The sequence below is a fragment of the Bacillus sp. lyk4-R2A-2 genome (genome assembly GCF_030209735.1).
Taxonomy (GTDB): Bacteria; Bacillota; Bacilli; order Bacillales; family Bacillaceae; genus Bacillus; species Bacillus pumilus.
Window position 1 is genome coordinate 55,921 of the sequence record NZ_JARVRK010000002.1, and the last position, 50,961, is coordinate 106,881.

The following is a 50,961-nucleotide window of genomic DNA, read 5'->3' on the forward strand; positions in this document are numbered from 1 at the left end:
CCGTATAAAAGCAGGATCAATGCCACCGCCCCAGGCGCAAGACCTGTCACATGCTGTAAGAGAGGGGATAAATACGTAAAGACGACAAAGGTTCCTCCGTACCCTGTTGCTGTAATGACAAATAGAAGCAAGATTCTTTTTGTTTTTAATAAAACAGCTTGATCCTTAAATGATGTTTTCACGCCTTGCTTTAATTGAGATGGAACAAGAAAATAGTTAGATATTAGTGCGATCAGACCAATAATGACAATCACACCGAATGATGTCCGCCAGCCGAACTCATGACCAAGAAATGTCCCAAAAGGCACGCCCGTCACAGTCGCTACTGTTAAACCAGTGAACATAAAGGCAATCGCGCTTGCCCGTTTTTCTTTCACTACAAGGCTTGCAGCTATCGTAGAGCCGATGGACATAAAGATTCCATGGGATAAGGCTGAAATGACCCGGCCGATTAATAGCACTGAAAAGGTCGGAGCCATCGTGGCGAGTGTATTTCCAATCAAAAAGACGAGCATAATGAGCAAAAGCAATGTTTTTCTTTTCATCGCTGAAGTCAGAGAAGTCAAAATAGGGGCGCCGAATGTCACACCAAGTGCATATAAAGAGACGGTCCAGCCCGCCTGGCTGACGCTCACTCCAAAGTCCTCTGAAATCATCGGCAAAAGACCGACACTAATAAACTCAGTGGTTCCTATAGCAAAAGCACTAATAGCTAGTGCGAGAAGGGCAAATTGGTTTTGTTTTTTCTTCATGAATCAGTTCACATCCTTCTGAGATGACATTTTGATAGACGAAGCCGATCGGCAAGAGTTATTATCTAACATGGATGACGAAAAAAAAAGTACGTACTTTTTTGTAATATAGGTACTAAAAAGTGCCTGTTCGTATAATGAGGAGTGAGGATTTAATGGAAAAGAAAAAATATAATATCTCCGTGGAAGCGACCCTTGAGGTCATTGGCGGGAAGTGGAAGTGCGTGATTTTATGTCATTTAACACATGGAAAAAAACGCACAAGTGAATTGAAGAGACTCATGCCAAACATCACACAAAAAATGCTCACGCAGCAGCTGAGAGAGCTTGAAAGTGATGGGGTGATTAACCGGATTGTGTATGAGCAAGTACCGCCTAAAGTGGAATATGAATTAAGTGAATACGGTCAGTCGCTCGAAAGAATTCTGAATGCGCTATGTGATTGGGGAGCAGCTCATATTGAACGTGTGTACGGAGAGCCGCTTTCAGTGCTAGAAGACAGCATTTTAAATGAACAATTTAAATAAAAAAGTCCCGCTTCCTCCTATGAGAGCGGGACTTTTTGTCTTATATGCCTTTTTTCTGGTCGCGGTATTTGCCAGGGGTCGTGCCTTCTAGTTTTTTGAAGGAACGGATGAAGTTTTGCGGGTTTTTATATTTCAGTTTTTCCGAAATTTCTTTGACGGACATATCGGTCTCCACGAGCCAGTTTTTGGCGACATGGTGTCTGTAGGATGAGAGATATTCACTAAAGGAGATATCCATTTCCTTTCTAAAGATACTGCTTAAATAATTTGGGTTGTAATGCAGGCGTGTGGCGATTTCATCCAATGTGAGATCTGAGTCGAATTCTTGATGAATGATATGGATGATCTTTTCTGAGATGTTTTTGTATTGTGATTCCTCGCGTGCACCTAGCTGGTCAATTATCGGCCGAATGATCTCATGTTTCAGCCATGCTTCGGTATCTTCAAACGTTTTAAATTCAAAAATCGTATCATACAGCATTTTATTGTCTTCGACCTCAAATAATTCAATGCCAAGCAAATGCATCAACTCAATCAAATTGTTTAAAAAACGGGCGAGGGCGATATGGTACTCGTGCGGTCCTGCATTTTTAGAGAAAATGGATTGCAGGAGCACATGTAAATAGTGATCTGCCTTGCCTTGGTCACCTGCTTTCATCGCATCAAATAAATCATGTTGAAGCTGCTTTGGAAAATGAGTTTTAAACGTTTTTCCTTGCTGGATATGTTCATATAAGATAATGGACTTTTTCTCTGCTTTGAGTCTGTATTTTAAGGCCTCTTTTCCTTCAATGTAAGCCTGTTTTGCCATCGTGAGCTCCTGAAACTGACGGCTGATTCCGATGCTGATCGATAAACCAAGCTCTTCCTCGATACGCAGCTGAGTCGTTTCCGCTAATTGGTTTAAATATTCAGTAAACTCTTCATCTGACTTTGAGTGATTTAGGATAATCGTCGTTTGATGCTGATTGACAACTGTTGGCTGAAGGTGCTCCTCTTGCGGAATAATCTGCTCAATTAGTCCATTGATCGCAAATAAAAGTAAGTCAGCATCCTTTTTTTCATAAGGTGTTCCTTTTAGCGTATCAATTTGGGTCACAAGCATGGATAAGTGAGACCAGTCCTGAGGGAATCCTAAACTTTGGAACCGGTTGTTAATTTCTTCTTCTGTCAGCTTTCCGAGCAATAGCCGCACCATAAAGTATTGCTGGAGGTGCGTGACTTGCTGCTCAATACGTTCCTCTAAATCATTGTTTTGATCCTTCATTTGTTTAATACTCGACTCAATCAACTCAAATTCATTTTGAAAAGGCTGCTTTTGCAAAAAGGATTCATTGCGTGCAAAGGACTCGTATAACAAGCGGATTGGTTTATAAAAATGCCTGGACCCAAACCATGAAAATAGCAATGAAAGCGCTAACAAAATAAAGCAGATAATAAAGGTGATCCACCCAATTGATTTCGTTTGTGCCTTGAGTTCTGGTATGGAAACAAAGGATAGGTACGTCCATTCGTTATAGTCTGATTTTTGAAACGTAATTTGATAGTTTAGTTCCTCGATCTTCATGTTAAATTGACCTGATCGTTTTTCACGCGATAGGACATGCTTGACGAACTCTTGATTTTTCAAGGATTCACCAATTTGTTCTTTGCGGTTATGTAACAGCACTTTTCCGTTAGTATCAATGACAAACATACTGTCAGATTGAGAGAAGTCAGGCATATTGTCAGCAATCGTGCAGCTGGGAATGCTGGCGACAGCGATCCCTTTTTTCTGGACACTGTTCATAGGGAGTTGTTTGATTAAGTTCACATTGTATTTGCAAAAGGAGGCCTTTCCTTCCTTTGTCGCAACAAGTGGATTATTCTCTTCAAGTGCCCAGCTGGAATGACTCGGAATATTGAGGTAAGAGGTGAGCGCTTTCTCTTGGTCCCCGCTTGTGACATGATAAAGCCCCGAATTGTTCATGTACCAGTCTTCCATTTTACTGACGAGCGTAATATTGGAAAGATCGGTGTCAAAGGTTTGCAGGTAGTTCAGTTCCTGCTGTACTTGATTATAAAGCTGGAATTGGTCTGGATTTAAAGGTTCTGCCAGTGTTTGAAGGAGAGGCGGCGAACTGACATAGTGAGTGAGAGAGTGATCAACTGTCTTTAAAATATGCTCAATATTGGATTGCGTTTGTTTAACGCTGTCCAGCTTTTCATTTGAGATATTTTCGAGTGCTGTTTTTTGTGAATGCTGATAAGAAAAAATACCGACAATGATGACAGGAATCGTACTAAGCATGAAAAAAAACGTGACGAGCTTGTAATAAAATTTATATTGCCTTCTTTTCATAAAACCCCCCATTTCAAACGGAACAATCTTTTCCTCTTTATTTATTAATCCAAAAATTTGGTAGGTTTGTCAATAATCATTTTCTGAGATTAGGATCATTTTCTCATGTTTTATGTAACGTTTTGAGTAGCTTCCCCTAAGTAAATATGATCTGATGATATGATTGTAGACGGATTTTTCATCCTTAAGATACAGTTAACACATGCACCAGCATGAGGGGAGGCTTTATCTATGAAAACAGAGGATGTTACTGCCAAGGGTGTGCCTGCGGCAGCTTTGAAAAAAGAAAGAAGAAAGCGCTTACTTAATCAAATGCTTAGTCAAAAGTTTTTGTATGTCATGATTTTGCCAGGGCTCATTTATTTTCTTGTCTTTAAATATGTGCCGATGTGGGGGCTGATCATTGCCTTTCAAGATTACCAGCCGTTTCTCGGTATTCTCGGTAGTGAGTGGGTTGGCTTCAAACACTTTATTCGATTGTTTACAGAACCAACATTTTTCATCTTATTAAAAAATACACTGATTTTATTTGCCATGAATGTCGTGATTTTCTTTCCAATTCCGATCTTATTGGCCCTGCTTTTAAACGAGGTCAGATTGGCATTGTTTAAGAAATTTGTGCAGACGATGATATACATTCCTCACTTCATGTCATGGGTGATTGTCGTGTCCTTATCCTTTGTTTTGTTAACAGTAGATGGTGGGTTAATCAATGAATTAATTGCTTTCTTTGGAGGGGAAAAGATTAACTTTCTACTTAGTCAGGAATGGTTTAGACCGATGTACATTTTACAAGTGATTTGGCGGGAAGCAGGCTGGTCGACGATCATTTACCTAGCGGCGATTACAGCGGTAGATCCGCAGCTATATGAAGCAGCGAAAATGGATGGAGCCGGCAGACTGAGACAAATGTGGCACATTACGCTTCCTGCCATTAAAAGTGTGATTGTCGTTCTGCTTATTTTGAAAATAGGTGACACATTAGAGCTTGGCTTTGAGCATGTCTATTTATTACTCAATGCAACGAACCGGGAAGTAGCAGAAATCTTTGATACGTACGTTTATACAGCTGGTCTTAAGCAAGGGCAATTCAGCTATAGTACCGCTGTAGGTCTATTTAAAGCAGCCGTTGGACTCATTTTGGTTATGCTGGCGAACCGTTTAGCGAAGAAATTTGGGGAAGAAGGTATTTACTAAAAAGGGAGATGAAAAAGAATGACATTATCGACTAAAAAGGGATCACCACTTGAGCATGCAGAGAAATTAGCACAAACAATTATGAAAGCGCATACACCAATCGAGCTACCTCCAGCTGGAAGATGGCATTATCATCAAGGCGTTTTTCTTTGCGGTGTGATGAAGCTATATGAGTCAACGAGGAACGAGACGTATTTCAATTATGTGAAAAGCTACGCAGATTCGCTCATTGATGAGTATGGAAACCTGTTATTTCGAAGAGATGAGCTTGATGCGATCCAAGCTGGGCTCATTTTATTCCCTCTTTATGAACGAACAGGAGAGAAGCGGTATGTGCTGGCAGCGGAGAAGCTCCGCGGGCTTTATCGCACATTGAATCGTACATCTGAGGGCGGATTTTGGCATAAAGACAATTATGCTTATCAAATGTGGCTGGATGGTCTCTACATGGGCGGACCTTTTGCCTTAAAGTATGCAAAACTGAAAGATGAAGAGGAACTGGTGGATATGGTGATCCAGCAAGAGCATCTCATGAGAAAGCATACAAAAGATGAAAAAACAGGTCTGTATTATCACGCGTGGGACGAACGAAAAGTGATGCCATGGGCTGATCAAAAGACAGGCTGTTCTCCCGAGTTTTGGGCAAGGTCATTTGGCTGGTATGTTCTTGCATTAGCAGATATGATCGAGGATCTGCCAGAGCAGCATGAAGGGCGAAAGATGTGGAAGGAAACGCTGACAGACATGCTGGAGAGTGTAGCTAGGTACCAGGATCAAGACACAGGTCTCTGGCATCAAATCATTGATAAAGGTACTCATAGCGACAATTGGCTTGAAAGCTCTGGATCGTGTTTATTCATGTACGCCATGGCAAAAGCCATGAACGAAGGGTATGTCAGCCCCCGCTACACAGATCATGTGGTGAAAGCTTACCAAGGCTTAATTCAGCATAAGACGGCTGAGACAGAAAACGGTGATTTTACCATCAATGATATATGTATCGGAACATCTGCTGGATTTTATGATTACTACGTCGGTAGAGAGAGAAGCACAAATGACTTGCACGGGGCAGGCGCTTTTATTATGGCGTTAACTGAGCTAGAGAAGCTGCCTGTTTTTCAAAAGGCATGAAGAGGCAAAAAAGGGCTGTGGCATGGCTCCTCAGCTTTATCGCTGCCTTTTGTTTGTCAGCCTGTCATGGGAAAACAAACGGTATCGATGTTCTGATTTTTTCTGACATGTCAAAGGGGATGAAGGATCAATTAGTCGAGAAGGCTTTTCAAACGGAACAAGAAACGTATAGCGTCCACATCTTTCCGGCGATTCCTGAAAAGCTTCTTGTTGAAATTACCGCCAAAGAGGGGGACATCATGCTTGTCCCGGAAGAAATGTTTCGAACATATGATGATCCTGAAAGCTTTCAGCTGCTTGAAGAGATGGGTATTGATGATCAAGCGGCAGGGCCATATACGATCGAGGATCAAAGGACAGGTAAAACGGTCGATTATGCGGTTCAAGTTAGTAAAGGCACGAAAAAGCTAAACGGCTATACCTTTCGATTACATCGAGATATGGTCGCTTTTATTCCCGTGTATGCAGACAAGTCTAAAGAGGCGCTGTCTCTCATGAAACAGCTTCGTGAAAATCGATAGAAATAGGGGTGGGGACTGTGAAACGGGTCGTAATTTGCGGACTCAGTCAGCGTGCGTTCAATATGTTTATTAAGCCGCTCACAGAGGATTTCAATGAGCATTACAGGATTACAGGGCTTTTAGATATAGATCATCATCGGTATACACTTTGTCAGGAGCGTTTTCCATCACTGCGGGGCGTCTCGTTTTTTCATGAAGAGGCATTTGATCAAATGGTGAAGGAAGCAAAGCCAGATATCGTCATTGTGGCAGGCAGGGATGACACACATGTCACCTATATTTTGCAAGCACTTGACCATGATCTCGATGTCATCACTGAAAAGCCAATGGTCACAACAGCAAAAGACGCCAAAAAAGTAATGGAAAAAGAAAAGGAAAGTAAAGGAAAGGTCACAGTCACTTTCAATTATCGCTACAATCCATTTCATCGAAAGATCAAAGAACTCATTTTAGAAGGAAAGATTGGTAGGGTCACATCTGTTGAACTGAGCTGGCTCATTGATACGTATCATGGCGCTAGTTATTTCAAAAGGTGGAACCGAACGCGGCAATTCTCTGGCGGACTATCCATTCATAAATCGACGCATCATTTTGATTTGGTCAATTGGTGGATCAATCAAAAGCCGAAGCAAGTATTTGCCTATGGGGCGCTGAACTATTACGGAGATAAAAGTCCTTGGAATCCTTTGCAGGGGGAAGAAAACAGGTATTGCGGAACATGTCATGTGAAGGATACATGTCATTATGAAGCAAGGTGGAATCCGAGGGTAGTACGCTCAAATGTCGAGGACGATCATATCGAATCCGGTCAGGAGCAAACGCAGCAATACACCAATTATCGCCCAGACGCCTGTATTTTTGATGAGGAAATTGACATTGAGGATACATATGTGGCATCAGTGGCATATGACCAAGGGGCTCTCTTCAGCTATTCGATTCAATTCTCAGCTCCATATGAAGGATATCGGCTTGCTATAAATGGGACGAAGGGGCGTATTGAAACAAATGAGTTTCATGTGCCATCCAGAATTCCTTTTCAATTCCCAGAACAGACGATTTCTTATTATCCGATGTTTGGAGCAAAAGAGACGATTGAAGTTGTGAAGCAGCCAGGAGGACATGGCGGCGGAGATCCTCTGCTTTTGGCCGATTTATTTATCGGGAAAGATCCTTTAATTCACTATGACATATCAGCAGGGGCAGAGGCTGGTGCTTATTCAATTGCACTTGGGGAAGGCATGTGGCGGTCTGTTGCAGAGAAGCGCCCAATTGACATAGAAGAGTTGCTTCAGAAAGAGACGGTGTCATAAAAAAAAGAGAGGAGGGGAAAGAGATGGATCATGATGGTTCAATGAGCAGAATGCTTCGAATGTGTGAGTGGGTGATGCGACTCGCCTATACAAATTTGCTATGGTTGCTGTTCACCATGCTGGGACTTGGGATCTTTGGATTGATGCCTGCAACCACTGCGTTATTTTCGGTGATGAGAAAGTGGATACAAGGGCATGAGCAAGTGAGCGTTTTCCGGACTTTTTGGAAGGTGTACCGTGAGGAGTTTGTACGCTCTAACTTGATGGGATTGGCGCTATTGATCATAGGAACGATTATATATGTAGACCTTGCGTATATTTATCCAACGAGCTGGTTTTTGCATGTGCTTCGTTTTGCCATTTATATCTTTGGATTTCTCTTTGTTGTGAGCTTGTTTTATATTTTTCCGCTGCTGGCTCATTATGATTGGAAAAAACGTCTCTATCTAAAATTCTCTCTTTTGCTTGGTATCTCATATTTGCAATATACACTCTGTATGCTCGTTTTCTCGGCTCTGCTGTTTGTTCTCTTTGCTTATTTGCCGGGAATCGTGCCGTTCTTTAGTGTGAGTATACTCGCCTATGGTCATATGTGGCTCGCCTATCAAGTATTCAAAAAAGTAGAGTTTGAAAGTGAGCAGCAGACAGCCGAAGTAAAGAAACGCCTGCCGTCTTTCCTGCAATCGAAGCGGGTGAATACACAGTAATGGGGTTCATTTGCTATAATGGTGTCACTGTGATTAAAAGGAGAGATGAGCGTCGTGTCAGTAAAAGAAATCTCAATAGAAGAATTAAAACAAAAGCTAGAGCAAGAAGAAGCCATTCAGCTTGTTGATGTGCGTGAGGACGAGGAAGTAGCAGAAGGAATGATTCCAGAAGCTGTCCACATCCGAATGGGAGATATCCCTGAGAAACTGGATGCATTCGATCAAACGCAGGAGTATTATATTATTTGCCGCTCTGGTAAACGTAGTGAAAATGTCTGCTATTTCCTAGAAGACCAAGGCTATCAAGCGACCAATGTCGTTGGCGGAATGCTTGCTTGGACAGGAGAAACAAAACCGAAGCTGTAAACAGAAGTCCTTTCATCTCATAGATGAAAGGCTTTTTTTGTTCATATGCCCGCCCTCATGTGCATAAAGATAGAGTAGCGAGAGAAGGGAGAGTGGCATATGTGCTAAAGGTAGCTGTCTTTGATGAAGAGCACGAAAAAGATTTGCAGAGCGAAATCAATCTTTTTTTAAAAGGAATGGATGACGACCAAATCATTGACATCAAGTACAATGTAGCAGTGATCTGTGAGCAAGGAGGAGAACAGCTCTACTGTTTTTCTGCCCTCATTTTATATAAAAAATAGGACCTATTTGAAGGGTCCTTTTACTTTGTTTAACTAGCGTCAATATATAAACGATGCTTGTTGCAGTGAACACATTGAAAGAGATAGCCTTGCAGATCTCCGCCGTTGACGAGCCATTGTTTTAGGTTTTCTTTCGTTAATCCCCCGCCGCTGCAAATGTCTTCGATATCTTCTGTGAGCTCTTCCTCTAAATGTTCTATCTCTTTCCAACCGACATACTGGACGATCGCGCAAAAATCTCCGCAATGGCTTAACCAATATTCCTGCTGCCAGCCGCGATAACCTGGCGTTCTAAAGATCAGTTCATCTATATATTCCTCTTGCTCAACGTCATCACAGCTTGCATCGTCTTGAAAGGTGCCATCGTATTTTTTAGCGGCTGAACCATCTTTAATGCACCAAGGGCAAATTCCTTTCACATCTTCAACAGAATAAAATGGACCATGATACACATATTCTCTATCTTTTTCACAAACAGGACATGTCGTAGGCTCTTTTTTGATCACGTTTAACGAAACTGGATCTGGGTTGTACTTGAATGTAGGCAGCGTCATATAAACCTCCATTGTAGAAATGATTTCATTATTATTTTACAGGAATCCTCCTGCTTGCAACAATCTTAAATTGTCTATATAGAAAAAAGCCGTTCTTATGAGGAACGGCTTTCAGCGTGTAGACAAACCCTCGCATTCGGTGTCAGTCCTGCGCGTCGGTACTCACGAATGTTAAATTCGCTCCGTTCCGGTGCTCGTCCTTCCTAGACTGCAAAGGTTTTCTATCACGCTGAAAAGAAGACAAAGGGCTAAAATAAACATCATTTTAGCCCTTTGTCAACAATCTGAAAGCCGTTCTTATGAGGAACGGCTTTTTCGCTTGAGATTATGCTTTTTTTACTCTTGGACTTCGTGGTTTACTGACTTTATTGGCTTGCTTGATGGCTCTTCGTTCATCATTCAGTGACTTGTACAGTGAGACAATCATCAAAATAATGACAACGGAGAACGGCAAGGCAGCGAGCTTGGCTGTATTTTGCAGGGCTTCAAGTCCCCCTGAAAATAAAAGAACGGCAGCAACAGAAGATTGGATGATGCCCCAGCTAACTTTGACACTGCCAGAAGGGTTCAATGATCCATAGGTTGTCTGCATTCCAAGCACAAATGTAGCTGAATCAGCCGATGTAATAAAGAATATAGCGATTAAAATAAGTGCTAGAATCGATGTGATCATCGCCAGCGGATATTCATTTAGTACACCGAAGAGCATTGTTTCTGTTGATAGACCCGCAACATCGACAATATTCTTTTGCTGTAAATCCATCGCAGATACACCGAAAATCGAGAACCATAGGAATACTAGGATAGAAGGAGCCACTAAGACACCTACTAAAAATTCTCGAATCGTTCGTCCGCGTGACACCCTTGCGATAAAGATTCCGACAAATGGTGCCCAAGAAATCCACCATGCCCAATAAAAGATTGTCCATCCATTAATCCATTCTCTCTTCTCAGGATCATTTGGAGATAGACGGAAGCTCATTTGAACGATGTTGGATAAGTATTGCCCAATTGAGTCAGTAAATGAATTTAAGATAAAAACAGTTGGACCTACCAAAAGTAAGAAAAACATCAGAACAGCTGCTAATACCATGTTGATATTACTTAAATATTTAATGCCTTTTCCAATCCCGCTTAGAGCAGATGCAAGGAAAAGCACCGTCACAATCATGATAATGATCAATTGTGTGCTAAAAGCATTCGGAATGTGAAACAGGTAATTCAACCCACCGTTTATTTGTGCCGCGCCTAATCCTAGGCTTGTCGCAACACCAACTACAGTTGCAAATACCGCAATACAATCGATGGTTTTTCCGATCCATCCATTCGTTTTATTTCCTAAAACCGGCTGCAACGTTGCACTGATTAAGCCAGGTGCATCTTTTCTAAATTTAAAGTAAGCAATACAAAGTGCAACAATGGCATAAATAGCCCATGCATGAAGCCCCCAATGGAAAAAAGTATATCGAAGGGAATCTCGGAATGCCTGCGCCGTTTCAGTATCACCCGTTGGTGACTGGATGGCATAGTGGCTGATCGGTTCAGCTGCTCCGTAAAAAACAAGACCAATTCCCATACCGGCACTAAATAGCATCGCAAACCAAGAAAATAAGCCGAATTCAGGCTCTTCCCCAGGTTTTCCTAGCGTAATCTTACCGATTGGGCTAAAAATAAAGAATAGACAAAAGCCGACGAGTAGTGACACCACTAACAAGTAATACCAGCCAAAGTCATTTGTAATGTATGTTTGAATTTGATCTGTGACATTTTGCAGTGTTTCTGGAGAAAAAGCTCCCCATATGACGGCAACAAATGTGATCGCAATCACAATCCAAAATACACTTGATACGTTTTTCACACCATCTCACTCTCCTGTTGTTCTACACGTTTAAGCAGAGGATTTACTTAATATCCCCTAACTCAACTAATTTCAAACAAAAAGAGGCGAGCTTCTCACTCGACCTCTACTTTACCGTAACATGTTTTGCTTCCATTAATCAACTATCGATATGTGAAGAGGATTTTTCTTCGATTCGTTTACGAAGACGATAAACGTATTCTTTTAAACAAACAGCGAAGATGGTAAACGCCAACACAATGGCAACTTTTAATGGGGTAATGGACAGCTTCAAGAAAAAAGCGGCTGTCAAGCTAATAACGACTGCAAATACAATTGGAAATGCACGTCTGATCATTGATCTCTCTCCTTTGCTTCTAGTGCAGCATTCATACCAGCAAGTCTGCCTGTTACAAGTGCTGACGTGATATTGTATCCGCCTGTATAACCATGGATGTCTAGAATTTCTCCGCAGAAATAAAGACCGGGCATTTTTTTAGACGCCATTTTCTTCGGTTCAATTTCTTTCACAGAAACGCCACCTCCTGTAACAAACGCTTTGTCCAAAGAGAGTGTACCATTGGCATGAACGATAAAATGTTTGCAATCATGGGCGAATGCGCGCAGTTTGTCCTTAGCAAGACCAGAAAAAGTGTCTTGCGGATCTATACCGTTCCTCTCTAACAAAAACAATAAATAGCGTTCTTGCATCCAAGACTTTAGGACATTTTTAATGGCTTTTTTTGGTTCATCTTTTAGGTCTCGATGAAGCTTTTGGAAAAGCTCTTCGTCATTAAGCTTCGGATATAAGTCTATTTGCAGACGGACGACCTGCTGCTTTTTCAATTCTTTCACCACAAATCCGCTGCATCTAAGAACAGCTGGGCCGGATAAGCCAAAGTGTGTAAAGATCATATCCATGACATGTGTGACGACGGGTTTTCCCTTTTTATTTAAAACACTGACAGCCACACTTCTTAAAGAAAGCCCTTGGAGCACTTTTTCTTTTATAAAACGTTCATCTGATGTGACCGGTACTTCTGTTGGGAAGAGCTCTGTAATCGTATGACCAGCGGCTTCTGCCCATGCGTAGCCGTCACCAGTAGAACCAGTATGCGGCACACTTTTTCCGCCAACAGCAATCACAACAGCGTTACTTGAAATTTTTTCATCATTATTTGTAACAATTCCGGCTGCTTGTCCGTCTTGATACAGAACTGTTTTAATCTTCTCATTCGTTCGAATGGTCACATTGAGGTTACGGAGCCTGTCTAAAAGGGCATCCACAACAGATTGTGCTTTGTTTGAGACAGGGAACATACGTCCATGGTCTTCTTCTTTAAGTTCAATGCCGAGGTTTTCAAAAAACGAAATAATATCCTCGTTATTGAACTCAGAAAATGCACTATATAAAAAACGACCGTTTCCGGGAATATGCTTGATGATTTCTTCTACTGGAAGGCGATTGGTGACGTTACAGCGTCCACCGCCAGAAATGGCGAGCTTTCTGCCAAGCTTGGTTCCTTTGTCAATTAACAGAACAGTTGCACCGTGCTCTGCTGATGCAATCGCGGCCATCAGTCCAGAAGGTCCACCGCCAATGACAATGACATCATAATGTTTCATGTTACATTCCTCTTTCTACTTTCAGTCATTCATCTATTATAACGAAAATTGGGGAAGGCTGAAATATGAATTGATTGGTTTTGTGCCTTCTGTATTGGATTTGTTACCTGTGCGTCGAAATGATGTGGTAAAATAGTTGAGTTGAATATTCATTAGAAAAATGGTGGTTAAGCGCATGTCTAATAAACTGCTTCGTGGTACGTTGGTTTTAACGATAGGGACTTATCTCTCTCGTATTCTTGGTATGATTTATTTAATTCCATTTAGCGCAATGGTTGGAGCTACTGGTGGAGCGCTATTTCAATATGGATACAATCAGTATACGATCTTTTTAAGTATTGCTACGCTTGGTTTTCCAACAGCGGTATCAAAATTTGTTTCTAAATATAATGCAATTGGCGATTATGAGACAACGAGAAAAATGTTCAGGGCGGGTATGTCGGTCATGCTTGTCACCGGGATTATCGCTTTTTCTCTTTTATATTTGAGTGCACCAATTTTCGCCAAGATTCAGCTTGGCGGATCAAATGAAACAGGCGGTTTGACCGTCGACCAAGTGGTATATGTGATTCGGATGGTCAGTTTAGGTCTTTTGGTTGTACCAATTATGAGTCTCGTGCGAGGGTTCTTCCAAGGACACTCTATGATGGGACCGACAGCTGTTTCCCAAGTCATCGAGCAGCTTGTCAGAATCATCTTCCTATTAACAGCAACGTTTATTATTTTAAAAGTGCTTGACGGCGGTCTTGTCATCGCTGTCGGATATGCTACATTTGCAGCACTTATCGGCGCATTTGGCGGCTTATTCACGCTTTATTTATATTGGCTGAAGCGCAAGGATCGGCTCTTATCCATGCAGCCGAATACAGGTGCTTCCTCTGACTTATCTTATAAGCAAATGTTTACAGAGCTATTTAGCTATGCCGCACCGTATGTGTTTGTTGGACTGGCGATTCCAATTTATTCTTATATAGATACAAACACGATTAACAGAGCCATGATTGCATCAGGCCATCAGGATATTAGTACAGCGGTATTGTCTATTGTGACGTTATATTTACCGAAGCTCGTGATGATTCCTGTGTCCCTTGCAACAGCGTTTGGCTTAACCTTGATTCCAACGATTACGGAATCATTTACAGCTCGTAACTACAAGCTGCTCAATAGACAAATTGATCAGACGATGCAGGTCATATTATTTTTCGTGCTGCCTGCTTCATTTGGTATCTCAGCATTAGCTGGACCGGTTTATTGGTTTTTCTATCCGTCTGTTCATCCTGAGATTGGGATGTCAATTTTGTTCTGGTATGCACCTGTTGCGTTATTGTTTTCTTTATTCACCATTAATGCAGCGATTTTGCAGGGAATTAATAAACAAAAATTTGCCATCGTCAGTCTGTTGTTAGGGATCATCATTAAAACGGTTCTGAACATTCCGCTAATCAGCTGGCTGCAAGGAAATGGTTCTGTGCTTGCGACTGCGTTAGGCTATAGTGCGTCCATCTTGTATATGTTTATCATGATTAAGCGCCATGCCGGCTATTCGTTCCGCAGGATTTTCAAACGATTTATTCTCATTGGTATTTTGACTGCGATTATGGCTGTAGTGGCGTATGCGACATGTCAGCTTGTGAGCCAAGTGATTTCGTATGAAGGTGGAATTATTAACGCGGGTATCGTCATTTTAATTTCAATGATCACTGGCGGCGGTGTGTATCTGTTCTTGTCATATAAGGTAGGATTACTTGAGCGTGTACTCGGCAGCCGTATGCCCAAATTTTTAAGAAAAAAGAGTTAAGAAGAGGTGGAGTTTCATGAGGCTTGATAAATTGCTTGCTAGCAGCGGCTTTGGTTCAAGAAAAGATGTAAAGAAGCTGGTCAAGGCACGGGCAGTCACCGTGAATGGAGAACTGGCGAAGCAGGTGAAAGATCATGTTGATCCATCGAATGATGAAGTGCTCGTACACGGAGAGCGTGTAGAATATAAAGAATTCATTTACTTAATGATGAACAAACCAGATGGGGTCATCTCAGCTACTGAAGATTTGCGGGATGAAACGGTCGTCGATTTACTTGAGCCGGAGGATATCGCAAGGGAGCCATTTCCTGTCGGGAGACTAGACAAGGATACAGTCGGTCTTCTCCTCCTCACAAATGATGGACAGCTTGCTCATCAATTACTTTCTCCAAAAAAGCATGTGCCAAAAACGTACGAGGTTCATTTGAAATATCCATTAGGAGATCAAGACATCAAGCGTCTTGAAGAGGGTGTTGTCATTTTAGATGATTACCGCACGAAGCCGGCAAAGGTTGAAGTAGATGCGAATGAAAGTGAAGATACACGCATCCGTTTAACAATTACTGAAGGAAAGTACCATCAAGTGAAGCTGATGGCGCAAGCAGTGGGAAATGAAGTCATCTTTTTAAAAAGACGCTCGATGGGGGCTATCTCTTTAGATGAAGATCTAGCGCCAGGGGAGTACCGTGAATTGACGGACGAAGAATTAGACAGCTTAATCAATCGACCATAAATGTAGAACAAAAGAAAAGAACCGGCATGTCGCCGGTTCTTTTTGTTATATGGACAGTTCATTATACGCTTAAGATGATATTTTTACTTTTTTTCTCGTTGTTTCCCATTTGCCTCTGCTTGGACTATGAACAAGATCGTTATAGGCAAGCACGTTTAAGTCTCTTTGAATGGTTCTAGGTGTGATCCCGAATTCATCAACCAGCTCTTGTGTCGTCACAAGACCTTTCTCTTGAATGAACATATAGACTGATTTTATTCGAGTCATCATACGGTTTGTTGAAGGTTTCAAAAAACCACTCCCTATCAATAAGATCGGATGGACTTGACTAACCACAACTTACTACACTAAAACTGCGAAATAAGGACATGCAACAATGGTAAATGTTCGTGTTTCTTAATGTTTTATTCTATTATACACGTTATTATGCATCTAGTTCCACCAAAAAGTCAACTTTACATGTTATTTAACTTGTCTTCATGAATCGAAACATGGTATATACCATGTTTTGAATTCGGTTACAACCCAATGGGCGTAAGGCGTATGGAGAATACTGTCACATTCAAACGTCCAAAAATGAAACACAGAAAATTTACAAAATAAAAAATTCACTCATCTTAAAAAGACACATCCCTTGTTAGAATGTGCCTTTTTTGTTTCTGTTATCCTTCTAAGAAAAAGAGCTGAATGAAAAATAAAATGGCAAAGATGAGAACAAGTACATGTACTTCTCTCCATTTCCCTTTTGCCAGTTTCACAAGTGGATATGAAATAAATCCAAGTGAAATTCCGGTTGAAATACTAGATGTCAGCGGCATGGAAAGGATCACTAGAAAAGCAGGGAATGCTTCGTCTAGCTCGTTCCAGCGAATGCGTGACACGGAGTTCATCATCAAGCACCCGACAATGATGAGAACAGGTGATGTGATGGATGGTAAAGAAGAAATGGCTTGAACGAGCGGGCCAAAAAACAATGCCACAATAAACAATGCAGCGACCGTTAAAGACGTTAGCCCGGTTCTTCCGCCAGCAGCAACCCCAGATGATGATTCAATATAAGCTGTTGTTGGGCTTGTCCCAAACATAGAACCGATCGTCGTTGCAGCAGAATCAGCGAGCAGGGCTCTGCGTACCTTTGGCAGCTGCCCATTTTTCATGAGTCCTGCTTGTTCGGCCACTCCGATCATTGTGCCCGTTGTATCAAAAATCGTCACTAGTAAGAAGGAGAAGACGACAGCGTATAAATGATGAGAGAATACATCGCCGAAGGCAGCGAATGGGTTTGTAATCAGCATGCCTTCTGGTAGTGCAGGGATGTCCATCAGCATTTTCGGAAAATGAAGCTGGCCTGTTACGACCGCAATCAGTGTCGTCGCTAACATGCCGATAAACAGAGCGCCATTTACTTGAAGTACCATTAAAATAACAGAGATCATTAAGCCGACAAGCGTTAAAATGACAACAGGCGAGCTTAAGTTGCCAAGCTTCACTAAATTTTCCGGGTCAGCTGCGATAATCCCAGACTGACGGAGGCCGATAAATGCAATAAAAAGCCCGATTCCGGCTGTAATGCCGTATTTTAAATTATCTGGAATGGCTTGAATCAGTTGTTTTCTAAGGGATGTTAACGATAAAATAATAAAGAGTATTCCAGCAACAAATACCGCACTGAACGCTGTTTGATAGCTGATGCCGCCACCACCGACAACTGTAAAGGTGAAATAGACATTCAGCCCCATGCCTGGTGCAATCGCAATCGGATAGTTTGCAAATAGTGCCATCCAGAGTGTACCGACGACAGCAGCGATAATTGTTGCAGTAAAGACTTGGTCAAAAGGAATGCCTGCTTTTGAAAGAATTCCTGGGTTAACGGCAACAATATATACCATAGTAAAGAATGTCGTCATACCAGCGATTAATTCTCTCTTTATGTTGGTTTGGTTTTCTTTTAACTGAAACATAAAATCCTCCATTTACGAACATTATTACAAAACAATTAATATAATATTCGTTTTAAGGGTGGATTGCAACCTTTTTTCAAGGAGGAATGGAAAAATGAATTGGGAAGCTGAAGTCATACGAAAAAAAGACGATTTGATTGAGGACACACAATCTTTTTTACAAATTGAAAGTGTCCTTGATGAAGAAGGTGGAAAAGAAGGAAAGCCATTTGGTGAAAAAGTCGATCAGGCCCTTCAGTATATGCTGAAAAAAGGGGAAGACGAAGGATTCACAGTCAAGAATGTGGATGGCTATGCAGGTCATATTGAATATGGAGAAGGCGAAGACATTGTAGGTGTGCTATGCCATGTGGACGTTGTGCCTGCTGGTGACGGCTGGACAACCCCGCCATTTTCAGCGGACATAAGAGAAAATAAAATATTTGCACGAGGCGCCATTGATGATAAAGGGCCAACCATGGCGGCTTTCTACGCACTGAAGATGTTAAAAGATACAGGGATGAAGCTGTCAAAAAAGATTCGAATGATCATTGGAACAGATGAAGAAAGTGATTGGCGCTGTGTGGACCATTATTTCAAGCACGAGGCGATGCCGCAAATTGGATTTGCACCAGATGCTGATTTTCCGATTATTCATGCTGAAAAAGGGATCATTGATGCCATTGTGTCATTTACATATCAACATACAGAACAACATCAGCGCTATACGCTCAAGCAATTCACATCGGGTATGCGGCTGAATATGGTGCCGGATGAGGCAACTGCCACTGTGACAGCGGCACAAGAACACGATGCTGAATCATTAAAAACAGCTTTTGAAGCTTATCTTGCTGACAATCAATTATCAGGTGAGGTAAAGAATGTAGCGGATGGACTGCATTTCACATTAAAAGGTGAATCAGTTCATGCTATGGAGCCGGCGCATGGCATCAATGCGGGTATTCATATGGCCAATTTCCTATGTGGACAAGAATTAGATGAAGACGGGCTTGCTTTTACCTCCCAAATCAACGCTTTATTTGATCAGGATACACGAGGGAAAAAGCTGGGGATTGCTTGCAAAGATGACATTAGCGGAGATTTGACCTTGAATGTTGGCACGATCCGCTATACACAAAGCGGGGAAGCGAAGCTAGGATTAAATGTCCGCTATCCAGTGACAGCAGACGGCAAGGACGTTAAAAAAGGGATCGAAGGCATCAAAGGGGCTACCCTTCTAAAATTTGATGACAGCCCCCCGCATCACGTCTCAAAAGATCACCCGCTTGTCAAAACATTGCAGCGGGTATATGAGGAACAAACGGGAGATCCAGCTCACCTGATTGCCATTGGTGGAGGAACGTATGCGAGATCTTTAGAAGCAGGCGTTGCCTTTGGTCCTCTCTTCCCTGGCAGACCAGATTGCGCACACCAGAAGGATGAATATATCGAAATCGATGATCTACTAAGAGCAACCGCTCTATACGCACAAGCCATGTATGAATTGGCAAAATAGAAAAAGAGAAGAGGGATTCACAGTGAAAAAAATGTTCTTATGCTCTTCATTCAAAGACAGCTATTCTCTCTTATCTGACTTTACGGGTGAATCATTAAAAGGAAAACGCGTGACATTTTTCCCAACAGCTAGTGCTGTGGAAGAAGTCACGCACTATGTGGAGGCAGCGAAAGAAGCCTTTCATCAACTCGGTATGCAGCTAGAAATCGTTCAAATAGCTGAGCAGTCTACCGAAGAAATCATAAAGATGATAAAACAAAATGATGTGGTGTACGTATCAGGAGGCAACACCTTCTATTTGCTGCAGGAATTGAGAAAGCACGGTCTCGATGACGTGCTAAAAGAAGAAATCAATAAAGGCAAGCTGTACATTGGCGAATCCGCAGGGAGTATCATCATGGCGCCAAGCATTGAATATATCTCCGTGATGGATGATCGGCAGAAGGCACCAGAGCTTTCATCTTATCAAGGATTCAATGAGATAAGCTACTGTCCGGTACCGCATATGTACAATACCTATTTAGGCGAGGCTGCGCAGCAAATCATGGAGCAGTATGAGCAGACGCTCGATTTATGCCCGCTTACTGATGAGCAGGCTTTACTCATCACAGGGGAGCAGGCTGAGGTGAAGTCCGACAAATCGTCCTAGCCTTGAAACAGCATGTAGACAAACCCTCGCATTCGGTGTCAGTCCTGCGCGCCGGTACTCACGAATGTCAAATTCGCTCCGTTCCGGTGCTCGCCCTTCCTAGGGCTGCAAAGGTTTTCTATCACGCTGAAAAGAAGACAAAGGGCTAAAATCAAGATCATTTTAGCCCTTTGTCAACAATCTGAAAGGAACAGGGATTCATGACCCTGTTCCTTTTTTAATCTTGAAAAACATCACTTGATAAGTATCGTTCGCCTGTATCTGCTGTCATACAGATCACCATTTGATCTGCCGGCAATTGCTTGGCTGTTTCAATCGCAGCATAGCAGGCTGCACCAGAGGATGGACCAACTAAAATTCCTTCAATACGGGCAAGCTGACGTGTGATATTGTACGCATCTTCATCGCTTACTTGCACGATTTCATCATAGACATGCTCGTTTAAAATTTTGGGAATAAATCCTGGGCTTGTGCCAACAAGTTTATGTTTGCCAGGTGTCCCGCCAGATAAGACTGGAGATCCCTTCGGCTCTGCCACACGTATGGTCAAATGAGGGAAAGCCTTCTTTAATTCCTCTCCAGTGCCTGTAATGGTTCCGCCAGTTCCTGCTGTTGCGACAAAGGCTCCAAGGGGCTTTCCAAGTTGCTTGACAGCTTCCATGATTTCAACAGCCGTTGTGCCTCTATGGGCATCTGGATTCGCTCTATTATCAAATTGCATCGGGATAAAGCTATGAGGAATTTGAGCTGCCAGCTCCTCTGCCTTGCGAATACAGCCTGGCATTTTTTCTTCTCCTGGGGTTAAAACGACCTGCGCCCCGTAAGCCTTCAAAATATTGATTCGTTCCTTTGTCATCGTATCAGGCATCACAAGGATGGCTTGATACCCTCTAGCTGCTGCATTCATAGCTAAACCAATCCCTGTATTCCCACTCGTCGGTTCAATAATGGTCGCTCCTTTTGTAAGCTTCCCTTGCCTTTCAGCCTCGACGATCATATTGTAAGCAGCGCGGTCCTTCACACTGCCGCTAGGATTAAACGATTCCAGCTTTAAATAAACAGCTGCCGCATTGTCTGGCTGAAGCCGCTGTAATTGAACAAGTGGTGTATCGCCAATCAGCTCCGCTATATTTTGTGCAACCTTCATCATGTGACACCCTTTCTTCTCATTCCGCATTTCTTTAGTTATACTATCATCAATGGGGATTCGTAAAGCTTGTTATAAAAGGACAGGTGATATTGTGTCAGAAAACCGTCATTATTTTATTGGGGTTCAAATCCCTGAACAACTTGCGCATCAAATCAAAAAAGACATTGATCAAAGAAGCGGACTGTCTTTTCAAAAATGGACAGCACCACATGATTATCATGTGACCTTGATCTTTTTAGGTGCCATTCCAGATGAGCGCTTAAAGAAGATCATCGAGCTGCTTGAGATCCTCTCAAAGGAAGCCACTGCATTTTCACTAGAGCTGAATGAGGTCGGACAGTTTGGCACGAAGGAACGACCGAGAGTCTTTTTTGCAAAACCTGATGAAAGTGAACCACTCATGCAATTAAGAGAAAAGGTGAGAGCAGCCGTATTGTCAGCAGGACATCCTGTTGAAAAGAGACCGTTTCATCCGCATATGACGATTGCGCGCAAATGGAACGCGGATCACTCTTTTGCAGAACAAGCGCCTTTACGCAAAGAGCCATACGTGATAGAGGTTTCTTGTATGACTCTATATGAAATACGCCCGAGAGAAACCCCGCGTTATCACGCAATCAAACAATTTGCACTACATAAATGATTCTAAAAGTTGGAGTGAGCAGCAGATGGCGCAAATTATCAAAATTCAAGATTATATATCACGATATGAACAAGACCCGCATCACTACATCAATCAATTCATTCGATTGAAAAAGCAAAGGTGGGACGAGTTAAAAAAAGCTTCAAAAGAGAAGACGCAGCATTCATTTGACCAAATCTCTGAACAAGCGCCTGAACAAGAGGAGGAAAAGAGAAAGAAATTCTCCTTAAAGAGAAAGCAAAAAGAAGCCGATATGAAGAAGGAACGGGACCTGAGTCTTTTTAACGAGCCGACAGATATAGAGCAAGGTGTCTTTACAAACGTTCCTACAGATGAAACGAAGCTCATTCATTTTTTTAAGGATCATCTATATGATGTTCAATTAAAATGGGCGAGCTCGACGATTTCCAACATTTCGACCGTTTCCCATCACATTCGGTATGACGAAAAGCTGCGCATGCTTGCTAGGCAGCTTCCGGATTCATATTTTGTGATGTACAAACCGGTGCTGCTCATTCAAAAAGCAGAGATGGAATTATGTCCAGTCCTCATTACGCCGCTGGAAGTGATTTGTTTATCCTTCTTAGAGGCAGAGCCTGACAGCGTATATATCGGAACGAAGGAACGTTTTTGGGAAAAGCGGGCGAATGGGAAAGCGGTTCAGTCCGTTTTGAATCCTTGCGCAAGCCTTCTACGCTCTGGCACCGTCGTGTCAAAGATCTTACAGCAAAGCGGTGTCCATCTTCCTGTGAAAAAAATCCTGATCAGCCGTACCTCGTATATTGACTTACCGGAAGTTCCATACGGGATGGAGGTTGTCGATAAGAAGAAGGCGGAAGATTGGTTTGAAAAGCAGCGGAAAAATACTGCGCCGACAAAGCATCAGCAATTTAAGGCGACAAAAGCATTGCTTGCTTATGGTGAATCAGACAGCAAAAGAAGGCAGGAATGGCTCGATTAAAGGCATAATGGAAGGTCACGAAAAATGAGACCTGAGTGGAGCTAATATATGAATGAATGGTACTTTATCGTTAATCCAGCAGCAGGACATGGAAAAGGACTTCGTACATGGAGGAGCATAGAGAAAGAACTACAAAGGGTGGAGATCTCATATCGATCGTTTCTCACCCAGCATGAAGGTCATGCAGAAGTATTGGCAAGACAAATTAGCGCCATGCAAGATGACAGGCTAAAGCGCCTGATTGTCATTGGCGGTGACGGAACCATTCATGAAGTCCTAAATGGCTTAAAGGAAATGGATCATGTGCAGCTAAGCTTTGTCCCTGCCGGTCATTGGAATGATGCGGCGAAGGGCCTTGGCATCCATCGTCAAGATGTCCTAAAAGAAGTGAGAAAGCAAAAAAGAATGCTCACCAAAACATTTTCACTCGGCTCCTTTCAAGATCACGCAGAAAGCGCACAATCCGTTCTCTTTATCAATCATATCGGTGCTGGGTTTGATGCGCATGTGCTAAGGAAAACAGTGCATTTCAGAGGAAAAAAGTGGCTGAAACGACTGGGGCTTGGGTTTATCATCTACCCGCTGTCATTTCTCCATTCTTTATGGTCCTTTAAGCCGTTCGACCTTGCACTGTTTATTGAAAACGAGAAGAAGGTCTTTCGCCAAGTGTGGTTTGTGATTGTTTGTAATCACCCCTATTACGGAGGTGGGCTGGAAGCAGCGCCAGAAGTAAGCGCAAGGCAGCCAGGCTTTCAAACACTCGTTGTCACAGATTTGAATCCATTTAAAGTGCTCTTGTTTCTAAGTGCGATGGTGTTTCGCAAGCACCTTGGAATGAAGGGCGTTACCCTGTTTCAGCACGAAGAAGCGTACTTGGAGGCAGATGGAAAAATCTTATTTCATGCAGATGGAGAAGTGATCGGCGCAACGCCTGTTTTTGTGAAGGCGAGTGAATACTCCTTAAAATTACGTGCTTAAATCACTTATCGTGAATGTCTTAGTCAAAGAACCATGAAAAAAGCCTTTCTTTTCATAAGGTTCTTGTCCTGATTTTCTAGTTTTGCTTGACGAGTATAAGAAGGTAACGATAAAATCTATAGGACGGCTATTGTTTAGCATCTCATTCTCAATAGCTGTCCTTTTTGTTTTTATGATCATATAAATAAAAAAAGAAACAGCCTATTGACCTTCAATCGGCTGAATTTTGTCGACTAAAAAAGCACGATTTAAAATATTTTAAGAAATGATGGGTTGAAAATTGATATGAACTGGTTGGGACAAATATTAGGTAGCGAATGGCACATCTCTCCTGCTGGAGGCGCTACGGGAGATGCGTACTTCGCAACACACAATGACCAAAAGCTATTTTTAAAACGCAATACGTCACCGTTTCTTGCGGTTTTGTCAGCTGAAGGCATTGTGCCGAAGCTTGTCTGGACAAAACGGATGGAAAATGGGGATGTCATCACTGCGCAGCACTGGCTGAGCGGCAGAGAGCTGAAGCCAAAGGACATGAATGACCGTCCTGTAGCAGAGCAGCTAAGAAAAATTCATACATCGAAAGAATTGCTTGATATGCTGAAGCGATTAGAGAAGCACTCTCTAGACCCAGCATCCATTCTGAAGCATTTAAAACAGTCCATATTTAAAGAGCAAATTGATTCGCGCGACGTCACACGTGCTATCCAGTACTTAGAGAAGCATGTGGAGGCAGTTCAATTTGAAGACAAGGTCGTGTGTCATTGTGACCTCAATCATAATAATTGGCTGCTGACAGATGAAAACCAGCTTTACTTGATCGATTGGGATGGGGCGATGATTGCTGACCCAGCCATTGATCTTGGACCACTTTTATACCATTATGTTGAAGAAGAGAACTGGGAAAGCTGGCTCTCAATGTACGGTGCCCCGCTGACAGACAATTTGCGAAAACGCATGGCTTGGTACGTCCTCGCTGAAACCGTATCGTTTGTCGTGTGGCATAAAAGAAAAGGGAATGAAAAAGCGCAGCAAGAAGTGCAAGCGGAGCTGAGCGCACTCTTACAGCGGTTAAACATTCATTAAGACAGAGGAATATTCTCGATCCACTCTGACAAATGCGATTGATGCGCCTCAATATGTGCATCGATTGAACTGACAGAAGTACCCTTTTGGCTGTAATCATGAATATCTGTTAATAATTGACGAATGTCGGCATCAAGGTCTTCTTTTGCCAGCATGAATTGAATCACGCGTCCCACCTGTTCATATTCTGCAACAGTCCCGCAGCAATCCAACTGGTGATCGGTTAAAATATCTTTGATTAATTGAAGCTGATGTTGACGGTTTAATCCCATACGTATGCTCCTTTTCTGCGTGTCATTTATGTGGTTAAACTGTGCATTCAGCACCCAATTTATACATGCGGCAGACCAGCTCAAGCGAAGGGCTGGTCTTTTTCATATGCGCATAAAGATGCTGTCTTGCGGGTCTTTATGTTTCATGGTATCTTGATAAAATGTAAAGAAAATAGAGGTGTATCAAATTGAGAATGCGACATAAACCATGGGCTGATGATTACTTAGCTGAAAATGCTCATATTGCCTTAGCTAACCCAGAGCAATATAAAGGGAAATGGCATGAGCTGTTTGGAAATGATCATCCAATCCATATTGAAGTTGGCACAGGAAAAGGGAGCTTTATCGCTGGAATGGGCAAGCTTCATCCTGATACCAACTATATTGGCATTGAATTATTTAAAAGTGTCATTGTGACAGCAGTAGATAAAATCAAAGAGACAGATGTTGAAAATGTAAAGCTCTTGAACATTAATGCGGAAACGCTGACAGATGTGTTTGCGGAAAATGAGATTGACCGAGTTTATTTGAATTTCTCTGATCCGTGGCCAAAAGCAAGACATGAAAAGCGCAGATTGACGTTTAAGGCCTTTTTAGAGCGATATGAACATATTCTCCGTCCAGGCGGTGAATTGCATTTCAAAACAGATAACCGCGGGTTATTTGAATATTCCTTAAAGAGCTTTTCTGCATATGGCCTTCTTTTAACGTATGTAAGCTTAGATTTACATAAGGACGGACTAGAAGGAAATGTGATGACGGAATACGAAGAGAAATTCTCGTCTATGGGACAACCTATCTATCGATCAGAAGTGAAATTTTCAGAATAACAAGTGACATCAAGCTGGCTGCAAAAAGAATTGCAGTCAGCTTTTTTCATGAAAAGATTGATGCATGCGATTTTCAGCTGTATTTGCTACGATAGAAAAAGGAGGGATGACAGCAATGGAGACAATGAACATAGGTGACATGGAACTGTTCTGGTTAAACGGGGGAGATACACACATGGACGGAGGTGCGATGTTTGGTGTGGTGCCAAAGCCGTTATGGTCAAAAAAATACCCGGTGAACGATCGCAATCAAATTGAACTGCGGTGTGACCCAATCCTCATACGGTGGAATGGTCTCCATTTTTTAGTGGATTCTGGCATCGGATCAGGGAAGCTGACGGATAAACAAAAACGCAATTACGGCGTAACAGAAGAGACAAAATTGGAAAAGTCACTCGCGGCACTCGGCCTGCAAACAGCAGATATTGATTACGTCTTAATGACGCATCTTCACTTTGATCATGCAAGCGGATTAACAAAACTCGAAGGAGAAAAGCTCGTGTCTGTTTTTCCGCAAGCAAAAATCATCACATCCAAAATCGAATGGGATGAAATGAGGGCGCCTAACATCCGCTCAAGAAATACATATTGGAAAGAAAACTGGGAGCCTATAGCAGATCAAGTGGTGCCATTTGAAGAAAGCATCGAAGTAATAGAAGGCATTGAGCTGCATCATACAGGCGGTCATAGCAATGGCCATAGCATCTTAACGCTCACAAGTCAGGGTGAAACAGCGATTCATTTAGCTGACATTATGCCAACGCACGCTCATAAAAATCCATTATGGGTCTTGGCATATGATGATTACCCAATGACCTCAATTCCAGCTAAGCAAAAATGGCAGGCATTTGCAGAAGAAAAAAATGCGTGGTACTTGTTTTATCATGATGCGATTTACCGCGCTGTTAAGTGGGATGAAGATGGGCAAATCACACATGAAGTCAAAAGAGAAACAGGAAAATAAAAGATCATCTGCATGTTTTTTCGCCTTTCACACAAAATAACGACAAAATGAACTTGTGAAAGGAAGAGTGCAGGTGAACCAATTTTATCGTGTACATGGTGATGTCATTGAAACACCATTAAGAGGGATGGAAGTCATGTCCGTCCCTTATTTAAACAAAGGGGTTGCATTTACGAAGGAAGAGCGGGAAGAGCTTGGTTTAAAGGGCTTTCTACCACCTAAGGTTTTAACATTAGAGGATCAGGCAAAGCGTGCATATGAGCAGTTCAAGGCACAGCCAGATGAACTGGGGAAAAATGTGTATTTAACATCACTTCATGACAGAAACGAAGTGCTTTTTTACAAATTACTAAATGAGCACTTGGCAGAGATGCTGCCGATTGTCTATACACCGACGGTTGGTACAGCCATTCAGCGTTATAGCCACGAGTATCGAAAGCCAAGGGGGCTTTATTTATCAATTGATGACTTGGAAGGCATGGAAGAGATCTTTGCCTCTTACGGTGTGGATGAATCCATTGACTTAATCGTTGCGACAGATGCAGAAGGTATTTTAGGTATTGGAGACTGGGGTGTTGGCGGTATTGCCATTTCAGTCGGGAAACTTGCTGTTTATACAGCCGCAGCAGGCATTGATCCTAGCCGCGTGCTGGCCGTAGTACTTGATGCGGGGACGAACCAAGAAAGTCTCTTGAATGATCCGCTTTATGTTGGAAATCAGCATTCTCGCGTTCGAGGCGAGCGTTATGATCAGTTTATCGATCAATATGTAGAGCTTGCCCGCGCAACCTTTCCAAATGCCCTCCTTCACTGGGAAGACTTTGGGACAAAAAATGCACGAGCCATATTGGAAAAATATAAGGAACGGATTTGTACATTTAATGATGACATTCAAGGGACTGGAGCTGTTTCACTTGCTGCGGTTATGGCATGTGCAAAAGCTTCGAAGGTTCCGCTGAAAGATCACCGAATCGTCATTTTCGGAGCGGGTACGGCAGGGATTGGCATAGCGGAGCAGATCCGTGATGCGATTGTCAGAGACGGAGTCAAAGAAGAGGAATCATATGATCATTTCTGGTGTATTGATAAAACAGGTTTACTTACAGATGATTCGCCTGACATTCAGCCATTTCAAAAGCCATATGCAAGACGTTCTGACGAAGTAAAGGATTATGCCCGTAATGGTCCTAAGCATTCCATTGATTTATTAGAGGTCGTCAAACAGGCTAAACCAACCATCTTAATTGGCACCTCGACAGTAGGAGGAGCATTTACAGAGGAAATTGTGAAAGAAATGGCGTCACACGTAGAGCGCCCAGCGATTTTACCGATGTCGAACCCGACACCTCTTTCAGAAGCAAAGCCTGAAGATCTCATTGAGTGGACAGAAGGACGCGCCCTCGTGACAACAGGAAGCCCATTTGATCCTGTCGAATATGGCGGCATCACATATGAAATTGGGCAAGCAAATAATGCTCTTGTGTTCCCAGGGCTTGGCCTTGGAACGATTGTGTCTAAAGCACGCCTCATGACAGACAGCATGTTTGTTGCGAGTGCTGAAGCGATTGCCAGCATGGTCAATGTCGGAAAGCCGGGTGCAGCGATGCTGCCAAGTGTCGATCAGCTTCGAACCGTTTCAGCAACAGTAGCTGTTCGTGTGGCGCAAGCAGCGATCGATGAAGGAATTGCAGAGGAAACGCCTGATGACCTTATTCAGGCTGTACAGGACGCTATGTGGCATCCTGTGTACAAAAAAATCAAAGCCATATAAAAAAGAAGCTTCGCAAGGACACAACTTTGCGAAGCTTTCTTTATCAAGCCACAGAATCAATGACATCCACAATCATGCCTGTTTTGGCATCAATCATGACTTCGTACTGTTCAAGCTCGCCAAAGGCTGAGCGAGTAATGCCAGATTTGTACACATCAATCGTTTCACCATTTACGGTATACGGTTCTGGTACAGTATAAATCCAAGAGCCATCAATCGGGCCGCGCTGTTTAAAAGCGGATTTCACAATTTTTAATGCTTTTTCAGACGAGATATACGTAGGGAAAAATACTTTCTTTGCAACAATTGCAGCGGCTACGCCAATACTCGCACCAATCAGAACATGTTTTAACTTCAACGTGCTGCACCTCCGTATTGCTGTTTTTTCCATTATACAAAACTTGTCCATTGATGTTAAGGAATCCGAATAGTTGAAAGCATATTCAAAATTTCTGGAGAGATACTTGGAAAACCGAAAGAATTCTTATAGTATAAAGTGAGTGTTATTTTTATAGGAATATATATGGTCATTACATAGAAACGAGGTAAATCGTAGAATGAATGAAGAAACATTGTCGCTTTTCCGAAATTTAACAGAATTACAAGGCACCCCAGGTAATGAACACCATGTGCGTGCTTTTATGAAAAAGGAACTTGAGAAATATTCTGACGAACTCATTCAGGATCGTCTTGGCGGTGTGTTTGGGGTACGCAAGGGACCAGAGAACGCACCTAAAATCATGGTGGCTGGTCATATGGATGAAGTGGGATTCATGGTTTCATCCATTACGAAAAACGGGATGATCCGCTTTCAAACACTCGGCGGCTGGTGGAGTCAAGTCATGCTGGCGCAGCGTGTCGATGTTCATACCGATCACGGGCCAATTCCTGGTGTCGTCTCTAGTACACCGCCTCATCTTCTAACACCAGAACAAAAAAGCAAACCTGTGAAACCATCAGACATGCTCATTGATATTGGGGCAGACAGTGAAGAAGAGGCAAAAGAACTTGGCATTCGCCCAGGACAGCAAATCGTGCCTGCAACAGTCTTTACCCCTATGGCGAATCCTAAAAAGATTTTAGCAAAGGCTTGGGATAACCGTTATGGCTGCGGACTTGCGATTGAATTATTAAAAGAAATAAAAGACGAACCACTTTCATGTCATCTGTATTCTGGTGCAACGGTTCAGGAAGAAGTAGGTCTTAGAGGGGCAGAAGTAGCTGCGAATATGATTCAGCCAGATCTGTTCTTTGCTTTAGATGCAAGCCCTGCAAACGATGTGACAGGTGACAAAGCCCAATTCGGCCAGCTTGGAAAAGGTGCACTTCTGCGTATTTTTGATCGAACCATGATTACGCACCGCGGCATGAGAGATTTTGTGCTCGATACGGCTGAGTCAAACAGTATTCCATACCAATACTTCGTATCACCAGGTGGTACAGACGCTGGACGTGTGCATATTTCAAACCAAGGCGTGCCTTCTGCTGTCATTGGAGTGTGTGCTCGCTACATTCACACAAGTCATTCAGTATTGCATGTGGATGACTATGCAGCGGCAAAAGAATTAATCGTCCGTCTTGTGAAAAACTGTGATCAAAGTACAGTGGATTCTATTTATCAACAGGTGTAAATATAATCAAAAGGCTGCCTCTTTCAAGAGAGCAGCCTTTTTTTATTGCTGTTCAAACACGTAAGATAACGCTTTGATCGCTTGGTTCACTGTTTCCACAGTGATATTCGCTTTGTTTGATAGCTCCTTTAACGGATGGTGCAGTTCTTTTGGACGGATCAAAATGAGAGGTTTCCCTTTAGCGATGGCAGCAGATGCATCCATCGCCGTGTTCCACTGTTTATATTTCTCACCAAAGCGGGCAATGACGACGTCTGCCTTGTTTAATAGGATCTCAGTACGAAAATTGTTCAAATCAGAAGCGGCATCATCTTTGAATATGGCATTCGGCTGCTCACCTAAAATGTCCTCACCAATGTGATCGGAGCGGTCATGATTCTCCATTGGACCAACAAATGTCACTGGCAGTTTCAACGATTGGCTTTTCTCCTTGATTTCATCGCGCCACTGGCTATGAATTTCTCCTGCTAAATAGACGGTTAATTGCATAACGATCTCCTCCTTTTGTACAAACTTAGTAAAGGTTTGCCCTGTTTCTTTTCATGTTACACAAGAAGTGCTTGATAAAGCAAAAAAAATATGATTATGATATTCATGGTAGAGATTATTTTTCATCGTAAGAATACTACATATAATGGGAAGGACAGGCCTCTTCGTCTTTCCTATGAGAAAGCAGGAAGACGACGTTGATGACTTATTTGAAAAGAAAGGGAATCTCCCTTTCGCCAAAAGTGTACTTCATTGATGCACTCTCTTATATGGCTTTAGGTCTATTTGCTACATTAGTAGTAGGTCTGATTTTAAAAACAGCAGGCGGTCTGTTATCACTTCCGCTCATCATCAAAATGGGAACACTCGCCATGGGGCTCATGGGACCAGCGATTGGCGTAGCCGTTGCATACCGGTTACAGGCATCTCCATTGATCATTTTTGCAAGTGTTGTCTCAGGCGCTGCAGGAGCAGAGCTTGGTGGACCTGCTGGAAGCTTTGTCGCAGCATTAATTGGTGTAGAACTCGGCAAACTGGTCAGTGGTGAGACAAAAATTGATATCATTTTGACACCGCTTGTTACTATCATCACTGGTTTTGCCACCGCCGCTTTGATCGGTCCTGGGATTGAAGCCATGATGACAGGGCTTGGCAGGCTCATTATGTGGGGGACTGACCAAAGTCCGCTCATCATGGGCATGCTAGTAGCAACCATTGTTGGACTTGCTCTCAGCTCACCGATTTCAAGTGCTGCGCTTGCGCTCATGCTTGACTTAAGCGGAACAGCTGCTGGTGCTGCAACGATTGGCTGCTGCGCTCAAATGGTCGGTTTTGCCGCTGCAGGCTTTAGAGAAAATCGTTTTGGCGGACTTGCCGCTGTCGGTATTGGCACGTCAAAATTGCAGCTGCCGAACATTGTGAAAAATCCCCTTATTCTTATTCCGCCGACGATAGCGGGCCTCATTCTCGCGCCAATTGGTATTATTGGCTTTGGGATGGTCAATAATGCGGCAGGGGCAGGAATGGGAACGAGTGGCCTTGTTGGACAGCTCATGACACTGACCGTTATGGGATTTCATCCATCCGTTTTTCTGGCGATTGCTCTTTTGCATATCGTTGGCCCGGCAGTGATTAGTTTGGTAGTATCAGAATGGATGAGAAAGAAAGGCTATATACAATTCGGAGATTTAACCATACAAACTGGAGGAATGAAACATGAAAAAAATTGAATCTAACGAAGAATTACAAAAAGTAATTCAAGAAGACTTAACAGTATTGCTATTTTCAGCGGACTGGTGCCCGGACTGCACCTTTATCGAACCATTCTTGCCAGAGCTTGAAGCAAACTACCCAGAATTTGAGTACTTCTATGTGGATAGAGATCAATTTATTGACACTTGCGCAGAGTGGGAAATTTACGGCATTCCAAGCTTTTTAGTATTTAAAAATGGGCAAGAGATTAACCGCTTTGTCAGCAAGGATCGTAAAACGAAGGAAGAGATTGAAGCATTTTTAACAGATTCTCTTTCTAAATAATGAAAGGAGAGTCTAAATCATGGCAAAAATGACATCAAGACAGCTTGCGAACGAACTCAAAAGCCGTCTGACAAATGACAGCTGGTCACACCAGTTTGACCGAGAAAAAGATACGCTTCGTATTGAAGATAAACAAACAGGCAAAGGGATCACACTAGAGCTCCCGCCAATCATTGCAAAGTGGGAAGTAAAGCCTGATGAAACATTGGATGAGATCGTTTATTATGTGAAAGAGGCGCTAAGTGCTATGAAAGGCGAAGCGCAGCACATCTCAGGAAAAGAAAAGCAAATTTATCCGGTCATTCGATCCACTTCCTTTCCTGAGACATCAAGTGACGAGATTCCGCTTGTTTTTGATGAGCATACAGCTGAAACGAGAATCTACTATGCACTTGACCTTGGAAGCACCTACAGATTAATTGATGAAAAGATGCTTCAAAAGGAAAACTGGACAAAAGAACGAATCAGGGAAACTGCAAGCTTCAATGTCCGCTCACTTGAAACTGTAGTGAAAATGGATGAAGTGGCAGGCAACCGGTTTTATTTCTTCCGTGCGAATGACGGATATGATGCCAGCAGACTTTTAAATGAATCGATTTTACAAGAATACGCTCAAAAAATAGAAGGACAGATGGCCATCTCTGTCCCCCATCAAGATGTATTCATCATTGCAGATGTTCGCAATGAATCAGGCTATGATATTTTAGGACAGATGTCGATGAGCTTCTTCGCCAGCGGCACGGTTCCGATTACCGCACTGTCATTTTTATATGATGAAGGCAAGCTTGAACCGATTTTTATTCTTGCTAAAAGCAGACCAAAACAGCAGTAGAAGGGAATTTTGAAGAATGAACGTTTTTTATAATGCAGAAGGTGTAGGCGACACACTCCTTATCTCATTGAAAGATGTGACGAGAGAAGAAGTAGGTCATGAGACGTTTGGAGATGTCGTAAGAATCTTCAATCAAGAAACAAAAGAAACAACAGGCTTTAATATCTTCAACGCATCCACTTACTTGAAAATTGAAGAAAACGGATCTGTACCGCTTTCTGAAACACTTGTTCAAGATATGAACGAAATTTTAAACCGCAACGGTGTCAGTGAAACGTTGACTGTTGATCTATCACCAAAATTTGTTGTCGGTTATGTAAAGGAAAAAGAAAAGCATCCGAATGCAGATAAATTAAACATTTGCCAAGTGGATGTTGGCGATGAAACATTACAAATCGTGTGCGGTGCACCGAACGTTGATCAAGGGCAATATGTCGTGGTTGCGAAGGTTGGGGCGGTGATGCCAAGCGGTTTAATCATCAAAGATGCTGAGCTAAGAGGTGTTCCATCAAGCGGAATGATTTGTTCAGCAAAAGAACTAGATCTTCCAGACGCGCCTGCTGAAAAAGGGATTCTTGTTCTAGAAGGAAGCCATCAAGCTGGCGAAGCCTTTCAAGCATAACCTCCCATAAACGGGCACATCAGAGCGAAGATTGTGTTATACCAAAAGTCACTAAGTACGTACTTAGTGACTTTTTTTCATCTACAGACAGCACAAATAGCAAAGAGCGGCACTTTTCTCGCTTTTCTGCATGAAAAAGCAATGGTATACTAAAAATCGCCCAAGAAAACGTAAGGGGAGTTAAAGTGAGTGATAAATGATGAGTTGGTTAGATAAATTTTTTAGTGTATTTTTAGGAGAAGAAAAGAAAGAAGAAAAAGCTGTGAGACCTGAGGAAGGTCCAGTTGCACCAAAGCAGCCAGTTTTTGAACAGCATAAAGAATATAAAAAAATTGAAGATACAAAAGTCTATTATGAATATCCGACAGGCAACTTCCGCTTTCCGCTCGTTCCAGATGAACCTCAGCGTGACGGAGTAAAGCAGGAAAGAAGACGCCCGAAGCAAGGCCAGCCAAAGGCTAAGCAGAAGACCTATGAGTCAAAACAAACGGTTCAGCCTGACATTCATAAAAAGCCATTCAAACCAGAGCAAATTCCATCACCGATCTATGGCTATCATCAGGATATGCGTCCGAAACGAACAGAGTCGAAAGAAGAATCATCTTCTGTTCAAATGAAAGCAGCAGAAACAGCGCAGCGCGTCACCCTGTTATCAGAAGAGGCAGAGCGTGAACGAAATGTCAGACAGCAAATGAACATTCCATCAATACGGAAAGAAAATCGTATGGAAGAAACAGTTTCAGCGCCAGCAGAAGAAAGAGTGGACATGCAAACAGACGTGACCCCGCTTACTTTGCAAGAGGAGCTCGCTTATCACGATCACGTTCAATCAACGATGGAGCGTTTAAATGACGAGCCTTTCATTCAAACAGAGGAAAAAGAGCCAGCCTTTTCTGAGCCTCAAGACCATATTGAAGCTGACTTACATCATCAGCAAGCCGAAGTATATCACAAGCCGCCGGTAGAGTCTGAGCCTGTACCTGTACAGGATGTTTCCAGTGAAAACGAAGAAATACAGGACGAGCCGGTAGAACAGTTTGTAGATCATACGAAGGAAATAGAACCGTTGACATTCGAAACAGCGGAAGACACGCATTTCGCAATTGAAATGGAAGTAGACATGCCGGCAGAAGAAGTAGAGGTACTAGACGTCATCTCAGCAGAACCAGTCGAGGAAATAGAAGCTGATTCCTTAGAAGACCATCAAGAAGAAGAGCCAGCGGCGGCAGCATTAGAAGAAACAGAGCCAGTTGCCGAGCTTGATCTGCAAGAAGAGCAATCGATAGAAGAAGCGGAAATAGTAGAAGATCAAGTGATGCCAATAGAACAAGTAGCAGACGAACAGACCGCTACTGAACGAGTAGAACCTGTCATAGAGCAGCAAGAAAAGCAAGAACAAGTGCATGAAGTGATCGAAGAAAAACCGAAACAGGTATCTCCTCAGCCACAACGTGCAAGTGGACAAACCTCAACGGTTCCTTTTAACGTCATGATGTTAAAAAGTGATCAGCGCGTGCAAGGACAAAAGAAAGCAGCAGATGCCCAAGGATATGTGTTTCCAAGCCTCGCCCTTTTAGACGTACCTCCAGCTCAAAAAGAAGAGGACGGGACATGGGTGAAAGAGCGAGCAGAGCTACTCAATGCCACGCTGAAAAATTTCAATGTCAGAGCAAGTGTGGTTCATGTCACGCAAGGCCCTTCTGTGACAAGGTTTGAAGTACATCCAGAACCAGGGGTCAAAGTGAACAAAATCACGAACCTGTCAGATGATATTAAACTTAGTTTGTCCGCAAAGGATATTCGAATTGAAGCACCGATACCAGGAAAGAACACGATCGGGATCGAAGTGCCGAACCTTCACAGCAAAATGGTTTTCTTACGAGAGATGATCAGAAGCAGTGCATTTAGAGATAATCCATCTCCTTTAACAGCAGCACTCGGATTAGATATCTCAGGACAACCTGTTGTCGTTGATTTGCAAAAAATGCCGCATGGCTTAATTGCTGGAGCAACAGGTTCAGGAAAAAGTGTCTGCATCAATACCATTTTAGTGAGCTTAATGTTTAAAGCATCACCAGATGAAGTGAAAATGCTTTTAATCGACCCTAAAATGGTCGAATTAGCGCCGTATAATCATATTCCGCATCTCGTGAGTCCTGTCATCACCGATGCGAAGACAGCGACAGCTGCTCTGAAATGGGTAGTGGATGAAATGGAAAGACGCTACGAGCTGTTTGCGCACTCTGGTGTGAGAGAAATCAAACGATTCAATGAGCTTGTCAAAGAAAAACAAATGGGTGAAAAACTACCTTATCTTGTCGTGGTGATCGATGAGCTTGCTGATTTAATGATGGTCGCACCAAATGAAGTCGAAGAAAGCATTTGCCGAATCGCGCAAAAAGCAAGAGCGTGCGGCATTCACTTATTGATTGCCACACAAAGACCTTCTGTTGATGTCATCACAGGTCTGATTAAAGCCAATATTCCAACAAGAATTGCATTCTCTGTCTCAAGTCAGGTAGATTCTAGAACGATCATCGACATGGCAGGTGCAGAAAAGCTTCTCGGAAAAGGAGACATGCTCTTCTTAGAAAATGGCTCCGGCAAGCCGACGAGGCTGCAAGGGAACTTTGTATCAGACCGCGAGATCGATCAAGTGGTGGCACATGTTAGAAAACAGCGTAAGCCGGTGTTCCTTTTCGAACAGGAGGAATTAATGCTCCAAGGCTCTGCGATTACAGATGAAGACGAATTGTTTATGGATGCCTGCCGTTTTGCCATTGAGCAGAATAGCGCTAGTACATCAAGTTTGCAGAGAAGATTTAGAATTGGCTACAATCGTGCAGCTAGATTGATCGACATGATGGAACGCGAGGGCATGATCTCTGGTGCAAAAGGCAGTAAGCCAAGGGAAGTCCTCATGACACTGAGTGACTTAGAACAGCTGATCTAAACAAACCACTTCATTTTTTTCATAAACATGGTATGATAGCACATAGGTGCAATTTTGGAATTGGACGCTTTTCGCATGCCTGTCAGAACGCTTTTTTATGTAAAATGAGCGAAAGCAGGTGTTAGAAATAGGAAAGTTGTCGGATACTAATCATAGTTAATTTTGATTAGAATAGGAAGATCGGAAAAAAATCTTTATTTGGAGCTGCGATCTGTGAGCCGCTAGAGGCGAAAATCACAAGTTGCAAATTGAAATGAGCGTCATATACTGTAAGTCAGATAGACGTTTGTTGGAGGTACAATTATGACTGTTTATCATTTTGTTGGAATAAAAGGGACAGGTATGAGTCCACTGGCCCAAATTCTTCATGATACTGGGTATACTGTCCAAGGATCGGATATCGAAAAACATATCTTTACACAAAAAGCATTAGAAGAACGAAATATTAAAATTCTTCCATTTGACCCAGATAATATTCAGCCAGGGATGACCGTCATTGCAGGTAATGCATTTCCTGATACACACCCTGAGATTGAACGCGCCCTTTCTGAAGGGATTCCTGTCATTCGTTACCATAAATTCCTTGGAGAATACATGGATACATTCACAAACGTTGCGATTACTGGTGCTCATGGTAAAACGTCAACAACAGGACTGCTTGCCCATGTGATGCAATCAGCGAAACCAACTTCATACTTAATCGGTGATGGATCTGGTATGGGGAAAGAAAACAGCGAGTATTTTGTATTTGAAGCATGCGAATACCGCAGACACTTCCTCAGCTATCATCCAGACTATGCGATCATGACCAATATTGATTTTGATCATCCTGATTACTTCTCGGATATTGACGACGTGTTTGATGCGTTTCAAAACATGGCGCTACAAGTGAAAAAGGCCATTATCGCTTGCGGTGATGACGAGCATCTGCCTAAAATTCAAGCGAAGGTACCTGTTGTATACTACGGTTTCAATGAAGAAAATGATTTCCAAGCACGCAATGTTGTGAAGAACACGGAAGGCACTACATTTGATGTATTTGTACGTAATACGTTTTATGATACCTTCTACATTCCTGCCTACGGAAATCACAATGTCCTTAATTCATTAGCTGTGATTGCATTATGTCACTATGAAGCCATTGATGTAGAGCTCATCAAAGGGGCACTAACGACATTTGGTGGAGTCAAACGCCGCTTTAATGAAAAAGTAGTCGGTGAGCAGGTTTTAATTGACGACTATGCCCATCACCCAACGGAGATTGAAGTCACCATTGAAGCAGCACGCCAAAAGTATCCAGACCGTGAGATTGTCGCTGTCTTCCAGCCGCATACCTTCACACGTACACAGCAATTCTTAAGTGAATTTGCTGACAGTTTGAAAAAAGCGGACTATGTATACCTATGTGATATTTTCGGTTCAGCCCGTGAAAACATTGGGAAGCTGAGTATCGAAGACTTACGAGAAAAAATCCCGCAGGCCCAATTGATTGCAGAAGAAGATACATCTGTGCTGAAAGCGCACAAAGATGGGATTCTGGTCTTTATGGGAGCAGGAGACATTCAAAAATATTTGCGTGCTTATGAAAAAGTCGCTGTATAAATACTTAAACGAAAAGTGCCGTTTTGATCGGCACTTTTTTTATTTTGAATAAAATGTGACAAAGCGGCTAATTGTGTCAACATCTTCCGCTTTTTTTCGTTCGCTGTGGACAGGAATCAGCGAATAAGTGTAGAATTATTATTCAATCGGTCATTCTATGCGATGTTTGAATGATACAACGAGAGGGTAATGAATTGAATATGCCCGCAGCAAAGGAGGTATCAGATGATTATTATTCTATATCTAAGCGTTGCACTGATCGCAATTGCTTTCCTCATTCTTGTCATCTACTTGTCCAAAACATTAAAATCCTTACAGCTGACATTAAAGAATGTCGCATCAACTTTAGAAGGTCTTGAAGGTCAGATGCAAGGGATCACCACAGAGACAGCACAGTTGCTACATAAGACGAATCAGCTTGCTGAAGATATTCAAGACAAATCGGCAAAACTCAACACAGTTGTGGATGCGGTGCAGGGAATTGGCGGCTCGATCAACCAATTTAATACAAGCATAAAGCAGGCAGCTGGTGCGGTTTCTTCATCCGTTGAACGAAATCAAGAAAAAGTCACGGATGTAGTAAGCTGGAGTAACGCAGCACTTGAAATTTATAAAAAATGGAAACAACGAAAACACCAAAAATAAACCATTTTCGCATAGGAGGAATAATCATGAGCAAAGACGGAATCAATAGCAAAGACTTTTTGATCGGAACACTTATTGGTGGAATTGTGGGTGCAACAACAGCTTTATTTTTAGCACCGAAGTCAGGGAAAGAGCTTCGCGATGATTTGAACACCCAAGCGAATGTTTTAAAAGAAAAAACAGATCGACTCACAACAGATGCAAAAGAAAGAGGCACTGAATATGTGACGATTGCGAAAGATAAAACGTCTGAATTGTCTCAAATGGTGGCAGAACAGTCAAACCAAATTTTAGACAAAGTGAAAGACATAAAAGAACGTGCAGCTGGAAAAGCTAATCATGTGAAAAGTGAAGCAGAAGATGCGGCAGCTGACATAGCAAGTGAAGCATCAGATGTAGCGGATGAAGCCAAAGTACGAGCACAAGAAGCGAAATCAGAAATTGAAGATGGCATTAAAGATGTCAAAGAAAAAGTAGAACAATCGACTAAAGGCTAACTCTTACTGCACAGAGTGAAGAAGGAGAACATCATGTCAAAACAACTCATTGAAACAGAAGAACAGTTTGATCAACTAACGAATCAAGATGGGACCTTTGTCTTTTTTAAGCACAGTTTGACATGTCCGATCAGTCAAGCGGCTTTTCAAGAGTTTGAAGCATTTGCGTCTGCACATGAAGACGTGCCAACTTATTTCTTGCAAATTCAAAACACAAGAGAGCTTTCATCCTATGTGACAGAAAAGTCAGGGGTAAAGCACGAAAGTCCCCAGGCACTCGTCTTTAGCGGTGGAAAAGTAAAATGGCATGCATCCCACTCAAGCATTACAAAAGAAGCGCTTGAACATAATGTGTAAAAGAAACGTCAGCAACTGCTGACGTTTCAGCGTGTAGACAAACCCTCGCATTCTTTGTCAGGACTGTGCTCCGGTGCTCACGAATGTCAAATTCGCTCCGCTCCTGTGCTCGCCCTTCCTAGACTGCAAAGGTTTTCTATCACGCTGAAAAGAAGACAAAGGGCTAAAATAAAGATCATTTTAGCCCTTTGTCAACAATCTGAACGTCAGCAACTGCTGACGTTTTTTTTATAAAAAAGGTTTACTTCAATCAAAACTATGCTATAATCTTACACATAATACTTTATCGCTTAAAAGCGTTTGGGTAATAAAGAAAATTTTCGTGACAATTCCGAAATCTTTGTTTATAATAAACCCTATCATGAGAGAATGAAAAAAAAAAAAGCGAGAACAGGCAGAGGAAAGGATGACAAAAATGAGCAACAATGAACTAGAACAATTGAGACAGCAGGCAGATGAACTAAATCTTCAAATCTTAAAACTGATCAATGAAAGAGGAAGCATTGTAAAAGAAATTGGAAAGGCGAAAGAAGCGCAAGGTGTCAACCGTTATGATCCTGTCAGAGAGCGCACAATGCTGAACCAAATTCTTGAAGCAAATGATGGACCATTCGAAAACTCAACAATTCAGCATATTTTCAAAGAGATTTTCAAAGCAGGCCTAGAGCTTCAAGAAGATGACCACAGCAAAGCACTTCTTGTTTCTCGTAAGAAAAAATCGGAAAATACAATCGTGAACATCAATGGAGAAGCGATCGGTGATGGGAAACAGCGCTTCATCGTTGGACCATGTGCTGTTGAAAGCTACGAGCAAGTCGCAGAAGTGGCGGCAGCAGCGAAACAGCAAGGACTAAAACTACTTCGCGGAGGTGCATTTAAACCTCGCACAAGTCCATACGATTTCCAAGGACTCGGTGTAGACGGTCTTAAAATTCTAAAGCGTGTAGCGGATGAATACGGTCTTGCTGTCATTAGTGAAATCGTCAATCCTGCTCATATTGAAGAAGCGATTGAGCATATCGATGTCATCCAAATTGGTGCACGGAACATGCAAAACTTCGAGCTATTAAAAGCAGCCGGATCTGTGAAGAAACCAGTTCTTTTAAAACGTGGTCTTGCAGCGACTATTTCAGAATTCATCAATGCAGCTGAATACATCATCGCCCAAGGAAATGACCAAATCATCCTTTGCGAGCGCGGTATCCGCACATATGAAACAGCGACAAGAAATACACTAGATATTTCTGCTGTGCCAATCTTGAAACAAGAAACACATTTACCAGTCTTTGTTGATGTGACGCACTCAACTGGACGTAGAGATCTTCTCCTTCCAACAGCGAAAGCAGCTCTTGCGATTGGAGCAGACGGTGTCATGGCAGAAGTGCATCCAGATCCATCTGTTGCTCTATCTGACTCAGCGCAGCAAATGGACATTCCTCAATTCGAAAAATGGTTAGATGCGTTAAGACCACTTGTTAACATTCACGCGTAATCATAGATAGAAAGCCGCCGGATGACTGCCCGGCGGTTTTTCTATGGATAAAACATTATGGATATTGGGAATGAAAGGAAAAGAGCACATTGCAAGCTTTAAAAGTGCTTGTTCACAATGTTTTCATTTTTAAAATTCAATAGAATCTGCTAAGATCATTGTCATAGCTGACGTTCTCGACGATTTTTCATGAAATATGATTCAATTTACAGGTAACAAGCTCATTAAAGTTTGTTTAATTTAGTTATAAAAAGAAAGGGAACGTTTTCATATGGTGAAAAAACGTGTATAATTTCATAAAAGAATGTCATTTTGATGTAGATTGAAAAATTATGTGTCTCTTTTCATCGTTTTAATGACAAATAGGATATTATTTTCCTCGTATCTGACATGTCTCTATCCAATTGGTGAATGCTATAGATATGAAGTGTATTTGAAGGAGTGATTTATGTGAATAATGTTACAATATATGATGTAGCAAGAGAAGCAAATGTAAGTATGGCAACGGTATCACGCGTAGTGAATGGGAATCCGAATGTAAAACCAACAACAAGAAAAAAGGTACTTGAAGCGATTGATCGCCTTGGCTATCGCCCGAATGCTGTGGCACGAGGCCTTGCAAGTAAAAAAACAACAACGGTGGGAGTCATCATCCCTGATATTTCGAGTATCTTCTATTCAGAGCTTGCTCGCGGAATTGAAGATATCGCCACGATGTATAAGTACAACATCATTTTGAGCAACTCAGATCAAAATACCGATAAAGAGCTTCATCTTTTAAATACAATGCTAGGTAAACAAGTAGATGGGATTGTCTTTATGGGTGGAAATATCACAGATGTGCTTGTTGAAGAATTTAAGCGCTCTCCTGTGCCAATTGTTCTTGCTGCATCTGTTGAAGAGCAAGCTCAAACACCGTCTGTCAACATCAACTACGAGCAAGCGATTTATGATTCAGTTCAGCTTTTAGTTGAAAAAGGACATAAGCGAATTGCCTTCGTATCTGGCCCAATGTCAGAACCGATTAACTCTATGAGAAAGCTTGCAGGCTATAAGCGTGCGCTCGAAGAAGCGGGCATCGCATTTGACGATGCGCTCGTCGCTGAAGGCGATTATTCGTATGATTCTGGAATTGAATCACTTGCTCACTTGCTTGAGCAGTCTGACAAGCCGACAGCTGTTATTGCGGCTACGGATGAAATGGCGCTAGGTGTCATTCATGGAGCACAAGATAGAGGCGTATCCATTCCTGACGATTTAGAAGTGATTGGCTTTGATAACACGAGACTTTCTCTCATGGTGCGTCCTCAGCTGACAACTGTTGTTCAGCCGACGTATGATATTGGTGCTGTCGCAATGAGACTGCTGACAAAGCTGATGAACAAAGAGCAAGTAGATGACCAAATTGTGGAACTTCCACACAGAATTGAAGAAAGACAATCAACAAAATAAAACGAAAAAGCAGGCTTACACATCAGTGAATGCCTGCTTTTCTTATGCATTTTTCTTTTCTCTTCTAACGGGCATCAGTGCTTTTTCTACAGTTTGAGCATTTTTTTCTGTGATTTCTGCTTTTCTTGGGATCGGTGGATATAAATCGTCAGGGTCTCTCCATGTGGATGGCAGGGTGACAGGAGATTGTTTATGCCAAGCCTGAACCCAGTCCTGAGGCAGTTCATTAGGCGGTGTAATACCTTTCATTTCAAGCCAAATTCGGCTCCACGCCCTTGGCACGACACGCCAAATATCATATCCTCCTCCGCCGACAGCGATCCATTTGCCATCACAATATTGATGCGCTAATTCATGGGCAAGTCTAGGAATTTCCTCATATATTTTCATGGTGGCAGATAAATGGGTTAACGGATCATAGTAGTGTGCGTCTGCGCCGTTTTGCGTCAAAATCACATCTGGTTTAAAAAAAGCAGCAATTTCCGTCACTGCTGTTCGGTATGCTTCAAGGAACGATTCGTCTTCTGTAAATGCATCAAGCGGAATATTGTAGGCGTAGCCATAGCCTTTATCATGACCTCTTTCCTGTACTTGTCCAGTTCCAGGGAACAAATAGCGTCCCGTTTCATGAATCGAGACCGTACATACCTCAGGGTCGTCATAGAAGCTGAATTGTACACCATCTCCATGATGGGCATCCGTATCAATATATAAAATTCTTGCACCATATGTCTTTTGAATATATTGAATCGCCACTGAGCTGTCATTATAAATACAGAAGCCAGATGCACGCCCTTTAAACCCGTGATGAAGTCCACCGCCAAGATTCAGTGCATGCTGCGAGTGTCCCATCATTACTTGGTCAACGGCTGTGAGTGTCCCGCCAACAAGGAGAGAAGCTGCCTCATGCATACCTGCAAACATCGGTGTATCCTCCGTGCCAAGACCGTAGCGTTCCCCCTCTGCTGTAGAGAGCTTTCCTTGACTAGCCCGCTGCACAGCTTGAATATAATCGGCTGTATGGACGAGCTTTAATTCCTCGAGGGTCGCCATACGCGGTGCGACGATCTCATCATCTGTTAACGCCTTCATTTTTTGAAGCAGGTCATATGTTAAGTAGACACGAAGCTGATTGAAGGGATGGTCTTGGTGAAACTGGTACGTTTGAAAAGAGGGTGAAAAAACAAAGGTCGCTTCCTTCATTTGATCGTCTGCTCCATAGGCCACAGCACCTTATAGCCTTTTGCACGAATCAGCTTCGTCACATGATCTGCATGCATGGTTTGAAGGCGGAAGACGAGCACTTTAGACGATTCATTTGCATGCGGATACACAAGCACACTCAGCATTTGAATATGCTGCTCTTTTAAAATGGTCGTAATGTCTGCAAGACCTTCTGTCATTTGGTCCACTTCAACCTCTAAGTGTGACCCAGGCTGATCTGCACCTGTCAGTCTGACAAACGTACGAAGCAAATCAGTCTTTGTGATAATGCCTACAAGCTTGCCGCGTCTCACCACTGGAAGGCAGCCAATTCCGTGTTCAAAAAAGACACTAGAAATCTCTTCAACGAAATCAAGCGGATGAGCAGTAATCGTCTCTAATACCATGATCTCTTCAACAGGCCGCTGAATAAAGAGCTTCCTTTTTTCTGTTTCAAATATACTTGGACTGGCATTTTTAATATCTCGATCTGTCACCATCCCAATGACAGAATCTTGATCAGATACGATTGGAATATGCCGAATGTGATGTGCACTCATTTTTTTTATGGCTTCTTCAATCGTATCGGTTTTTCGCAGCGTGATCACATCACGCTCCATAATTTGTTCAATCATCATTGTTTACCAATCCCCTTTGCCAAAAAAACGAATTGAACGTTAATACATAAAGCGTTGATGGAAGCGAAGACGATCGAAACGCTCAATCGAATCAGGACTCACGTTTTTCCCGATTCTGGCCATTAAACAATTGGCTGGATGTGAGCTGATCTCTGGCTCGTCTGTTGCAAACCAAACAAGACCGCCTGCGTTCATCATTTTCTCCATCATCTTGCGGTACTCCCACACGTTTTTCTTTGTCCCCTTTAAATCCCAATGCCAGTAATATTCAGTTGTAATGACGATATAATTCTCCATTTGCTCATCCATCATGCTCACATCAAGTAAATGCTTACCAAGTGAGCAGCCTCTAAATGGAGGAGCGACCTCAATCGCGCCAAGCTCGATTAAATTGTCCATGTTGCCCTCTGACCAGCGCTCAAGCGGATCAGGATACAAATACGTGACATAGCCGACAACAAGCTCATCCACTCTTGCAATGATAATACGTCCTTCTGGAAGGTCTGCTATTTCAACAAGTGCTTGTTTCTGTTCCTCTGGCGTGCGAAATGCCGTTAGGCCTTCATGAAACGTATAGTTCGCAAGCTCTGATGCAGGTACCGGACCTTCAATCAGGATGGTACCTGTTTCTCGCTTAATGATTTTTGAATAATAAGTTTTAGGATGCTCCACGTATCCACCGCCTCAAATTCTAGTGAGTCGTCTCTATTTTATCTTAAAACTTGCAAGAATTAAAACGGTTTCACTATAAGTTTTTTAAAAATTGAGAAAAAAAGTCATCTATACTATAATAGTCATTGTAAACGTATGCAAAGGGGGACTGTTTGATGAAAGTGGAAACGCTACCATCAGTAAAAGGGGACTATCATTTAAATGATTATGAGCAGGCATACAAAGAATTTTCATGGGAAGAAGCAAGAAAAAACTTCTCATGGTATGAAACAGGAAACATAAATGCAGCCTATGAAGCGATTGACAGACATGCGGACTCGTTTCGTAAGAACAAGGTGGCGCTTCACTACAGAGATTCACAGCGGGATGAAAAGTATACGTTCAGAGATATGAAAATCAACACAAATAAAGCGGGCAATCTATTCAGAGAAAATGCGCATGTGCAAAAAGGGGATCGCGTATTTATCTTTATGCCAAGATCACCTGAGCTCTATTTTCTTCTGCTTGGCGCAGTCAAAATTGGTGCGATCGTTGGCCCGTTATTTGAGGCATTTATGGAAGGTGCGGTCAAAGACCGTTTAGAAAATAGCGAGGCGAAGGTCATTGTGACAACGCCGGATCTGCTTGAACGAATTCCATTTGCAGAGCTTCCAAAACTTGAATCTGTCATCATTGTCGGCGGTGAAAAGGAAGACGTCGATGGCGTTCGGACAATCCATTATGAAGAGGCTTTTGCGCAGGCGGCGAAGGACCTTGAAATCGAATGGATGGATGAAAAAGACGGCTTTCTGCTTCATTACACGTCAGGGTCGACAGGTACGCCAAAAGGTGTGCTGCATGTCCATGGCGCAATGGTTCAGCAAGACCAGACTGGTAAATGGGTGCTTGATCTGAAAGAAGACGATGTCTACTGGTGTACAGCTGACCCAGGCTGGGTAACAGGCACAGTGTACGGCATTTTTTCACCGTGGTTAAATGGGACGACGAATGTCATTTTAGGCGGCAGATTTAACCCTGATACGTGGTATGAAACGATTGAATCACTAGGTGTGACCGTTTGGTACAGTGCACCGACCGCCTTTAGAATGCTAATGGGGGCAGGAGATGACCTCATTCAAAAATATGATCTCAGATCGCTCCGTCATGTGTTAAGTGTAGGTGAGCCTCTTAATCCAGAAGTCATCCGCTGGGGAGACGCTGTATTTGGCAAACGAATTCATGATACTTGGTGGATGACGGAAACCGGTGCACAGCTGATTTGTAATTATCCATGCATGGACATTAAACCAGGTTCAATGGGGAAACCGATTCCAGGCGTAGAAGCTGCGATTGTGGATAATGCCGGAAATGAACTTCCGCCATATCGGATGGGCAACCTCGCCATCAAAAAAGGCTGGCCGTCTATGATGCATACGATCTGGAACAATCCTGAAAAATATGAATCTTACTTTATGCCGGGAGATTGGTATGTTTCAGGAGATTCAGCTTATATGGACGAAGACGGATACTTTTGGTTCCAGGGACGTGTCGATGATGTGATCATGACATCAGGAGAGCGGGTTGGTCCTTTTGAGGTGGAAAGCAAACTGGTCGAACATCCGGCCATTGCAGAGGCTGGTGTCATTGGAAAACCAGATCCGGTCCGCGGCGAAATTATTAAAGCATTCATTGCGCTTAGAAGTGGATATGAGCCGACAGATGAGCTGAAAGAAGAGATCCGTACGTTTGTGAAAAAAGGACTCGCTGCACATGCGGCACCGAGAGAAATCGAGTTTAAGGACAAACTGCCTAAGACGCGAAGCGGAAAAATTATGAGACGTGTGCTAAAGGCGTGGGAGCTGAATTTACCGGCTGGCGACCTATCGACAATGGAAGATTAATTTTTTCATCAGTTGACTTGATATCAAAAATATGTTTAAAATGACATTAGTTGAATATGTAAAGGTTTTGACTGAGATTCAGTAGAATCATCTTTCCCTGTCCAAGAGAGCTGACGGCTGGTGCGAGTCAGTACAAAGAGATATTCGAATTACCCTCACGAACCGCTTTTACGAAAAGGAGCATGTATGCTGTCCTGATTAGTGAAAGAACGGATCTATCCGTTATCAGTGTAAGTGAAAAGGCGTGATTTATTGTCTTTTAAGCAGGGTGGTACCGCGATATATATCGTCCCTTCGTTCATTCGAAGGGGCGTTTTTTATGTTGAATTGTAAAAAAAGGAGAATTGGATATGAGTCAATTGATGGAAGAGTTATCGTTCAGAGGATTAATTCAGCAGCAAACAGATGAAGAAGGTTTAACAAAATTATTATCGGAAGAAAAAATCAAGCTTTACTCCGGTTTTGACCCAACAGCGGACAGCTTACACATTGGTCACCTATTGCCAATTTTAACATTACGCAGATTCCAGGAAGCAGGCCATCATCCGATTGCTCTTGTTGGCGGCGCAACTGGACTAATCGGCGACCCTAGCTTCAAAAAAGCAGAACGTTCACTAAACCCAGCAGAAATCGTCGAACAGTGGTCAGATAAAATCAAAGGACAGCTCTCTCAATTTCTTGATTTTGAAGCAGGCGAGAATCCAGCCGTTATCGTGAATAACTACGACTGGATCAGCCAAATGAATGTCATCACGTTCCTTCGTGATATTGGAAAGAATTTCGGTGTGAACTTCATGCTGGCAAAAGATATCGTCAGCTCACGGATTGAGACAGGCATTTCGTACACAGAGTTTAGCTACGTCATCCTGCAATCTTTAGACTTCTTAAATCTTTACAGAAATGAAAACTGTAAGCTGCAAATTGGCGGAAGCGACCAGTGGGGAAATATCACATCTGGACTTGAACTGATCCGTAAGTCTGAAGCAGAAGGGGCAAAAGCATTCGGTTTAACGATGCCGCTCGTCACGAAAGCAGACGGTACGAAATTTGGTAAAACAGAAGGCGGCGCCATCTGGTTAGATAAAGAAAAAACGTCTCCATATGAGTTCTACCAATTCTGGATCAACACAGATGACCGTGACGTCGTGAAATACTTAAAATACTTTACGTTCTTATCAAAAGAAGAGATCGCATCGTACGAAGAAAAAGTGCAAACAGCACCTGAAAAACGTGAAGCACAGCGCCGTCTAGCAGAGGAAGTGACGACACTTGTACATGGCCGTGAATCACTAGAACAGGCGGTCAACATCTCAAATGCGCTATTTAAAGGCGAGATTAAATCTCTTTCAGCAGAAGAAGTCAAAGTAGGCTTTAAAGATGTTCCATCAATGGAGAAAAGCAGCACGGAAGAGTTAACACTTGTCGATCTCCTTGTGGAATCAAAGCTGTCACCATCAAAACGTCAAGCGCGTGAAGACATCACAAATGGTGCAGTTTCCATCAACGGAGAGAGACAAACGGATAAAGACTATGTCCTTTCAGCTGAAGATAGAATTGAAAACCAATTTACTGTTTTAAGAAGAGGAAAAAAGAAATACTTCCTTGTGAATTACAAATAAGAACGATGTGCAGCCGGCTGCAATAACCGGCTGCTTTTTTTATGCAACATGAGAGATGAGTGCTCTGTTAAGAGTCTATTAGACTGTTAAAAGAGACTTAGTCTAGTCTTTTGGCAGTGGCGCTTAGAAAGTCAAAGGTGCTTTTTCAGTAATTATTTTCTATAAAATAAAGCAACAAACAGTGCCTTGTTCACTTTTATGACATATTTTTCTTGTATAAAATAGAGTCGAATAAGATGAATAAGGGGGAATGAAAGTGATTTGTTTTAAGAAAAAGAGTTTGCAAATTCTTGTTGCGCTTGCATTAGTGATAGGTTCAATGGCCTTCATCCAGCCGAAAGAGATCAAAGCGGCTGAGCACAATCCGGTTGTGATGGTACATGGCATTGGCGGTGCGTCTTATAACTTTGCTTCTATTAAAAGTTACTTGGTCACACAAGGCTGGGATCGTAACAAATTATTTGCTATCGATTTCATAGACAAAACAGGGAATAACCGCAACAATGGTCCGCGTCTATCTAGATTCGTCAAAGATGTGTTAGACAAAACGGGTGCTAAAAAAGTAGATATTGTGGGTCATAGTATGGGCGGAGCGAACACGCTATATTATATTAAGAATCTAGACGGCGGTGATAAAATTGAAAACGTCGTCACAATTGGTGGAGCAAACGGACTTGTTTCAAGCAGAGCACTACCAGGCACAGATCCAAATCAAAAAATTCTTTACACATCTGTCTATAGCTCAGCCGATATGATTGTTGTCAACAGTCTCTCGCGTTTAATTGGCGCAAAAAACGTCCTGATCCATGGCGTTGGTCATATCGGTCTATTAACCTCAAGCCAAGTGAAAGGGTATATTAAAGAAGGACTGAACGGCGGAGGACAGAATACGAATTAAAAAGCAAAAAAAGACAGCGAAAGCCGCTGTCTTTTTTGATGTCATCTGACATATGGCAACTGCTAGATGAAAGAGATATTGAAAAGGGAGGAAAAACGATGACGCAAAAACTCAAGCAATATTTCTACGGATACTTTCTTTATTTTCCATGCTCATTTCTCATCATCTATTTCATTTGGATGAAGTTCGTCAAATCAGTTCAAATAGCCGAGGTGCTATCTAATTGTACATCGATTATTGGTATCTATTACATCATCACTAGTGTGTGGTTTGTCTTTTTGATGCAAAAACAGGTAAAACATCAGTAAAAGCATGTACAAATGGATCACCATTCCTTACACTACATGTAGTGGATAATAATATTCGGAGGTGAGCGTTTGTGCAAACGAGTCAAAAGGCTTTGATCATTGTCGATGTACAGAAGGCGTTCGAGCATGAAAAATGGGGAGAACGAAATAATCTAGAGGCAGAGGAGAATATCAGCCGCCTATTGAGGTTTTGGAGAGAGAAAGGCTGGACAGTCATTCATATTCAGCATACATCCGGCAATCCAGACTCTGTGTTTCATCCGGCAAATGAAGGACATCTGTTCAAAGATATCGCCAGACCGTTAGAGGAAGAAACGGTGATCCAAAAGAAAGTCAACAGCAGTTTCATTGGTACGAACTTGGAGGAACAGTTAAGATCAAACCATATTGACACGGTCGTGATTGCAGGGCTCACAACACCGCACTGCGTATCCACAACCACAAGAATGAGCGGAAACCTTGGCTTTGATACGTACCTCATCTCAGATGCAACAGCCGCCTTTGGACTAACAGATCATACCGGTACATATTTTGACCCCGAGACGATCCACCGGCTCTCACTTGCCACACTGCATGATGAATTTGCGACTGTCATGACAACAGATCAATTGATTAGTAATTGGATGGTAAAATAAAAGATACCGCCATACGCTTAATAATACTTGAGAGAACCTTGGAACAAAAAAATCCTCTAGAATTCTAGGGGATTTTTTTCGTGATAGATTATATGGTTTTGAATAGCTTTTTATGAAAAAACAATAGACAAATTTAGCGCAAAATACAATCAAATTTTCAAAACCAAAAGAATTTTAGAATAATCTGGCAATTTGTGTTTGTTCTACGCTTATCTTTATTCTTTGTACGTTTTACTTATCCACACCTATTTACAGATGTGGCATATGAATAATGATAAAGGAGATGAACAACTGATGGGTTGTGATAAGTATAAAAAATGCCCTAATTGTAAACAGAAACTATCAAAATCAAACTGCTGCATCATCTGTCATACAAAATTAATTGTAGGGCGACGAGGACCACGTGGATTACGAGGGGTTCAAGGAGCTTCAGGAGCGATCGGTCCAACGGGAGTAACAGGAGGTACCGGAGCGACCGGTCCAGCGGGAGCCGCAGGAGCAACTGGTCCAACGGGAGTAACAGGAGCCACAGGAGATACCGGAGCGATCGGTCCAA

The 50,961-nt window shown here is 42.4% G+C and carries 51 protein-coding genes, 1 pseudogene and 1 other annotated feature (1 of these 53 only partly in view); of the genes and pseudogenes, 37 read left to right on the top strand and 15 right to left on the bottom strand.

Annotation, left to right across the window (positions count from 1 at the left end; translation table 11 throughout):
* On the bottom strand, positions 1–752 hold the 5' portion of the coding sequence (locus tag QRN39_RS02035) for an MFS transporter (protein ID WP_284906062.1). It extends 436 nt beyond the left edge of the window; only the first 752 of its 1,188 coding nucleotides appear in the window; its start codon is at positions 750–752; the stop codon falls past the left edge of the window.
* 155 nt (positions 753–907) lie between these two features.
* Here QRN39_RS02035 and QRN39_RS02040 point away from each other — a divergent pair, with 155 nt between their 5' ends.
* Positions 908–1,279, top strand: coding sequence for a winged helix-turn-helix transcriptional regulator (locus tag QRN39_RS02040; protein WP_003217763.1), 372 nt, complete (start codon positions 908–910; stop codon positions 1,277–1,279).
* Between the two features lie 40 nt (positions 1,280–1,319).
* Here QRN39_RS02040 and QRN39_RS02045 read toward each other — a convergent pair whose 3' ends face one another.
* A complete protein-coding gene (locus QRN39_RS02045; RefSeq protein ID WP_050943530.1) occupies positions 1,320–3,620 on the bottom strand; it encodes a helix-turn-helix domain-containing protein in 2,301 nt (766 codons plus the stop codon).
* A 231-nt stretch (positions 3,621–3,851) separates the two neighbouring features.
* Between QRN39_RS02045 and QRN39_RS02050 the strand changes: the two genes are divergently transcribed.
* The 7 genes from QRN39_RS02050 to QRN39_RS02080 all read left to right on the top strand — a co-directional run bounded on the left by QRN39_RS02050 (position 3,852) and on the right by QRN39_RS02080 (position 9,136).
* The gene (locus QRN39_RS02050; protein ID WP_003217645.1) at positions 3,852–4,817 is read left to right on the top strand and encodes an ABC transporter permease; all 966 of its coding nucleotides are present in this window, start codon (positions 3,852–3,854) and stop codon (positions 4,815–4,817) included.
* An 18-nt stretch (positions 4,818–4,835) separates the two neighbouring features.
* Complete coding sequence (locus QRN39_RS02055; RefSeq protein WP_251190205.1) at positions 4,836–5,948, top strand: glycoside hydrolase family 88/105 protein; 1,113 nt, start codon at positions 4,836–4,838, stop codon at positions 5,946–5,948.
* A complete protein-coding gene (locus QRN39_RS02060; RefSeq protein ID WP_050943533.1) occupies positions 5,945–6,469 on the top strand; it encodes a hypothetical protein in 525 nt (174 codons plus the stop codon). The genes QRN39_RS02055 and QRN39_RS02060 overlap by 4 nt, the downstream gene beginning before the upstream one ends.
* Positions 6,470–6,486: 17 nt before the next feature.
* Entirely contained in the window at positions 6,487–7,779 is a 1,293-nt protein-coding gene (locus QRN39_RS02065; RefSeq protein WP_284906065.1) for a Gfo/Idh/MocA family protein, read from the top strand.
* A 23-nt stretch (positions 7,780–7,802) separates the two neighbouring features.
* Positions 7,803–8,486: a YesL family protein gene (locus QRN39_RS02070; RefSeq protein WP_284906066.1), complete on the top strand. Its 684-nt coding sequence runs from the start codon at positions 7,803–7,805 to the stop codon at positions 8,484–8,486.
* Positions 8,487–8,540: 54 nt separating this feature from the next.
* Entirely contained in the window at positions 8,541–8,852 is a 312-nt protein-coding gene (locus QRN39_RS02075) for a rhodanese-like domain-containing protein (protein ID WP_003217560.1), read from the top strand.
* Between the two features lie 101 nt (positions 8,853–8,953).
* The gene (locus QRN39_RS02080; RefSeq protein ID WP_003217582.1) at positions 8,954–9,136 is read left to right on the top strand and encodes a sporulation protein Cse60; all 183 of its coding nucleotides are present in this window, start codon (positions 8,954–8,956) and stop codon (positions 9,134–9,136) included.
* A 29-nt stretch (positions 9,137–9,165) separates the two neighbouring features.
* Here QRN39_RS02080 and QRN39_RS02085 read toward each other — a convergent pair whose 3' ends face one another.
* The 4 genes from QRN39_RS02085 to QRN39_RS02100 all read right to left on the bottom strand — a co-directional run bounded on the left by QRN39_RS02085 (position 9,166) and on the right by QRN39_RS02100 (position 13,153).
* Positions 9,166–9,690, bottom strand: coding sequence for a CbrC family protein (locus QRN39_RS02085; protein ID WP_106065788.1), 525 nt, complete (start codon positions 9,688–9,690; stop codon positions 9,166–9,168).
* A 325-nt stretch (positions 9,691–10,015) separates the two neighbouring features.
* Positions 10,016–11,548, bottom strand: a complete 1,533-nt coding sequence (gene opuD, locus QRN39_RS02090; protein WP_003217541.1) for a glycine betaine transporter OpuD — start codon at positions 11,546–11,548, stop codon at positions 10,016–10,018.
* 139 nt (positions 11,549–11,687) lie between these two features.
* Positions 11,688–11,885, bottom strand: coding sequence for a hypothetical protein (locus QRN39_RS02095; protein WP_106065786.1), 198 nt, complete (start codon positions 11,883–11,885; stop codon positions 11,688–11,690).
* A complete protein-coding gene (locus tag QRN39_RS02100; protein ID WP_212046416.1) occupies positions 11,882–13,153 on the bottom strand; it encodes a BaiN/RdsA family NAD(P)/FAD-dependent oxidoreductase in 1,272 nt (423 codons plus the stop codon). Before QRN39_RS02100 ends, QRN39_RS02095 begins: the two co-directional genes overlap by 4 nt.
* 175 nt (positions 13,154–13,328) lie before the next feature.
* Here QRN39_RS02100 and QRN39_RS02105 point away from each other — a divergent pair, with 175 nt between their 5' ends.
* The gene (locus tag QRN39_RS02105) at positions 13,329–14,951 is read left to right on the top strand and encodes a putative polysaccharide biosynthesis protein (protein ID WP_003217649.1); all 1,623 of its coding nucleotides are present in this window, start codon (positions 13,329–13,331) and stop codon (positions 14,949–14,951) included.
* Positions 14,952–14,967: 16 nt separating this feature from the next.
* Positions 14,968–15,684, top strand: coding sequence for a pseudouridine synthase (locus tag QRN39_RS02110; protein ID WP_050943540.1), 717 nt, complete (start codon positions 14,968–14,970; stop codon positions 15,682–15,684).
* Between the two features lie 69 nt (positions 15,685–15,753).
* Here QRN39_RS02110 and QRN39_RS02115 read toward each other — a convergent pair whose 3' ends face one another.
* Positions 15,754–15,975, bottom strand: coding sequence for a DeoR family transcriptional regulator (locus QRN39_RS02115; RefSeq protein ID WP_008356419.1), 222 nt, complete (start codon positions 15,973–15,975; stop codon positions 15,754–15,756).
* Between the two features lie 371 nt (positions 15,976–16,346).
* The gene (locus tag QRN39_RS02120; RefSeq protein ID WP_050943541.1) at positions 16,347–17,645 is read right to left on the bottom strand and encodes an NCS2 family permease; all 1,299 of its coding nucleotides are present in this window, start codon (positions 17,643–17,645) and stop codon (positions 16,347–16,349) included.
* Positions 17,646–17,739: 94 nt separating this feature from the next.
* On the opposite strand from QRN39_RS02120, the gene pepV reads away from it, so the two are divergent.
* Together pepV and QRN39_RS02130 are read left to right on the top strand one after the other, a co-directional pair.
* The gene (gene pepV, locus QRN39_RS02125; protein ID WP_212046415.1) at positions 17,740–19,140 is read left to right on the top strand and encodes a dipeptidase PepV; all 1,401 of its coding nucleotides are present in this window, start codon (positions 17,740–17,742) and stop codon (positions 19,138–19,140) included.
* A gap of 22 nt (positions 19,141–19,162) precedes the next feature.
* Positions 19,163–19,789: a Type 1 glutamine amidotransferase-like domain-containing protein gene (locus tag QRN39_RS02130; protein WP_003217567.1), complete on the top strand. Its 627-nt coding sequence runs from the start codon at positions 19,163–19,165 to the stop codon at positions 19,787–19,789.
* 217 nt (positions 19,790–20,006) lie between these two features.
* On the opposite strand, the gene cysK is transcribed toward QRN39_RS02130, so the two are convergent.
* Entirely contained in the window at positions 20,007–20,936 is a 930-nt protein-coding gene (cysK, locus tag QRN39_RS02135) for a cysteine synthase A (protein WP_411512301.1), read from the bottom strand.
* 94 nt (positions 20,937–21,030) lie between these two features.
* Here cysK and thpR point away from each other — a divergent pair, with 94 nt between their 5' ends.
* From thpR to QRN39_RS02155, 4 genes are all read left to right on the top strand, one after another.
* The gene (gene thpR / locus QRN39_RS02140; RefSeq protein WP_284906081.1) at positions 21,031–21,582 is read left to right on the top strand and encodes an RNA 2',3'-cyclic phosphodiesterase; all 552 of its coding nucleotides are present in this window, start codon (positions 21,031–21,033) and stop codon (positions 21,580–21,582) included.
* A gap of 25 nt (positions 21,583–21,607) precedes the next feature.
* Positions 21,608–22,543 carry a hypothetical protein gene (locus QRN39_RS02145; protein WP_106033037.1) on the top strand — a complete coding sequence of 312 codons (936 nt, stop codon included), beginning with the start codon at positions 21,608–21,610 and terminating at the stop codon, positions 22,541–22,543.
* A 48-nt stretch (positions 22,544–22,591) separates the two neighbouring features.
* Positions 22,592–23,521, top strand: coding sequence for a YegS/Rv2252/BmrU family lipid kinase (locus QRN39_RS02150; protein ID WP_284906085.1), 930 nt, complete (start codon positions 22,592–22,594; stop codon positions 23,519–23,521).
* A gap of 285 nt (positions 23,522–23,806) precedes the next feature.
* The gene (locus tag QRN39_RS02155) at positions 23,807–24,607 is read left to right on the top strand and encodes a phosphotransferase family protein (protein ID WP_189286481.1); all 801 of its coding nucleotides are present in this window, start codon (positions 23,807–23,809) and stop codon (positions 24,605–24,607) included.
* Here the strand turns inward: QRN39_RS02155 and QRN39_RS02160 are convergent.
* A complete protein-coding gene (locus tag QRN39_RS02160; protein ID WP_003217549.1) occupies positions 24,604–24,879 on the bottom strand; it encodes a YtzH-like family protein in 276 nt (91 codons plus the stop codon). The two genes, QRN39_RS02155 and QRN39_RS02160, sit on opposite strands and share 4 nt — an antisense overlap.
* 188 nt (positions 24,880–25,067) lie before the next feature.
* On the opposite strand from QRN39_RS02160, the gene trmB reads away from it, so the two are divergent.
* From trmB to QRN39_RS02175, 3 genes are all read left to right on the top strand, one after another.
* The gene (trmB, locus tag QRN39_RS02165) at positions 25,068–25,709 is read left to right on the top strand and encodes a tRNA (guanosine(46)-N7)-methyltransferase TrmB (protein ID WP_050943547.1); all 642 of its coding nucleotides are present in this window, start codon (positions 25,068–25,070) and stop codon (positions 25,707–25,709) included.
* Between the two features lie 115 nt (positions 25,710–25,824).
* Positions 25,825–26,673: a YtnP family quorum-quenching lactonase gene (locus QRN39_RS02170; protein ID WP_106033039.1), complete on the top strand. Its 849-nt coding sequence runs from the start codon at positions 25,825–25,827 to the stop codon at positions 26,671–26,673.
* Between the two features lie 73 nt (positions 26,674–26,746).
* On the top strand, positions 26,747–28,444 hold the full coding sequence (locus tag QRN39_RS02175) for an NAD-dependent malic enzyme (protein ID WP_284906092.1): 1,698 nt from the start codon (positions 26,747–26,749) through the stop codon (positions 28,442–28,444).
* Between the two features lie 43 nt (positions 28,445–28,487).
* On the opposite strand, the gene QRN39_RS02180 is transcribed toward QRN39_RS02175, so the two are convergent.
* Positions 28,488–28,802 (bottom strand): PepSY domain-containing protein, encoded by a 315-nt coding sequence (locus QRN39_RS02180; RefSeq protein WP_003217759.1) that lies wholly within the window; start codon positions 28,800–28,802, stop codon positions 28,488–28,490.
* A gap of 199 nt (positions 28,803–29,001) precedes the next feature.
* On the opposite strand from QRN39_RS02180, the gene QRN39_RS02185 reads away from it, so the two are divergent.
* The gene (locus QRN39_RS02185; protein WP_284906094.1) at positions 29,002–30,075 is read left to right on the top strand and encodes a M42 family metallopeptidase; all 1,074 of its coding nucleotides are present in this window, start codon (positions 29,002–29,004) and stop codon (positions 30,073–30,075) included.
* Between the two features lie 42 nt (positions 30,076–30,117).
* On the opposite strand, the gene QRN39_RS02190 is transcribed toward QRN39_RS02185, so the two are convergent.
* Positions 30,118–30,564, bottom strand: coding sequence for a YtoQ family protein (locus QRN39_RS02190; RefSeq protein ID WP_003217634.1), 447 nt, complete (start codon positions 30,562–30,564; stop codon positions 30,118–30,120).
* Positions 30,565–30,764: 200 nt separating this feature from the next.
* Here QRN39_RS02190 and QRN39_RS02195 point away from each other — a divergent pair, with 200 nt between their 5' ends.
* The 11 genes from QRN39_RS02195 (at position 30,765) to ccpA (ending at position 42,552) form a co-directional block, all read left to right on the top strand.
* On the top strand, positions 30,765–31,793 hold the full coding sequence (locus QRN39_RS02195) for a PTS sugar transporter subunit IIC (RefSeq protein WP_050943550.1): 1,029 nt from the start codon (positions 30,765–30,767) through the stop codon (positions 31,791–31,793).
* The gene (locus QRN39_RS02200; RefSeq protein WP_003217665.1) at positions 31,780–32,100 is read left to right on the top strand and encodes a thioredoxin family protein; all 321 of its coding nucleotides are present in this window, start codon (positions 31,780–31,782) and stop codon (positions 32,098–32,100) included. Before QRN39_RS02195 ends, QRN39_RS02200 begins: the two co-directional genes overlap by 14 nt.
* A gap of 19 nt (positions 32,101–32,119) precedes the next feature.
* On the top strand, positions 32,120–32,932 hold the full coding sequence (locus QRN39_RS02205; protein ID WP_044142203.1) for a DUF1444 domain-containing protein: 813 nt from the start codon (positions 32,120–32,122) through the stop codon (positions 32,930–32,932).
* 16 nt (positions 32,933–32,948) lie between these two features.
* Positions 32,949–33,554, top strand: coding sequence for a YtpR family tRNA-binding protein (gene ytpR, locus QRN39_RS02210; protein WP_284906099.1), 606 nt, complete (start codon positions 32,949–32,951; stop codon positions 33,552–33,554).
* Between the two features lie 196 nt (positions 33,555–33,750).
* Positions 33,751–36,507 (top strand): DNA translocase FtsK, encoded by a 2,757-nt coding sequence (locus tag QRN39_RS02215; protein ID WP_284906101.1) that lies wholly within the window; start codon positions 33,751–33,753, stop codon positions 36,505–36,507.
* Positions 36,508–36,810: 303 nt separating this feature from the next.
* Positions 36,811–38,109: a UDP-N-acetylmuramate--L-alanine ligase gene (gene murC, locus QRN39_RS02220; RefSeq protein WP_003217748.1), complete on the top strand. Its 1,299-nt coding sequence runs from the start codon at positions 36,811–36,813 to the stop codon at positions 38,107–38,109.
* A 225-nt stretch (positions 38,110–38,334) separates the two neighbouring features.
* Positions 38,335–38,754, top strand: coding sequence for a DUF948 domain-containing protein (locus tag QRN39_RS02225; RefSeq protein WP_024424855.1), 420 nt, complete (start codon positions 38,335–38,337; stop codon positions 38,752–38,754).
* A 26-nt stretch (positions 38,755–38,780) separates the two neighbouring features.
* Complete coding sequence (locus QRN39_RS02230; protein WP_003217681.1) at positions 38,781–39,251, top strand: YtxH domain-containing protein; 471 nt, start codon at positions 38,781–38,783, stop codon at positions 39,249–39,251.
* A 33-nt stretch (positions 39,252–39,284) separates the two neighbouring features.
* Positions 39,285–39,608: a bacillithiol system redox-active protein YtxJ gene (gene ytxJ, locus QRN39_RS02235; RefSeq protein WP_003217729.1), complete on the top strand. Its 324-nt coding sequence runs from the start codon at positions 39,285–39,287 to the stop codon at positions 39,606–39,608.
* A 415-nt stretch (positions 39,609–40,023) separates the two neighbouring features.
* Positions 40,024–41,100: a bifunctional 3-deoxy-7-phosphoheptulonate synthase/chorismate mutase gene (locus QRN39_RS02240; RefSeq protein WP_003217626.1), complete on the top strand. Its 1,077-nt coding sequence runs from the start codon at positions 40,024–40,026 to the stop codon at positions 41,098–41,100.
* Between the two features lie 450 nt (positions 41,101–41,550).
* Positions 41,551–42,552 carry a catabolite control protein A gene (gene ccpA, locus QRN39_RS02245; RefSeq protein ID WP_003217727.1) on the top strand — a complete coding sequence of 334 codons (1,002 nt, stop codon included), beginning with the start codon at positions 41,551–41,553 and terminating at the stop codon, positions 42,550–42,552.
* A 42-nt stretch (positions 42,553–42,594) separates the two neighbouring features.
* Here the strand turns inward: ccpA and QRN39_RS02250 are convergent, their stop codons facing one another.
* The 3 genes from QRN39_RS02250 to QRN39_RS02260 are packed head-to-tail and all read right to left on the bottom strand — an operon-like array spanning position 42,595 to position 45,065.
* Complete coding sequence (locus QRN39_RS02250; protein WP_003217659.1) at positions 42,595–43,755, bottom strand: acetoin utilization protein AcuC; 1,161 nt, start codon at positions 43,753–43,755, stop codon at positions 42,595–42,597.
* Positions 43,752–44,393 carry a CBS and ACT domain-containing protein gene (locus QRN39_RS02255; RefSeq protein ID WP_003217690.1) on the bottom strand — a complete coding sequence of 214 codons (642 nt, stop codon included), beginning with the start codon at positions 44,391–44,393 and terminating at the stop codon, positions 43,752–43,754. Before QRN39_RS02255 ends, QRN39_RS02250 begins: the two co-directional genes overlap by 4 nt.
* A gap of 39 nt (positions 44,394–44,432) precedes the next feature.
* Entirely contained in the window at positions 44,433–45,065 is a 633-nt protein-coding gene (locus QRN39_RS02260; RefSeq protein WP_284906111.1) for a GNAT family N-acetyltransferase, read from the bottom strand.
* Positions 45,066–45,220: 155 nt separating this feature from the next.
* Between QRN39_RS02260 and acsA the strand changes: the two genes are divergently transcribed.
* From acsA to QRN39_RS02290, 6 genes and pseudogenes are all read left to right on the top strand, one after another.
* On the top strand, positions 45,221–46,945 hold the full coding sequence (acsA, locus tag QRN39_RS02265; protein ID WP_284906113.1) for an acetate--CoA ligase: 1,725 nt from the start codon (positions 45,221–45,223) through the stop codon (positions 46,943–46,945).
* 58 nt (positions 46,946–47,003) lie between these two features.
* Positions 47,004–47,242: a binding site (T-box leader), on the top strand.
* Between the two features lie 53 nt (positions 47,243–47,295).
* On the top strand, positions 47,296–48,564 hold the full coding sequence (tyrS, locus tag QRN39_RS02270; RefSeq protein ID WP_284906115.1) for a tyrosine--tRNA ligase: 1,269 nt from the start codon (positions 47,296–47,298) through the stop codon (positions 48,562–48,564).
* Positions 48,565–48,883: 319 nt separating this feature from the next.
* Positions 48,884–49,462 carry an esterase/lipase family protein gene (locus QRN39_RS02275; protein ID WP_374726556.1) on the top strand — a complete coding sequence of 193 codons (579 nt, stop codon included), beginning with the start codon at positions 48,884–48,886 and terminating at the stop codon, positions 49,460–49,462.
* 98 nt (positions 49,463–49,560) lie between these two features.
* Complete coding sequence (locus QRN39_RS02280; protein ID WP_253622334.1) at positions 49,561–49,770, top strand: hypothetical protein; 210 nt, start codon at positions 49,561–49,563, stop codon at positions 49,768–49,770.
* A 71-nt stretch (positions 49,771–49,841) separates the two neighbouring features.
* Positions 49,842–50,405: a cysteine hydrolase family protein gene (locus QRN39_RS02285; protein WP_284906117.1), complete on the top strand. Its 564-nt coding sequence runs from the start codon at positions 49,842–49,844 to the stop codon at positions 50,403–50,405.
* A gap of 294 nt (positions 50,406–50,699) precedes the next feature.
* A pseudogene (locus QRN39_RS02290) lies at positions 50,700–50,961 on the top strand (exosporium glycoprotein BclB-related protein); the annotation flags it as partial.

Bases quoted from the DNA above. Each gene is read 5' to 3' on its own strand.
- QRN39_RS02200 (WP_003217665.1), top strand. From the start codon at position 31,780: ATGAAAAAAATTGAATCTAACGAAGAATTACAAAAAGTAATTCAAGAA.
- QRN39_RS02070 (WP_284906066.1), top strand. From the start codon at position 7,803: ATGGATCATGATGGTTCAATGAGCAGAATGCTTCGAATGTGTGAGTGG.
- ytpR (WP_284906099.1), top strand. From the start codon at position 32,949: ATGAACGTTTTTTATAATGCAGAAGGTGTAGGCGACACACTCCTTATC.
- QRN39_RS02055 (WP_251190205.1), top strand. From the start codon at position 4,836: ATGACATTATCGACTAAAAAGGGATCACCACTTGAGCATGCAGAGAAA.
- QRN39_RS02040 (WP_003217763.1), top strand. From the start codon at position 908: ATGGAAAAGAAAAAATATAATATCTCCGTGGAAGCGACCCTTGAGGTC.
- QRN39_RS02105 (WP_003217649.1), top strand. From the start codon at position 13,329: ATGTCTAATAAACTGCTTCGTGGTACGTTGGTTTTAACGATAGGGACT.
- QRN39_RS02155 (WP_189286481.1), top strand. From the start codon at position 23,807: ATGAACTGGTTGGGACAAATATTAGGTAGCGAATGGCACATCTCTCCT.
- QRN39_RS02110 (WP_050943540.1), top strand. From the start codon at position 14,968: ATGAGGCTTGATAAATTGCTTGCTAGCAGCGGCTTTGGTTCAAGAAAA.
- QRN39_RS02195 (WP_050943550.1), top strand. From the start codon at position 30,765: ATGACTTATTTGAAAAGAAAGGGAATCTCCCTTTCGCCAAAAGTGTAC.
- QRN39_RS02240 (WP_003217626.1), top strand. From the start codon at position 40,024: ATGAGCAACAATGAACTAGAACAATTGAGACAGCAGGCAGATGAACTA.
- QRN39_RS02050 (WP_003217645.1), top strand. From the start codon at position 3,852: ATGAAAACAGAGGATGTTACTGCCAAGGGTGTGCCTGCGGCAGCTTTG.
- murC (WP_003217748.1), top strand. From the start codon at position 36,811: ATGACTGTTTATCATTTTGTTGGAATAAAAGGGACAGGTATGAGTCCA.
- QRN39_RS02275 (WP_374726556.1), top strand. From the start codon at position 48,884: ATGGCCTTCATCCAGCCGAAAGAGATCAAAGCGGCTGAGCACAATCCG.
- QRN39_RS02170 (WP_106033039.1), top strand. From the start codon at position 25,825: ATGGAGACAATGAACATAGGTGACATGGAACTGTTCTGGTTAAACGGG.
- QRN39_RS02255 (WP_003217690.1), bottom strand. From the start codon at position 44,393: ATGATGATTGAACAAATTATGGAGCGTGATGTGATCACGCTGCGAAAA.
- QRN39_RS02190 (WP_003217634.1), bottom strand. From the start codon at position 30,564: ATGCAATTAACCGTCTATTTAGCAGGAGAAATTCATAGCCAGTGGCGC.
- QRN39_RS02120 (WP_050943541.1), bottom strand. From the start codon at position 17,645: ATGTTTCAGTTAAAAGAAAACCAAACCAACATAAAGAGAGAATTAATC.
- cysK (WP_411512301.1), bottom strand. From the start codon at position 20,936: ATGAAGGTTGCACAAAATATAGCGGAGCTGATTGGCGATACACCACTT.
- QRN39_RS02185 (WP_284906094.1), top strand. From the start codon at position 29,002: ATGAATGAAGAAACATTGTCGCTTTTCCGAAATTTAACAGAATTACAA.
- QRN39_RS02060 (WP_050943533.1), top strand. From the start codon at position 5,945: ATGAAGAGGCAAAAAAGGGCTGTGGCATGGCTCCTCAGCTTTATCGCT.
- pepV (WP_212046415.1), top strand. From the start codon at position 17,740: ATGAATTGGGAAGCTGAAGTCATACGAAAAAAAGACGATTTGATTGAG.
- QRN39_RS02150 (WP_284906085.1), top strand. From the start codon at position 22,592: ATGAATGAATGGTACTTTATCGTTAATCCAGCAGCAGGACATGGAAAA.
- QRN39_RS02100 (WP_212046416.1), bottom strand. From the start codon at position 13,153: ATGAAACATTATGATGTCATTGTCATTGGCGGTGGACCTTCTGGACTG.
- acsA (WP_284906113.1), top strand. From the start codon at position 45,221: ATGAAAGTGGAAACGCTACCATCAGTAAAAGGGGACTATCATTTAAAT.
- QRN39_RS02205 (WP_044142203.1), top strand. From the start codon at position 32,120: ATGGCAAAAATGACATCAAGACAGCTTGCGAACGAACTCAAAAGCCGT.
- ytxJ (WP_003217729.1), top strand. From the start codon at position 39,285: ATGTCAAAACAACTCATTGAAACAGAAGAACAGTTTGATCAACTAACG.
- QRN39_RS02230 (WP_003217681.1), top strand. From the start codon at position 38,781: ATGAGCAAAGACGGAATCAATAGCAAAGACTTTTTGATCGGAACACTT.
- QRN39_RS02045 (WP_050943530.1), bottom strand. From the start codon at position 3,620: ATGAAAAGAAGGCAATATAAATTTTATTACAAGCTCGTCACGTTTTTT.
- QRN39_RS02215 (WP_284906101.1), top strand. From the start codon at position 33,751: ATGATGAGTTGGTTAGATAAATTTTTTAGTGTATTTTTAGGAGAAGAA.
- QRN39_RS02225 (WP_024424855.1), top strand. From the start codon at position 38,335: ATGATTATTATTCTATATCTAAGCGTTGCACTGATCGCAATTGCTTTC.
- QRN39_RS02280 (WP_253622334.1), top strand. From the start codon at position 49,561: ATGACGCAAAAACTCAAGCAATATTTCTACGGATACTTTCTTTATTTT.
- tyrS (WP_284906115.1), top strand. From the start codon at position 47,296: ATGAGTCAATTGATGGAAGAGTTATCGTTCAGAGGATTAATTCAGCAG.
- QRN39_RS02085 (WP_106065788.1), bottom strand. From the start codon at position 9,690: ATGACGCTGCCTACATTCAAGTACAACCCAGATCCAGTTTCGTTAAAC.
- QRN39_RS02250 (WP_003217659.1), bottom strand. From the start codon at position 43,755: ATGAAGGAAGCGACCTTTGTTTTTTCACCCTCTTTTCAAACGTACCAG.
- QRN39_RS02160 (WP_003217549.1), bottom strand. From the start codon at position 24,879: ATGGGATTAAACCGTCAACATCAGCTTCAATTAATCAAAGATATTTTA.
- QRN39_RS02095 (WP_106065786.1), bottom strand. From the start codon at position 11,885: ATGATCAGACGTGCATTTCCAATTGTATTTGCAGTCGTTATTAGCTTG.
- QRN39_RS02145 (WP_106033037.1), top strand. From the start codon at position 21,608: ATGGCGCAAATTATCAAAATTCAAGATTATATATCACGATATGAACAA.